The organism is Lujinxingia vulgaris (assembly GCF_007997005.1).
Classification (GTDB): Bacteria; Myxococcota_A; Bradymonadia; order Bradymonadales; family Bradymonadaceae; genus Lujinxingia.
In genome coordinates this window covers 1-55833 of record NZ_VOSL01000015.1, presented here as the reverse complement: position 1 = coordinate 55833, position 55833 = coordinate 1, and the positions used below count along the sequence as shown (strand labels likewise).

Below are 55833 nucleotides of genomic sequence, written 5' to 3'. Positions count from 1 at the left end.
TGCACTCCTTCGCCGAGGGCATCAGCGTCGGTGTCGCCTTTGGCGGCGGCCAGGCCTTCGGCCTCTTCATCGCTCTGGCCATCGCCGTCCACAACATCCCCGAGGGCCTGGCCATCGGCGTGGGCATGGTCCCCCGCGGCATGCCCTGGTGGAAGGCCTCCCTCTGGAGCATCTTCTCCAGCCTCCCCCAACCCCTGCTCGCCGTCCCCGCCTTTCTCTTCGTCGAGACCTTTCAACCCGCCCTCCCCGTGGGCCTTGGCGTCGCCGCCGGCGCCATGATCTGGATGGTCACCGCCGAGCTCATCCCCAACGCCCTCAAAGATGGCGAACGCATGTCCATCGCCGCCACCCTGACCGTCTCGGTGGCGGCGATGACGGCGTTTCAGGGGATTTTGGGTGGGGTGTGAACAGGATCGTGAGATATCTTGCCCCTCCGAACCCGACCGCATCCAGGGCGGCGATTGGCAAGGAGCCAGGAGGAGCGAGTAGCAGCGCTATTGCGACGCCGCCAGCGTCGTCCTGGGGCCGCTCAGCACCGCCGCCCACACGCCCGCTCCACCCCCAGCGCACAGGCCTGCTCAAAACTTTGCTGCGCCTCATTTACCGCGCCACGCCCGCAGAGGATAGTTTTTAGATTTGCGTGATTAAATCCCGACTCCGGCGCCAGCTCGATCGCGCGCATCGCAAAATGCTCCGCCTCCGCGTCACAGCGCTCCTCTCCAACCTAGTCTCCAACGCTAAACACTAATGGCCTATGTGGTCGGGCCCAAATTTGACCCTAAGAAATTTGAGCTCGCAGAGAAAATAGAAATCTTCATATGCTTGAAAAGCCAGTCAAACCCTTTAACATTAGCGTCTCATATCCCCCAACAACTCTCAAAAACAACCCAACGAAGCCTATGAGCACAAATTTCCCACACAACGACAACGACTTCCACGCCTTAATGCTAGAGGTTGATCGTGAGATCGCCAATGAAGGTTATTCAATTTCTCGCCGCCCATTGATAGCCCTCTCTAAAATCGCCAAACGCTTTCAAATCCCTTTGGAAATAACCCCAAAAAAATCTCCACAGCAAAACCCATCAATTTCTGACAAAGTCCTCACCTGGTACGATACACAATTTGGAAACCGACTAAAAATGAACATGTCGATTGGGAGAATGGTTTTCAGCATTCAAAACGATCTTTGGATTGCAAGATTTCCGACAATCTTCGGCTCAGCAGATATCCTCAACGAAGAATTTATGCGCAAATCATTCAAAGACCTCTCCGCAGAACGGTGGAAGACATTCACTAAAAATGACGTACATACAATAAGACAACTATATTCACTGGGATACAGCACGTTTTCACTACTAACACAACACATCAACCAACCCTTAATCAAATCAGCGCTCGTAGACTCAGAAGCTGCCGTTGAACAACTCGCATCTGACCGATATGACTACGGCTTGTCAAAGTGGTCTTCATTACAGTTTTCCGAAAAAATCATGAAGGCATCTATACTACACAATGGCGGGAAAATAAGACGAAGCCACGACCTTTCAAAACTAGCAAAAGACGCTAACAACGTCGGACTTCAAGGAAGCTGGGACGGCATAATTCATCACATTCAGTGCTCGCCAGGCATCCGTTACAACGACGAAACCTGTACTAAAGAAGAAGCTCTCATCGCACATCACAACAGTATTCACCTCGTAGCTCAACTCCATCAGTCCGGCGCAAAATTTAAACCAAATAGAACGACAATATAAAACCTCAAAGATTATATAAAACCGCCACCCTAAAAACATGCCACATCAACAATTAGCGCATCACTAACAACATATCCTAGCTAGAGCCCCCAAATGACCCAAACCCAACCCCTCTTCCTCTACCAACTCCCCCCCGCGCTCGGCCTCCCCTTCAGCGAGAGCCCTCCCTGCGCCAAGGTCGAGATCTACCTGCGCCTGACACACACTCCCTATGAGGCGCGCATCGGCGACACCCGCACTTCCCCCAACGCCATGGCGCCCTTTGTGCGCTGGCCCGACGGCCGCCTGCAGGCCGAGTCCTCGGAGATCATCGCGCACCTGGAAGCCAACTCCGGCCTGCTCAGCCCCACCCGCAGCCCGCTCGACCAGGACCTCGACCCCGAGCGCCTGAGCCGCGCCCGCGCGCTCGCTACGCTTATCGAAGAGGTCGCCTACGACGCCTGCCTCCACGACCGCTTCGTCTCCCCGGAGGGCTGGCGCCTCCAGCGCCCGATCACCCGCGAGCTCGTCGCCCACTTCATCCCTGCCCCCCTGGCCGCCCCCGCCGCCGAGGTTATCCGCCTCCAGCAAATCCGCCGCGCCGCCCGCGGCCCCATGCGCCACCCCTCGAGCGGCTACCGCCTGGCATGCGACGCCATCGACCAGGTCGAAGCCCTGCTCGGCAACGACGCCTACCTCACTGGCGAGCGCCCCTCCACCGCCGACTGCTCCATCTGGGCCCACCTCATCCACACCGCCGCCACCCCCAACGACTCCCCCACTCGTCGCACCCTGCGCCGCTCCCGGCCGCTCCTCGACTGGCTTCTACGCCTCGCCAGCGACGCCGGCTGGACCGTGGATCCGGGGATCTTAAATGGCGAGCGTTGAGTGTAGGGGCGGGGGTTCGCGATGTCGGGCGATGTGTGTGGGGCGTCGGGGTTTGCGTGTTGTGGTTAGGTGGTTGCGGGACGTAGGAGGTCCGCGAGGGTTGGGAGGTTTGTGGTTAGGTGGTTGCGGAACCCCGAGGTTCGCGGTGTGGATCGATTCGAGAGGGCGTTCGGGGTCCGCAGTCCGAGATCCAGCCCGAGATCGAGATCGAGATCGAGATCGAGATCGAGATCGAGATCCAGCCCGAGATCGAGATCGAGATCCAGCCCGAGATCGAGATCCAGATCGAGATCCAGCCCGAGATCGAGTTCGAGATCCAGCCCGAGATCGAGTTCGAGATCCAGCCCGAGATCGAGATCGAGATCGAGATCGAGATCAAGATCCAGCCCGAGATCGAGCCCCCACCAGCCCTCCCCACCCACACGCTTCACCCCACCCGAGCTCCGACAGCAGTCTCCACAGCACCACCAGCCCTCCCCACCCACACGCTTCACCCCACCCGAGCTCCGCTTGCCCTCCAACACCTCACCGCCCTCGCCACTCCCCCCTGTTCGACTCCCCCTCCTTCCAGGCGGCTCCCTGTTTTTTGGGGTGCCCATCACCCGAAATAGGTAGAGTCGGCCCGGCCCGCCCCGGTGTTCCACACCCCCTCCTTGCGGGCATCGCCCTGTTTCGGAGCCGGAATATGGCTCCGCGACACGAGGGCCTCCTGTTTGGGAGCCTGCTCCTCACCCGTTCGGGCTATCCAAGCGCCCGACGCCCGTCGCCCGCGCACAAAAAAAGCCCCCCGCATCTGGCGAGGGGCCTATCAATCGTGCAAGCGCTCATGCGTTTCGTCACTTACGCATGCACGCCCTTATGCCAGAACGGGCTCCGGCGAATCGCTCTCCTCCTCGACGACAGCCCCCTCACCAGCGCGCTCCTCACCCGTATCCGGATCGACGTCACCGACGGAGCGACGGCGGCGCTGCGCCTCGTACACCCGCGTCTGCTGCTCGCGAAGGGGCGCCAGAATGTACTCCCGCGCCTCGATCGCCTCGCCATCCTCCAGGTCTGGAAAGTCCGCCAGGATCATGATCAACACCATGCACGTGGCCTCATGAAGCTCCTCACGTTGCGCCTGGACCTGATCCCAGCTCATGACCTCGTGCTTCTCCCGGCGAAGCTCTGTACGGAAGTCCGCCACCCGCCGAACAAACGCCTCCACCTCCGTCTCCAGACCCAGCCGGCGCACGTCCTCGATAAGCTCTCCTTTAAGCTCGACGCCCATCGCCTCCATCACCCCGAGTTGATCCTCGTGGTTCAGGCGGATCACATCCACCACCCCCTGCCTGAAAATCTTCTGCTCGATCCGCGCCGCAGCCTCAGCCACCTCCACCTGCGCGCTCCGGGTGCGAATCCGCACAAAATCCCGCATATCCACGATCATCTGATCGAGCTCCCGATCGATCACCACCGCCTCACCACGCGCCTTCGAGACGCCTTCTTTGTGCTGGTTGTACGCCAGCTCCACGGCCAGCGCCCCGCGCCCCAGCTTGAGCGCGCGCTCGATCTGGGCCCCAAGCGCGTCCTTCTGCCCCTGGCTCAGGCCCTGGCAGCCCGCCACCCGCTCGGCCACCTGCTCCAGACCGAAGACATGGCGACCGGCACCCATCCGACGAAAACTCACATCACTCGACACGATTCCCTTCATCACAAACCTCGCTCTCAAAAGAGTTTGCGCCGCCCCGACTCCCCGGTCAGACCGAACCCCTCGGCCCCCGCAGAACGACCCACGAACTGCCATTCACCGCCGGCGCCCCTGCGCTCGACGGCAAACACCATCGCTGGCGAGATCCCCCTACGACATATCCGACGGATCTGCGTGTGTTGGTGAGGCTTGAGAGTAGAGTTGGCGTGTGGGAGCGGTCAAGTGGGGGGGCTGTGAGGCGCCGGGGTTTGCGGTGTCGGTCAGTACGTGCGCAAGGCCGGTGGTTCGCGTTTTGGGGTCAGGTGGTTGCGGGACCCGGGAGGTCCGCGGAGGTTGGGAGGTTTGTGGTCAGGTGGTTGTGGGGCGCCGGGGTTTTGCGATGTGGGTCGATTCGTGTGTGCCGAGCTCACTCATGACGACGCTGACTGCGTCGCTGCGTCCTCGCGGTGGCGCTGCCACAGCTTCGTCCTGGCTCCTTGTCAGCCCCGCCCTGAATGCGCTCGGGTCAGCGGGTTCGAGATCGAGATCCAGCCCGAGTTCGAGATCGAGATCGAGGACGAGGACCAGCACGAGGACGAGGACCAGTACGAGGACCAGCACGAGATCGAGATCCAGCCCGTGATCGCGGTCGAGCTCGAGTTCGAGAGCGTGACTAACCACAACACGCGCCCCACCAGCCGCCCACACGAGCACCTGAAACCCCCTGAAACCTCTCTCCCCCCGCGACATCCCCACTCCTTTACGCTATCCCTTCCCCATATCTGTTCTCTCTCCTCCCCCCTGTCAACGAGGCCCCCATGCTCTCCTCTCGCCACCTCCCCCTCACCGCCCTCGCCATCCTGCTCGCCATCCTCACCCCGGCCTGCTCCTCCGACGCCGATCCCACCTCCCCGGATGCGGACACCTCCCCCGACACCGACACCACACCCGACGCCGACACCGACACCACACCCGACGCCGACACCGACGCTACACCCGACACCAACCCCACACCCGACACCGACACCACACCCGACACCGACACCTGCACCCCGGACTGCTCCGGCCGCACCTGCGGGCTGGACCCGGTCTGCCAGACCTCCTGCGGAACCTGCTCCGGCGACGAGGTCTGCACCGAGCAGGGCCTGTGCGAAGCCCCCGAATCCACGGTGGTCTGGCGCGTGGACGATGAGGTCGTTTACACCTCCCATAGCGTGGAGGTGGGCCCGGGCGGCGGCGCCTACTCGGCGCAGCTCTACCTGCCGGATCAGGGGCGAAACGTGCAGATCAGCATCGCCTCGCCAGCCTCGCTGAGCTGCGCCGATGAGAACTGGAACAACGTGGGGCTGCTCTCGCTCTCCACCTTCGACAACGGCTGGAGCGGCCTGGACGCGCTGCCCGAAGCCTGGCGCGGGCTGAACTTCAACAACAGCCACTGCGTCAGCGAGCCCTTCAGCGGCGACGACCTCACCCGCTGGACGCTGGAGATCACCACCGCCGACGCCACTCGCCTTGCCGGCAGTTTTGCCATGACGGTCGAGGGCACCGGCCCCCGCCAGGGCTCCACGCTCACCATCGAGGGCAGCTTCGACGTCGAGCGCTGAACGACCCTCAACCCCGCAAACCCGCCACCGCCCACACGAATCGACCAACCCCGCAAACCCCGGCGCCCCACAACCACCCAACCACCCAATCACCCAACCTCAAAGCACACTCGCCACATCATCTCTCCCCAGAGTACGGAGCCCCCATGTCCGATCGCGCCGACGTCCCCCCCTCAGGTTGGAAAACTCAGGCTCAGCAGCTCGGACATGCCCTGCTGGCGTGCGCAGCTCTCCTGGCCTTTATCATCGTGACGTCACTCGCGGAGGAGGTGGATCCGTTGCTGATGGCGTTCATGCTCCTGACGGCGCTGCTCTTTCTCGTTCGCCGCGCCCGACGCCGTGACCCCGATGCCCGGCCCACCACCGCCTGGGGGCGCATGTTCGCCGAGTTGTTTCGGGTCTGGATGGCCAGCCATCTGGTGCTTGGGTCGATCGCCCTGGCCGCCGGCGGAGTGTGGATGCTCGCAAAAGAGTTTTTAGGGGGTTACTTCACGCCCAATCAGCTCCTGATGCTCGCCAGCCTGCCGGCAGCCTGGCTCTACGTCGTCAGTCTCTTCCTGGCCAACGCGAACACGATCCAGGGCGAACCCACCTCGATCGCAATCGCCATCAAGCGCACCTTTCCCCGGACTCTGCCGATGGTGCTTGCGGCGCTCCTGTTCTGCTTTGTGAGCTCCGGACTTGAGGTCGTGTTGCAGACAACCACGTCCTCGGCGGCGCTGATCTGGGAGGGACGCGCCGTCACGGCGCTCATCACCATCCTGCTCTTCCCCTTCGTGCCACTTATGCTCTTTGAGGGACGCTCCCTGCTCAGCGCACCGGTGACGGCACTGCGCATGACCCGGACACAGTGGGGCCGGCTTGTCTGGATCTACCTCATCATGCAACTCAGCGGGCTGCTCGCGATGCAGATCCAGATTGCGATCACCTACGGGTTGGCCGACCTCTCCAACCTCTTCGTGGAGGTGATCGCCAATGACGTCATCCACCGACTGGCCCAGGTGACTCTGACGGGCCCCATCTTGGGCGCGTACCTTCTGATGCTCTTCTACTCGACCCCTATGATGGTGATCGTGCCCCTGGCGGCCTACCGCTTCCTCGCCGGGGAGCGCACCGGCTCAAACTCGCCACCGGCTTGACATTCCCCCCGCTCGTGCGCCCCTCTGGGGCCCGCTCGCCAGGCCTGGCGCCCCCCCCTATTGAAAAATCCAAATCGTGCGCCGGGTCTCAGATGTGAATGTTGTGCTGGAGTAACGTAATGAGTCCCCGCTGGTTTTGTGTTGCAACGCTTCTCCTTCTCACCCTTCTCCCCGCCACCGGCAGCGCCTACACGCTGCTCGACGACGACCACCGAAAACTCAGCCTGGGCGGGCTCACCCGCGTGGGCTGGGTCTTTGAAGGCGGCAGCCACACGCCCAACCAGGAGGCGTTCATTCAGCTCGCGCGCCTCTCGGGCTCCATGCAGACCCAATGGGGTAAGGCGTACATCGGCGGTGAAGCGGCCTCGGGGAGTTTTGACCTTCTGGACGCCTTTGTAGAGGTCTACCCCACCGAGGGCCTCGTCCTGCGCGCGGGCATCTTTGTGCGCCCCACCCCGGCCGACGACATCATGCCCGCGCCGCGCATGCCCTTTGTGCGCCGCTCCATGCTGCGCACGTTTACTGACGTGCGCCTGCCCGGCGCCGAGGTGGTCGGCACGCTGCCGGTGGGCACAGCGGAGCTCGACTTAAGCCTGGGCTGGTTTATGCCCGACCCCACTGAACGCGCGCTCCTGCCCGGGGGCGACGGCAACTACCTGAGCGCCCGCGCGCTCCTGGGCTTTGAAAACGGCCTGGGCCTGCACCTAGCCTACTTTGGCCTGATGGGGGCCGACAACGCCCCGGTCCCCTCCCCCGACGACCCCACCGGCGAAACGCTCGTGCAGCCCGTGCCCGATCCCCACGTCGTCGATGTGGCCCTGATGTACTGGACCGACGCCTGGAACCTCCAGGCCGAGCTGATGCTCGCCCCCAACACGCAAGACGCCTCTGAGGAGCTGAACTGGGGCGCGTATGTGCATGGCCAGTACCGACTGCCCCTTATCAACACCCTGGAGATCGGCCCGGGCGCACGCTACGGCCTGCTCCACGATCGCGGCGTCTTGACGCAGCGGGTTACCCTGGGCGCGACCCTATTCATCGACGGCCACGCGCTCAAGTTCATGCCCAACTACGATCTGGCGATCCGCGAGGAGGGCGTCGATCATACCGGATGGCTGACGTTGCACGCGGGGTTTTAAAACAGCCAACGAACCGACGTGATGATTCTGACGATTCAAACCGCCAGCCCCACCAGGGGCTGGCGGTCTTTTTGCCGGGGCAGTAGCCACATCCATTCCCGTGTCCCCCCCTCATGATGAATCGCATCTCCTCCATCATCTGCCTCGCGATCAAGGCCCCCGCTCTAACCCCGGCAGATATAACGCCGTGAGGCCCTGCTGACGCCTCAAAATACAAAACCGAGAGTGAGCCGGGCGAGGCGCAGCAAAGCGCAGGCGATGCTTCAGCATCGTCGGGATTTACAACGCAGCTCAGGGGGCTCTCAATTCGGCAACTATGGCGTCAACGTGGGCTTAGGGCGTAGTGCGTATCTCGGCCGGGGCCTCCCCCCGCAACACGCTCACACGACGACGTCATCCCGTTTCACCCTGGCGCTCTCCGAGCCTGGCCTGGCGGATCGCCGGTTTGACATTCGATCTGGATTTTCTCTACGGTGCTCGTACTCCTACGGTCAGGGGGCATCCTTTTAAGAACGGGCGCTGCATGCGCGACGAGCAGTTTTTATATCATAAGGGAATTTATCGTTATGAATATCACCACACAACATCATGATACTTCACCTGCCCCCCGTACGCGCTACCAACGACTGATATACGCGTTGCTGATGGGGCTACTGCCCCTTGGCATCGCGGCATGCGGGGGAGACGACATTCCCCAGGATCGGGACACCGCTCCCCCCGAAGAAGATGCCACTGAAGCAGACGCCGGTGAAGAAGACGCCCCTGAGACCGGCGTGCTCTCGACCGGAGAGTTTGAACTTCCCGGCACCGTGACTCGCCTCGATGTGCGGGGACAGGGCGGTGAGCCCCAGGAGAGCTACGGCCTTGGCCACCCGATCGAGATGGAGGTCGATGTCGACCCGGCCCCTGGATGGGAAGAGAGGCTCGATGGATTCATCAACGTCCACGTCGGCCTGGTCGCGGAGATCGACTCCGAAGATCAGCGCGACGAGGCCGAGACCTGCTACCTGGGCGCGCTGCATCGCCCGGGTAAGGATCTGACCGTCTTGGAGGACGGAACCTACCGGTATACGCGCAAGTACTACATCCCCGACTCCTGTCTGGATGAGAACCAGGATCGCGGCACCTTCAACGTCTGGGTAGCGCTCAACCCGGCGCGCTTCTTGCCCGAGGAAGAGGGCCTCGTGGCGATCCCGCGGGAAAAGTACAACACTCAGTTTTTCAACCCTCTATTTGATGACACCACCGGCTTGAACCGAAACGTTGAATGTATCAACGCCAGCGGCGAAACCGGTTGCGTCCACAGTATTGTTCTCGAGCGCGCCCCGGGCGTGAACATTATTACAGCCGACACCGAGTTAAAATCTGACGTTTTCATCTTTGACCCCGTCGTCTGCGATATCCCCACCAGATACAGCGAACCGCAGGCGCAGGTACAGACCACGCTGGAGCTTGGCGCTCATAATGAAATTGTCGACACCTCCAGTCATGAGTTCGACATCTTTGAACACCTCAACATTGACCTGCCAACACTCTACTTTGACATCTGCCCTCAGGGCGATGATGGGGAGTGCAAAGAAGGCACCTCCTACATGCGCATGAAGGTCGGCTCGACCAATGAGTCTGGCGAGAATGTGCTGGTCAACGAGGTGCAGGTCAGCGACCTCCGCGCCGGCGTGCCGCATATTCAGAGCGCCAACCTCTACTTCGAGTTTGGCGGCGAGGCTTGCATGACGCTTGCCGGCTGGAATCAGGCCGGGGAGCCCGACTGGTCGGAGGAGCGCGATTTCTACCTGCGCGTCTGCAACGACACCGCCTTTGAAGAGAGCGCCCCCGGTGCAGATCCCGACGCCGACAATTGCGTGCTGCGCGAGCTGCGCATGGTCCACATCGACGATCTACCCGACGGGGGGGAGATCGCCTCGGAGCGCACCTTTACCGGGGGCTCAAGTTTTGAGCTGGGCAACAGCATCCTCGCCGCGAAGGCCGAATTCGGCTCCGAGAACCATCTCGATATGCAGGGGGCGAGCAGCGATGCGTACATGAACGCCCGGGTCGACGGGTGGGTCGGCTTCGATATCTTCGATGTGCGCGTGGCGACCCGCTCCTCGATCGAGGGCGGCGACTCCGGCGCGTCGGGACACCTCGATGTGCTGGGATTCCGTCAGTGGTCGGCCTCCGAGTCGGGAGAGAACGTCACCCTCAGCGACACCACCGAGTTCTCAGAGCGCCAGTGCTTCTCCTACTTCTATGGCATCGCCGGCGTGGGCCTGAACGCCTCATTATGCGGCGAGGGCTCGGTGGGACTTGAGGTGCAGGCGGCCAACTTTAGGCAAGAGGGCGCGGGCCCGGAGCCCTTTGACCTGACGAGCCGTCACGGCGGCGTCGACCAGGAGATTCGCCCCTACAGCGCATTTTCCATGATCGCCACAGCCTCGGTCGACATCGCGCTGGCCCGCGGTGGCATCGAAGGCACCGTCAACCTGGTCACCGCAGAGCTTCCCCTTGCATCGGCGCTGAACTGGGGCCTCGACGCCCCTCTGGTGATCACGACCTGGGATGTGACATCGGACCTTGTGCTGACCTTCTTCAGCGGTCATATCGACGTCTTTGTCGACCTGGCCCGGCCCGGCTGGTGTGGATGGTACCCCTGCCGCAAGTGGGCCAGCGTGGTCGATGAGCGCCTGGTCTCCTTTGCCGGCATCAGCTCGACCTACGCGCTGCTGGAGCAACGCGACACAAGCGGCGTCACCCTGCTCGACGAATAGAGCGCCTCCCCCCCGCCCGCAATCTCCTTGCGCGAGCAGGACACGCATGAATCTGAGTAAGCGCACGACACACGCGATCGTCGCGGCCACCGGCCTGGCGATCGCAGCAGGCGCTCTGGTCGTCGGGGGAGGCTGGAGCAGCGAGCCCGAACCTGTAGGCCCCCCAACGACGCGCACCACTGGGGAGCCGGGGCCGGGATGCGCCTTTTTAGCCTCCCGGCGGCATGTTTTCGCCTTTGAGCAATCCTCGCGGGCCCGGATCAATCCGATGGCGCTTCTGCCTGGCGACCATGCCGGCGCACAGGACGCCACGGAGCTGGTCACACGCGAGACCCGTGGCCGGTTCCTGTGGCGCGTGGTGAGCGAGGATGTGAGCGAGACGGTGAGCGTCGCCGCGATCTTTGAGTCCTTTCAGGCTGGCGAGGCGCAGGAGCTTCCGCCGGGTTTTGAGGCTTTGCGCCAGACGCCGGTGCTTATTGAGCTCAATGAACGCTGTCAGTTTCAGAGCATTGCCGCCCCCCCGGATGCCCCCGAGGATGTTCTCCGCCAGTGGCAGCTTGTGCTTTCGCTGGTTGAGTTCATCGCTCCGCCCGCCCCCGACAGCGCGTCCTGGACGGCCACCCAGCGCGATGGCGTGGGCAGCTACCTGGCCGCCTATCAATCCGAACAGAAGGGGAGCGCGGTACGGCGCGAGCGCAAGGCGTACCGCGACGTAACATCTCCCGACGACAGGGAGCTTTACGCGCGTGTGCTCGACTCCGAGAGTCGGGCGCGCTGGGCCGGGGCGTCCTCCTGGATTGCCTCCACCCAGGGCCGGGAGGAGCTGGAGGTCAGCACGAAAGAGGGGCGAACCTTTGCCCATGTGCAGACGACCTTTGAGCTTCGCGCCCGGCCCTCCTTGCCGGAGAGCCCCTTCTGGACCCGGCCTATTGCTAAGGAGCGCTACCGCGAGCAGCCCTTTGGCCAGAGCCTCTGGAGCCGGCGTCAGGACTACCGCGCGCAGGCGATGCCCGGCCTCTCCGATACCAGCACCGCCGAGGTGCTCAGGCTCTTTGAGGAGCGCCTCCAGGGCGCATCGCGCATCCGGGAGGGGCTCGACCTGATGATCGCCTACCTGCGGCTGAGCCCGGAGCATCCCTCCGAGGTCTTGGAAGCGTTGCGCTCGGGTTCGATCGATGCGTCCCATCGCGCCGTGCTCTTTCTGGCGCTACGCGAAGCCGGCGGCAAAGCCGCCCGCGATGTGCTGATCGAGGCGGCTTCGCACCCGGCGCTGCAACCCGCCGATCGCCTCCGCGCGCTCGCTGCACTCGGGAAGATCCCCGAGCCCGATGAGGGGGTGATCGAGGCCATCGAGCAGGTCTGGAAACGCGGCCGCGCCGATGATGTGGCGTCGCGCTCGGCGATGCTGGCCATGGGAGCCCTCTCGGGCCACGAGGCGCTCTCCGATGAGCTTCGGGGCCGCATTGACGCCACATTGCGCGCGAACCTCGATCCCGCCGCGACCCCGGTGCGGCGTCGTCTGGCGATGGAGGCCGTCGGAAATGCAGGCGCTGCCGGCGTGCAATTTACCCCCGAGGTCTCCGCCCTCCTCGACGATCGTGACCCCGGCCTGCGTGCCGCTGCCCATGAGACGCTGCGGCGACTTGAGGTCAGCGTGCCCCACGAGGACCTTCTCCAATCCCTTTCCCGGGAGGACCATCCCCGCGTCGAGGCCCAGATCCGCCGGCGCCTGCTCGACGATCAGACGCCCCCCTCCCCCGTGGCCATCGACCTGGCCAGTCGCATGTTGGCCACGCAGCCGTTGGCCGCCACGCGACGCACACTCATCGAGTATCTGGGGCGCCACGCCGGGAGCGACCCGCTGGCGCGCTACGCGTTGATCGAGCACTTCCCCCGGGAACCCTCCCGCGAGCTGGTGCTTCTGGTGGGCCAGTTTGTCGACGCCTCTGAGCTCTAAGCGCGTGCCTGAGTCCACAGTCTGAGGCGTTGAGGTGGCGGGTGATGCAGCTGCCTGGCGCCTTCCCCCCAACTGCCCCCACCGCTAGGATGTCGCCAGGCCCACATCGCTTCGCCCTCTCGCACGAACGCCAGGCGCACGAATGTCTCGATTTTACAGCCTAACCCAACGCGTCTTGCGTCGGGCCGTCCGATATTATTTCTCGGAGATTCAGGCCTCCGGTCAGGAGCTCATTCCGGCGAAAGGTCCGCTGATCTTTGCGGCCAACCACCCCAACTCCATCATGGACACGGTGCTGCTCGGCACGCAGACCCGCCGCCAGATCCGCTACATGGCGCGCAGCGGACTTTTTAAAAACCTGGCCGCCCGGGCGCTCTTTCATGAGTTCGGCGTCATCCCCATCTACCGCGCCGAAGACGGCCGGGGCACCGACCAGAACGAAGACAGCTTTGAGGAGGCCTACCGTGCGCTCGAAGAAGGCGGGTGCATCGGCATCTTCCCCGAGGGGCAAAACTCCCCGGAGCGCATGGTGCGCGACTTAAAGACGGGCACCGCGCGCATCGCCCTGGCCGCCGAGGCCCGCAACGACTTTGAGCTCGGCGCGCGCATTCAGCCGGTGGGGCTAAACTTTGAGGATCGCGACCGCTTCCTCTCCCGCGTCCTCATCCGCTTTGGCGAGCCCATCGAGGTGGCCGACTACGCCGAGCGCTACATCGAGGATCCCCGCGAGGCGGTGCGCGAGCTCACCGCCAGGCTGCAGGAAGAGATGCGCCGGCTCTCCACCCATATTCAAGACGAACGCAACCATGAGCTCGTCAGCGAGATCCGCGCGATCTACGGCGCGAAACTCAAGGCCCAGCTGCTCGCCCCCGACGCTCTGGCGCTGGATCTTTACGACCGCTCCGGCCGTCAGGAGCGTCTGGAGGCCTCCCCCGACCCGCGCAACACAAGCCTGCTCGAAGAACGCTTTGAGCAGGAGCAGCGCATCGCTGACGCCGTCGCCTTCTTTCAAAAACACGACCCGGCGGTGGTCGGCCGAGTGCGCATGGATGTGCGTCGCTACCGCGACCACTTAAGTCAGCTGCGCATCCGCGACGGTCTGCTCGACGAGCGCGCCGGCGAACGACGCCGCCACCGCGAGGCGCTCAAGCTCACCCTCTTCTTTGTCTCCCTGGGTCCGGTGGCGATCTACGGCCTGCTCAACAACATCGTCCCCGCGCTCCTCGTGCGTCTCTTCACACGTCGCGCGCCCGACGAGGCGATCGTGGCCATCTCCGCCTTCGTCTCCGGGCTTGTCGCCTTCCCCCTCTTCTACGGCCTGCAGGCCTGGGCGCTGGCCCGGTACGCGGAATTGCATCCGCTGCTCATCGCCTTTTATGTGCTTAGCCTCCCCACCGCGGGCATCTTCTTTCTGCGCTGGTGGCGCCAGATCCTCGTCTACCGCGACCGCATCATCTCCCGCACCTTCTTTCGGACCCGCAAGAACCTGCTCGCCGCAGTCGAGCGCGAGCGCCAGCGCCTCATCGCCGGCTTTGACGCCCTGCAGGCGCGCTACGTCGAGGACCTTCGCCGGGCCTCGGCCGAAGCGGGCCAGCCGGTCCCGCAGCTCGAAGAAAGCGCCACCTGACCCGCCCCGGACAACGACGAGCCTGCCTGCCCAAAACCCCTGAACAGGGCACCGCCTTTCCCCACCAGAGAACGCTATGCGACTGAACCTTCGAGACCTGATGCGCCGCGGCAGCGCGTACACCCAGAGCGTCCTCGACGCCCTTATAAGCGAGGTTGAAAACCTCCAGGCGCGCGTCAAGCAGGCCGAGCACCGGGAGCGAGATCTCACGGATCGCCTGCGCGCCGAGCGCCTCGAAAAGCGCGCCTTGCAGCACGAGCTTCGCCAGCAACACCATGAGAACGAGCGGCTGCGCAACGCCCTCGCGCAAGCGCAGCCCCACCGCGAGGCGGAGCCCTCCCCGACGCCCCCGGTCGACCACGAGCGCGCCGCCCTCGAGAAGCAAATCGGCCTCTTGCTCGCCGAGTCCAAAGCGCTCCAGGAGCGCGTGAGCGAAGCCTCCGAGCAGGCCTGTCAGGAGGAGCGCGTGCGCCTGCTCCGCGGCCTTGGCGAGCTGCTGGATTCGCTGGGACGGGCGATCCAGCACAGCGAGGGCCCCATGCGCGAGGGGCTCCTGGGGATGGAGGCGCAGTTTGTGCGCTTTCTGCGCGACGAGGGCGTCGAGCTCCTGGGCCGGGTCGGCGAACCCCTCGACCCCTGGCTGCACCAGGCGGTGGATGTGCGGGAGAGCGAGGAGGTCTCCCGCGGTCAGATCGTGGAGGTGCTCCGCCCGGGCTTTCGCCTCAACGACGGCACAGTGCTGCGCCACGCCGAGGTGGTGGTCGCGTCGTAATGCGCACGCCGCCCCGGGCTTTTTCCCCCGTGTTTAACTTCTCTCCCACAACGTCCGCACACCCAGACGACGAGGGAGACGATGACCAACTGGAAACAAAACGCGTTCAAACTGGGCACAGCCCTGGTGGCCGGCTCGGTGGCCTCGTTTGCCATGAACAAAGCGACGTGGTTGCTGGAATCCGCGCAACCCGGAGCGCCACGCGTAGGCGACGCCTTCCGCGACAAAAAGGATCCGCAACGCGCACTGATTGACCGCGCCAACAAACGCTTTGGGTGGAAGATGCGCCGCAAAGCACGCCGCCAGGCCGCGCGTCGTCTGCGCCTGGCGATAGGCGTCGGAAGCACCGTGGGCGGCATCCTGCTACGCCGCAAACTGGGCGCCACGACGAGCCCGCTGAAAGGTGCCGCCTTCGACACCGCCCTCTTCGTGCTGGTCAACGAGCTCATCAAACCCGGGCTGGGTGCGCATATCGACGTCCGAAAGATCCCCTGGCAGACCCACGCCGCCGCGCTCGGCGGCCGCGCCACCTACGGCGTGGTGAACGCCGGGGTACGCCAGGGGCTGAAGCGCGTGGCACCGCAAACACTGCAAACGCGCTGAGCAGAACACCTCTCAAGGCGCACCTAGTCGCCAGCGATCTGCTCCCCAGCGCGCTGATCGCCAGCGCGCCACGCCCCGGGGGCCCGCATCGCAAGCGCGTCAGCGAGCACCTCGTCGTGGACCGGCTGACACGCGTTGGCACGCGCCAGATCCTTACGCGCTGCAGCGCGCACCTGGCGCAACTTCTGCTCGCGTTGCGCCTCCGAGAGCTCCCGCAACGTGTACACGGTCGTGCTGCGGACTGGACCAAACCCCACGTAGCGAAGCGTCCCCTGAATCAAGCTGGCATGCACCGACCGGCGATGGGCCAGCGTGTACCACCACCCCGGCGCGTCCATCGTCGTCACGATCCTCGCCCCGCGCCCTGCCAGAAGCCCGGTGGGCAACGCCTTGCCTTCGTGGCGATACCCGACGCCGGGCAACAGCACCCGATCGATAAATCCCTTGAGCAACGCCGGCGGCCCCGCCCACCAGGTAGGAAAAACCATCGTCACCCACCTCGATCGCACGATGGCCTCCATCGCCTCATGCAGATCCGCCTCCCAGGGTTGGGGGACGCCGAGGCCATCGCGCAGCACGGGGTCAAAAGAGAGTTCGCTCAAACGAAGCACGCCGACCGGAGCACCACCGCGGCGGATCTCATCGGCGTAAGCCTCGGCCAGCGCATGGCCAAAGCGCTCCGGGGAAGGGTCAGGGTGGGCATCGAGAACGAGTATGTCACGCATGGTTACGCTCCTTGTAAGCACAGGTCATGCACCTCATTATGCCCATGCGTTCACACATGAGAACCACAGCTTTTCGATAACGCCGATGCATAAATGCATACCCTGATTCCGCCCCACGGTGCGAAAGCGCCGCGTGGCCATATGAACGTCGCACGTGACGTGGGCCAACCCCACGACGGGCGACGTACCAGAGGCGCGTTCGACGCGCAGGGAGCCTGAGATGTTGGACTGGGAGAGCGTGCGCTACTTTCTGGCGGCCTACGAGACGAAGAGCTTCACCCGAGCCGCACGTCTTCTTTCGGTCGAACAATCGACGGTCAGCCGTCGCATCGCCGAGATGGAGCGGGTCCTCGACGTGGTCCTCTTCGAGCGAACCTCGCAGGGGCTTGTCCCCACCGAAGCCGCCGCGCGCATCTCCGGTGACGCTGAAGAGATGGCCCGACGCTCCCGACGCATTCAGGATCAGGCTCTCGATCTCGGCGCCCGGGTCGGAGGACCGGTTCGCATCGCCACCACCGAAGCCCTGGCCGTCTTTGTGCTCTCGCGCATCCTCCCCGCGCTTGCGGAACGCCACCCTCACCTGCGCTTTGACGTGGTGACCGGATACCGCTCGGTCGATCTGATGCGCCGCGAGGCGGATCTCGCGCTGCGCTTTGAGCGACCGCAGCGCGGCGAATACGCGGTGCAACGCGTCGCCAGCCTTCCTACGGCGGTGCTGGGGCTGGAGCGCTGGCGCCACGTCCCCCCCGACACCCTCCCCTGGGTCGGGGTCAGCATGCCCGGGTTTTCCCCACCGGAAGAAGCGTGGCGAACAACCCATGTTGGCACCGATGCGCGCTGGACGACCAGCAGCTACCTGATGCAGGCCGAGCTGGTCCGTCAGGGCCAGGGCGTCGCGCTGATGATCCGGGCCATGAGCACGATCTACCCCGAGCTCGTGCCCCTGGAGCTTAACCTGCCGGAGGGGCCGATCATCGACCTCTACCTGGTGGCGCCCCTCAGCATTCGCAACCTGCCCCGAATCGACGCGGTCTGGAGCGCCGTCGCGGACGTCGAGATAACAGATCCCCCCTGAACAGGGCCGTCGCGCGGCCCCCCGTCAGCAAACACAAAAAGGCCCGGCACTCTCATACGTGCCGGGCCTTTTTCGATGGAGGCGGCGGGAATCGAACCCGCGTCCGCGAACCCTTGAATGTACGCTTCTACGTGTGTAGTCCGCGATTAACTTTTAACCTCTCCGAGCACTGTCCACGGACAGGCCATGCTCTTTGAGGACCCTTCGGAATGTCGTGAGGCGTCGAAGGATGAAGCCCGACTCACCAAGCCTGCTGTATGTCGTTAAGCAAAGCCCACAGGCAAAGCTCTGATTAACGGGCTCCGGTTAAGGAGCATCTGTCGCGAAAAGCTGCTTACGCGGCCATCGCGAACTGCGCGTCATCGTTGGCAGTTATAACGTTCTCAGCAGTTCATAACGGAGTTACTGAGACCTCCGACACGCCACGCACTTCGCCGTATCCACGTCGAAGCCAGTGCGCCCCCGTACAAGGGGTGTTGCAAACCTGCGAGATGACCCGCGCGTCAGCCTCAACACGCGTCGCAGGGCGTTACTACGCTGTGAGCAGAAGTTGACGCTGTTGGATGCGAGATTGAGAGTGACGTCGGCAAGGCGCAAAACGCAGGCGATGCTTTAGCATCGTCGAGGCTTTGCAACGTAGCCCACGGTGCTCTCAATGCAGCAGACACAGCGGCAACGATAGCTCACGGCGTACTACTACTACAAGAATGTACACCGTTGTCAACGAAGCAAGCTTATCTGCGGTAGTTTCTGGCGTGGCTGCGCGCGATCTCCCGCGCCGCGTCGCGCTTGCGCAGATCTTCGCGCTTATCAAAGAGCTTCTTACCCCGGCAGACCCCGATCTTGCACTTGACCGTACTGCCTTTGAAATAGAGCGCCAGCGGGATCAGCGTAAACCCGGCGATATTCGCCTTATTGGAGAGCTTGCGCAGCTCACGCTTGTGCAGCAAGAGCTTGCGCACCCGTTCGGGCTCATGGTTGGTATGGGTGGCGTTCTCGTAGGGGCTGATATGCGCGTTGACCAGATAGAGCTCGCCGTTATCAAATCGCGCGTAGGCGTCGGTCAGGTTGACCTTCCCCTGGCGCAGGCTCTTGACCTCCGAGCCCAGCAGCACCATGCCGGCCTCAAGCTCATCGTCGACAAAGTAGTCGTGATACGCTTTGCGGTTTCGGGTGATGTTTTTGATGGCGTCGCTCATAGTCTTCCTGCCCCTCTTCAGAGGAGATGCGCGTCACTGCGCCAAACCAAAAATCCATTCGACTCGCTGTGTCGTACCGGTCTCAACGCCGCCTCCGGCCCGACTATTCCCCACAGCCCCCTACATCACCCCGCCCCAAAACGACGCGAGGCGCGCAGGACCTGTTCGCCTGCCGCCTCGCATCCAACGCACCGGTGGCGCCGGGCCACACCTGGCCCGACTCGGAGCGCTCAGCGCTTGAGGTTATGGGCAAGCTTCTTGAGCCCGTCCTCAAAGATCACCTCGACCTTGGTCGGGGTGAGCAGCTGCACGACAAACCCCACCCCGAAGCGCGGGTGGTCGATCACGTCGTTCTCGGTCAGCTCGGCGCTGATATCGAAGGGGCGCGCATCGGCCACGCCGAACTTATCGGAGAGCTTCTTGAAGGCGCGCGCCTGCCCCTCCGGATCGCTGAGCTCAGCGTCGCTGATGATGCCCTCGATTACCGAGGCGGCCTTCTTGCGCTGCGCCGCGTTGAGGCGCTTGGGGTTGGCCTTGACCACATCGGCGTAGTTGGCGTCCACCAGGTCATTGTCGCTGCTCGACGACGACTTGGAGGGCACGAAGTCCTCTTCTTCTTCATCGGCGTCGAAGTCGTCATCAAGCTCGATGTCTTCTTCGATCTCCGGATCGAAGCCGTCATCAAAATCCAACGACTCTTCAACTTCTTCTTCGCTCTCGTGGCTCATCGCAGTCTCTCCGCGTCCTTGAGGGTGAAATGGTGGGGCGGTAGCGCGCCTGATATGGACTAGCCCGCCTCTGCAAGTCAAGGAAAAAGGCCCGCCCTCGACGCCCGCAACTCAGCGGGGGCATCAGGGGGCAGCTTCACCCGCATCCTCAGCCGGCGAAGCGACGGGATCGGCCGGCACCTCGGTGGTCGGCTCACCATGCTCCCGTCGCTGCGCTTCGGCATACTCAAACGCCATCTCCATCAAGCTCTCCAGGGTAAAGGCCGCCACCATATCGTAGCGCCCCACCCGAAACTGCTCCTGCTCAACCTCGCCAGGGGGCACGTTCATCGCGCCGATGTCGACCGTCTCCGCGTCGAGCCCGCCGATAGAGACCGCCAGCTGCGCCAGGGTCGGGATCAGGGTCTGGCGTGCCATCGCCCGGGCCTGAATCTTCGACTCTTCGCTCGACGGGCTCAGGCGCCGATCCACCGGTTGCTCAATGGCCAGCAAGATCCGCTCATTCTCTGCATCGTACGCCCCGCTCTCCTCGAGCTCCGGCTGAATCTCCTCCGCAAAGCGAGCCCGCGCCTCTTCAAAAAACGCCTCTCGCCGCAGCCTGCGCGCCTGGTCGAGGTACTCCTGACGCGTATCGGGAAAGGTGCGCAGCCCCTGGATCTTTTCCAGCTCCCGGGCCGCAGAAATTTTATCGCCCTGGTCGATAAAGTGGTCGGCCCGCTCCCGGTAAAACGCCCGCAGCATCTCGTTGACGCTCGTATCACGGCTCTTCGAGGAGAGCGCCTTGAGCGCCACCTCCTCAAAGACCTCCGGGTGGCTCTCCCGATCGATGTCGCTGGCCCAGGCCCGATAGAGCTTGTTGTACTGATCGGCCATCAGCCGGCGCACCCCTCGCTCGGCGGTGCTCAGCCCCTCCTCACGGTCAAAGCCGCGGGCCTGCCACAGCGCGTTGAGTTCGGCCTCGGCGCGTGCATAATCCCCACGCATGATCTCCACGTCGACCATCAACCGGCGCGCCTCAAAGAGGTTGGGCTCGGCGGCCAATGCCGCCTCCAGATGCTGCTCGGCAAGCTCCGCGTCCCGGGAGGCCAGCGCCCGCTGGCCCTCGATCAGGTGGTCGCGGGGCTCTTCTTTGCAGCCGGCCCCGAGCCCGATCATCATCAGGCCCACCGCCACTCTCTGACGCCAGCGTCCAGCTCCCATGGAGACTCCAGGTCACGCGTTTGAAGGGATGTATCTCGCCACACTCCACCGCGTCTCGCGTCTCACTCTGAGCGCGTGTCACTCCGAGGCCGGCAGCGGGCACTTCGCGCCCGCTTATAGACCCGCCCGCAAGTCGGGGCAAGTTTTGCCCGGCCAGGCTCGCGGATTGACACACCCCCGGTCGGTGTCTAGGTTGGCCGCCGACCTGACATCGGCCCGATGATGCCCGCCGGCGCGACTTCCCGCGCGACCGGCAACGAGAGCACCCGGGCCGCACATGCTTCCTCCATCGAACGGCCCTTTGCGGCGCGTGCGCCCTTCTCTTTTGTGCGGAGGCCTGCGACGGCGCGCCCCGGCCACCGCTTTTATCCGCCTTAAAAACGGCTCCCGATACGAGGACACACCCATGGCTATGTTTGACGTTGTCGCGAAAGGCTTTCGCGACGTCCGTATGCGCTTTGAAGGCAAGCGCGAGCTCACCGAAGAGAACATCGACGAGGCGCTCAAAGACATCCGCCGCTCCATGCTGGAGGCCGATGTTAACTTCCGCATCGCCAAAGACTTCATCGGCCGCGTCAAAGAAAAGGCGCTCGGCGAGGTCGTGAAAGTTAAGGCGAAGGGCAGCCAGGGCAAGATGGAGGTCTCCCCCGGCGACCACTTCGTCAAGATCTGCCACGACGAGCTCGAAGCGTTGATGGGGCCGGTCGACAGCTCCATCGTCTTTGCCAACCCGCGCGTCGGACCGACCAAGATCATGATGGTCGGCCTGCAGGGCTCCGGTAAGACCACGACCACCGGCAAGCTCGCCAAACTCCTGATGGACCAGCACGGCAAAAAGCCCCTCCTGGTCGGCGCCGACGTCTACCGTCCGGCGGCCATCGAGCAGCTGCGCGTGCTCGGTCAACAACTCGGCGTGCCGGTGCACGCCGTCGAGGGTGGTGACCCCGTCCAGGTGTGTAATGACGCGGTGGCCATGGCCAAAGACCAGGGTCGCGACGTGATCCTCTTCGACACCGCCGGACGCCTGGCCGTCGACGACGTGCTCATGAACGAGCTCGAGCAGATCGTCTCCACGACCACACCCGAGAACATCTTCCTGGTCGCCGACGCCATGATCGGCCAGGACGCGGTCAACACCGCCAAAGAGTTCAACAGCCGCCTGGAGATCGACGGCTTCATCATGACCAAGCTCGATGGCGACGCCCGCGGTGGCGCGGCGCTCTCCATCAAAGAGGTCACTGGCAAGCCGATTAAGTTCATCGGTGTGGGCGAGAAACTCGACGATCTGGAGGAGTTCCGCCCCGAAGGCCTGGCCAACCGCATCCTGGGGTTTGGCGATGTGATGGGCCTGATGAACAAGTTCGAGCGCTCGCTCAGCGAAGAAGACGCCCAGCGCGCCGAGAAGGATGCCATGCGCATGCTCTCTGGCGAGTTCGACTTCAACGACTTCTACAACCAGCTTGAGCAGATCTCGAAGTTGGGCTCGATGAACGAGCTCATGGAGATGATGCCCTTCTTCGGTGGCGGCATGCCTGCTGACGCCAACATCGACGACAGCGAGCTCACCAAGATCCGCGCCATCATCCAGTCGATGACCACCCGCGAGAAGAAAGACCCCGACGTTCTGACCCGCCAGCCCGGCCGCGTACGCCGCATCGCCAAAGGCTCCGGTAGCGACAAAGAGAAGGTCGAGCAGGTCATCCAGCAGTTCAACATGATGCGCGGCATGATGCAGCAGTTCAACTCGATGGGCGGCGGCGGTCTCCTGGGCAAGATCCCGGGGCTCAAGCAGCTCAACCAGCTCCGCGGCATGAAAGACATGGACATGAGCTCGATCCTCGGCGACCTGATGGGCGGCGCCGGCGGTGGCGGTGGCCCGGGCGGCGGCTTAAGCGGCCTGCCCGGCTTCGATGGTCCCAACCTCCCCCCGGGCTACTCGCCCCCCGGAGGCCGCCTGCTCGGCAGCAGCAAGGGCACCAAGAGCAAGTCGCTCTCGGCCAACAAACGCAAGCGTAAGCGCCGCACCGTCAAGCAAGCTCGCAAGAAGAACAAGAAGTAAGCCGCCCCCCTTTAAGGGGGCAGAGAGTACCTTTTGACCGCAACCTCGCGCATCTGCGCGCACCATCCTTCGGCACCGGCCATCGCACGCTGCACGGCCTGTGGCGCCGAAATCTGCGGGGGCTGCCACGGCACCGACCTTCGGGGCTTTGCCGTGTGCCGCCCCTGCCGCCAGGAGCGCATGCCTGCGCTCCCGGAGTGGGAAGCCGGCGAGCGACGCTTTACCCCCTCGGGCTTTGTGCTCACGGCCGTGCAGGCCATGACCTCCCCCCGGACCTTCTTCCCGGCGCTCATCGCCAACCCGCGCTGGGCCCCGGCGGCGGGCTTCGGGATGATCGCCGTCATGATCGGCACGCTCGCCCAGACCCTCTGGCGCAAAGCCTTCTCCCCGCACTACCCGGAGATGGTCGAGCTCTACGCCACCGAGCTCGACCTGGCCCCTCGTCTCGCCGAGTGGGCGATGTACGCCTCCCTCCCGATGGGGGCGCTCACCCTCTACATGCTGCACACGGCGATGCTCTACCTCACGCTGCGCATCTTCGGCGTGGAGCAGGCCCGCTGGGGGCTGGTCGCAAAGCTCACCGGCTACGCCATGGCCACCTACCTGCTCTTGCTCATCCCCCCGCTGGGTACCTTTGAGCTCGGACATTTTCTGATGGTCGTCTGGCTCTTCAACCTGGAGGTCACCGCCGCGCGCATGATCTTCGGCATGGGCTTCTGGCGCTCCATGCTGGCGGTGCTCGTGCCCTTTATGCTGCTGCTCTCGATGACCGGCGGAGGCTGATCGCAACACAGCCTCATGCGCCACCTCCGAGATCTTCATGGACGTCCAATGAAAAACGCCGGCCCCGCAAAGGGCCGGCGTTTTTCATTGCACAGCGGATTCATCTTCGGGCAGATCGCGCGACCTCAATGCTGAGGTCGCGTGACCTTATTTAAAAGCCCACGCCTTCGGAACACGTGCAGATGGGATCCCAGCCGCTCACGAAGCTCTGGAACTCGGTGCTCTGATTTGCCCCGGCCCCGGAGTGCTCCCCGGTACCGCTGGGGCAGACGCACACATCGCGCTCCATGCACGCCGCGCCGGAGTTGGATCCGCTGAGCGAAAGACTGGCGAACTCCGGCTTGCTCCAGCTCGCCGAGAGGTTATCGATCTGACCATCACAGTCGTTATCCAGACCATCGCACAGCTCGGGCATCGGCTGATAAATCGGCTCACAGCTGGGAACATCATCATTGCAAACCGTCACGCCGATCTTGCAGCGGTTACGCTCGCCGTCGATCGTGTTAGGTCCTTCGGTGAAGGGGAACTCATTGTCGACGTGGCAAGACTCACCTTCGGGGAACCCGAAGCAAGGCACCGGGCAGTTGTCGGCGGCGTAGGGCTGACACACGTCGTAGCCTTCGTCGCAGATCCAGGTTCCCAGCGGACACACACCGAAGGGCGCGTTCGGCACCTCGCACTCCTGCCCCTGCGGCTGCTGGCAGTCGCAGGCCAGCTGCGTCTCCACGCTATCGACCTGCCCCGGGGTACGTACCTGATCGCAGTAGTTCTGGGTGAGGGTGACCTGCTCCCGGTTGTCAGAGGCAAAGAACCACCCCTGACCGCCGTTGGCGTCCATATGCGGAATGTTGAGTTGACCGCTGGCCGTGTTCATCCGCACCCGCACCGCCGCCGGATTCTCCGGCGCGGAGTTGCTGCTAAACTGCGAGAAGTCGATCGGGAAGGTGCACGCGATCTCCGAGGCAATGCTCAGAAGGGCGTTGCGGAACTCGGTCTGATTATTGGCCTGATAGGAACCGTAGCAGCTGTTCTTTCCAACACCGGGACTCACACAGGGATCGGTGCCAATTCCATTGGAGCACGACGCGTTTGCAGAGGATCCGCAACACCCCTTGCCAGCTGCCGCCGCAAGTTTGTTGTTGAAGGCGGTATCGGTTCCACCACCGAGACCAACGACAAACATCGACTTGCCTTCATTGCGGAGTTGACAAGCACGACTAAGAGCGGCCGACGTGCTATTCGGAGCCCCGTCGGTGATCAAGACACCGGCTGCCGGGAAGCCAGTTTGATTCAATGACCAGCTGTTGCGCAGGGCGTTGATTGCCTGATCGGTGGGAGTACCTCCTCCCGGCCCGGTATTGTTCATCGCCCCGACGATTTGATTCCGTCGGTTTTCGCCCACATTGTACGCAATGTAAGTGTTAGGATAGAAACCGATGCCAAACATCACCTCGTCCGGCTCGGTCCAGGACGTCATCGAATCGAGAACCTGAGTAATTGCAGATTTCGCGACGTTCCAGAGAGAAGGCGTACAATACGGCCCCCAGTGTCCGTAATACCAGCAGTACGTCGCGCCCGTCGTACCCATCGAGCCCGACCTGTCGAGCATAAAGAGCGCTCCGGGACGCGTGACCTCAACCTCGGTTACCTGCGTTGGGCTGCAGGAGTCATCAAAGTTCCACGCAAAGGCTGCAGGCGCGAACGCGGTCACAGAAAGTACTGCCGTGAAAGCGCAGGCTGTGAGCATCGTGTTGTGTACGCACTCGAGTATCGATTTCATCATATGCTCCTGATCGCGACGCGCAGTCGGTCGGCAGAAAATCAAAGGTCGCTCGCAGCTTCAATGTCGATGCTGATCTCGGGGCCCGAAGGCAGATCCGTCTCCGCATCAATGATGACAAAATAGGTGCCCGTCTCGGTCGCCTCATATTCCAGAACCGACCCAGGTGTCGTGCTCTCCAGGCACTCCGCGCTCTCCGAGCAGCTCTGTAATATGGAGACGCGGTAGTAACGAATGGGGTCGTTGATCGTAACGACGATCGTCTCGCCAGCGGCCACGTCATCGACCTGGAAGACAAGCTCACGGCCTTCCGAAGGCGTATCCCAGATGCAGCCGGGAGCTCCCTGATTGTCAAAGGTGTTGGACAGCGTCTCGCTGCGGGCTTCCACACTCACACTGCCCTCGACGACAATCGGATTCTGGCAGGAGTCGCCCAGGCAGGAATCACTCTCGCAGCCGGCCGGGCAATCCAGTGTCACCCGGGTCGGCGTCTGCGCCGAGGCTAACCCCGTGGTGCACGCTTCGATCTCGGAGGTGTTTACACAGGTGCGCTCGCCAACCGGGGTACAGGCCACAAGAGGTTCAAAGACGATATCGGCGTTAAGGTCGGAAGCCAGCCGCTCAAACGCCAGATAGAATTGCGCCCCGGCCACCACATTGAGTGACGATACATCGCTGAAGCAGAAGGCTCCCGACGTTGAGCAGGGCGTGGCAGAAAGCGTCACCGCCGAACCAGGCGCATCCACAGTGAGTACGCCATCTTCGGGCAGCTCAAAGGCCACCACCACATGCTCAGCACCGAACGCGCCATCGCACACGCCCGCTCCAACGACCGCCGGATGCGTCGCGGCGATTTCAACGGGGTTTGAGCCGTTCTCCAACACACCGAGATCGATCGTCGCTTCCTCGCATGCGGTGGGAGGTTCTTCAACATCCGGCTCGTCAGCATCCGCATCGGTGGCGTCCGGCTCGTCAACATCTGCGTCGGCTGCATCCGTCTCATCGGCGTCCGCGTCAGCTGCGTCTCGCTCTTCGGCATCGGCATCAGGCGTCGACGCATCCTCATCGGAATCGCCAGCATCGCCCTCAACATCGCCCGGGTCCGCGGCGTCGGCATCCGGCTGGCCGCTGTCCAGATCGCCGCTGTCGGCGTCGGAGCCGGCATCATCCACGACATCGATGGGACGATCGGGGCCGTCGGGCTCTGAGGAGCAGGCCACGCTGAGCGCAAGCGCCGCGAGGATGGCCAGCGTGCGCTTGAGGGTCACGGTTGTGGTGCGGGTGGTTCGTATCACTGCCCCACCTCACTGATGTCGATCGCCACGCTATAGTCGCCCTGACGCGGGGTGAGGCTGTCGACGATGGCGAAGTAATCGCCGTCGGCGGGAACGGTGAACTCAAGCGTCTCCGCCGTGTCGGTGGCGGCCACACAGGTGGGCGTCGATTCGCAGGCGCTCATGATACCGATGACCGCCGGCGCCTCATCGGCCGAGGCGTCGATCGTGACCACCTGGCCGGCGCTCAATCCGGGGAGCGCGAAGAGCAGCTCCTGGCCCGAGGTGATCGGGCCGGTCGTTCCGGTCGACGAACAGCTCGGCGAGTCTTCCAGGTTGATCTCACCCGTGAACGCCAGAAACTCGCCGGTGAAGGTCGCCGAGGCGGTGACTTCCAGCGCGTTGTCGCAGGTATCACCCAGGCAGCTTCCGTCGTCACAGCCGGTACCACAGGCAAAGGATCGCTCTTCTTCGCCATTAAAGCAAAGCACCCGGTCGTCGCCGTCGCAGCTGTAAGCCCCCGGCGAGTCACAGATAAGCTCCTCGGTGGTCAACTCCAGGGTGAAGTCGCCGACGCTGAAGTCGCGGCGCGCCTCTACGATCAGGTAGTACTCGGTGCCGGGGTAGGCGAAGAAGGTGCGGGTGTTGACGCCTTCGTTGCACCAGCCCTCCGCCTCGGCGTCGGAGCAGGCGTCCTCGCGAAGTTCCATCACAAGGCCGGTGCCCGAGCCGCTGAGGTTCGCGATGACACGCACAGGCTCGTCGACCTCGAAGGCGTACACGGCCTCAGGGCTGGTGTCGTGATCGGGAAGAGAGCAGCGGGTCTTCAAGGTGTTGGGCTGGCCGTCGGGGTTGGCGCTGAACTCAGCCGTCGCGCCGATCTCCAGGCTCCCCACATCAAAGGGCGCCGCGCAGCTGAAGCCTTCCTCTGGCTCCGGCTCGCACTCGCCCTCCACGCAGATCTCACCGGCCTCACACGAGACGCCTTCGCAGAGTTCGTCGTTGGGATCATCACCGTCGGTATCGCCCGCATCGCCCGCATCTTCGGCGTCAGGGGGATCGCCACCGTCGGCATCGGGACCGGCGTCCGCGTCAGGTCCAACGTCCTCGCGATCAATTGTTTTCGGCGGCTCATCATCGCCGCAGGCCGCCAGCGGAAGCGCCAGCGCCAGTGAGGCGGTCAACATCCATCGATAAGAAAACGCGAGTCGCGCCATGATCATCACCCTGGTATCGGTCAGCCCTTGAGCACATCGGGCCTAAGTCTTAAGGCGGTCAGGTTGTCGCTGAAGTAGCGTGCGAGCAGTATGCCACAAAATGTTGCGAAGATCCTCATCTGCTCGCAACTATTTTAAAGACAAAGAGCGCGCGTTGCCAGCACGAGCCTGTAAATAGAGGCGGCGCAGGCCTCCTCCCAACATTCGATTTGACACCCTGTGGGGCCGGCGCTATATCAAGCCCCCTTTCAGGAGCCCCGCCAACGCGGCGCTCCCTACCGTCGCGCCCGGCGCGATCCCGTTGCGTTACCGAATTTCCGTCGTTTTTTCGTAAAACGAGAAGAGATAAACAGGCTCCTGGCATCACGCCGGACAAGTGGATGGAAGCGAGATGAAAACCTTCAGCGCCAAAGAATCGGAAGTTAACCGTCAGTGGTTTGTCGTCGACCTGGAAGGGGAGACGGTGGGTCGGGCGGCGGCCAAGATCGCCACGATCTTGCGCGGCAAGCACAAGCCCACCTACACCCCGCATGTCGATTGCGGTGATTTCGTGATCTGCGTCAACGCCGACAAGATCGCCTTCACCGGTAAGAAGCTCACCGACAAGGTCTACAACCGTCACTCGGGTTACCCGGGCGGTCTTAAGTCGATCACCGCCGGCGAGCTTCTGGACAAGAAGCCGCAAAACGTCATCACCTACGCGGTCCAGGGCATGCTGCCCAAGACGAAGCTTGGCCGCGAGATGATCAAGAAGTTGAAAGTCTACGCCGGCGCCGAGCACCCGCATCAAGCTCAGCAGCCCCAGGCGCTCGAACTTTAATTGTAAAGTGAGCGTCCCGGATGTGGACGCATAAAAGAGAGAGAATCTCATGGCACAAGCGGAACAGTATCACGCGATCGGTCGTCGCAAAAAAGCCAGCGCACGCGTCTTTTTGCGCCCCGGCGCCGGTAAAGTCACGGTCAACGGTCAGGACGCCGACGAGTACTTTGCTCGCGACACCCTGATGATGGTCCTTCGTCAGCCCCTGGAACTCACCGAGACCCTGGGCAAGTTTGACCTCTTCTGCACCGTCCAGGGCGGCGGCAAGAGCGGTCAGGCCGAAGCGATCAAGCTCGGCGTCGCCCGCGCCCTGCTGCTGGTCGACGGCGGCATGCGCGAGCCCCTCAAGCGCGGTGGCTTCCTCACCCGCGACGCCCGCGTCAAAGAGCGTAAGAAGTATGGTCAGAAGGGCGCCCGCGCGCGCTTCCAGTTCTCCAAGCGTTAAGATTCGAGAACTTCAGCCAGCTTCAACCAGCAAGCCCGCCAGAGATGGCGGGCTTGTTGCGTTTTACAAAAGCGTCGTCCTTCTTCATGCGTCGCAGAGCGCGTGCCGGAGCCCGGCCTTCACTACGTTGCCTTCCTTTATCCCAACAAAAACCCCCAACGCCCGGCGGGCGTTGGGGGTCTAAAGACGTGCGATGCGGCTTGGCGCGATCTTCGCCTCTCAGCCGCCCTGCTCTTCTGCGGCGTTTTCGACATCTTCGACCTGATGAAGTCCGCGCTGCTCGAGCAACTTCCTGGCCTGAGCGGCGCGCGGGTGCTGCGGGTGAACCTCAATAAGATCGGTCCAGGCGGTGAGCGCGCGGCCCGGCTCATCGAGCTGAAGGTAGGCTTTGCCCAGCAAAAAGAGCGCCTCCGGATCGAGCCCCAGCCCGGCGAAGTTACGCAAGAGGTGGGTCAGCCGCTGCGCGGCAGCACGGGGGTTTTCGCGCTCCAGGTAATACGTCGCCACGTAGAACTCGTGATCGGCCAACCGGCGCTGAGCCTCGCGCATCAGCCTTCGGGCCTCGGCGGCGTATTCAGAGTTTTCGTAGCGCTGCAAAAAGATGCGCATCTCGCGCACCGCGTCGCGCGTCGAGCTTAAGTCGCGCTCGTAAGCCGGGGGAAGCACAAAGAAGTCCGAAGGCATCTGCTCATAAAAGGAGAGCGCGATACGCCAGTGGGCATACTCCACCTTTTCATGGCGGGGATAGAGCTGAATGAAGGCCCGGTACTGCTCGACCGCCGAGGCGTTCTGGTCCTGCTCAAAATACGCGTCGGCGATGCGAAGATGCGCCAGCGCCGCCCAGCGGCTGTAAGGAAACTGGTTGCGCACGGTATTATAAAGGCGCATCGCTTCGAGGTAGTCGCGGCGCTCAAAGCGCTGCTCCCCGGCCTGAAAGTAGGCCTCGGCCTGGTCGCTATACGAGAGGTCCTGCTGCTCAGGCGCGCTCGCGCAACCGACGGGAGCCGTGGCGAGCAATCCCAACGCCAGGAGGCGAGCGATCAGGGACGGTCGAGACAAGATGCGGCGCAACATGGGGGGTGCTCCAATCATGTTTGGTGATCCTACGACGCCCGGGCCGCACCACTGCCGCACCAGGTCGTCGGCGGACCATAGCGGCTTGCCCACCGATCGTAAACTCAAGCGCACCGGGCGTGAACCCTTTGATCTTCTGGCCTGCGATCTGCATATATGGCACACACGTGCGGCGCACCGGCGCACCATGCCAGAGACTTTACCCATCGCCGGTGCAACTCTACTCCATCTGTTCCCCGGCAGGATACGTATGAAGGTGCTGCTCAAACTTTTTCTGACAGGCATCGTGCTCATCTCGGGGGGATGCAGCGACTTTGTCGAAAACCTCTGCCGCTACGACGCCGACTGCCAGTCGACGCAGTACTGCATCGATCTTCAATGCGTGGACGCCTGCACCGATGACGACGCATGCGCCGAGGGCCGCCGCTGCCTGAGCTACCAGCGCAGCGGTGAGGTTGAACCCGTCGACGCCTGCCTCATCGATGATCGGGTGCCCTCCGACGTGCAGTGCTCCAGCGATGAACAATGCCGCGAGGAGCTCAACAGCACACAGGTTTTCTGCGGACTCGACGGGCGCTGCGCCTACCGCGTCGACGACAGCGATGCAGGCGTCAGCGAAGACACCTCCATCGGTGAGGACGCCTCTATCACGGAAGACGCGAGCCACGACCCCGACCTTTCGATCGCCCTGCTCATTGAGCAGAGCGCAGCGGCGTCCGAACCAGGCGACGACGCGGGCACGGGCGACGACGCGGGCTTTGATACCGGCGGCGAAGATACGGGCCTGGACCCGGTCGCCCCCGACGTTGCGCCGGTCCGCATCGGCGCGGTGATCGCGCGCAGCCCCTCGGGCAGCGCCGAGGCCTACGGGCGCATTGTACGCGTGGACACCCCGCAGGACTCCCAGGCCGAGCCCTACCTCCAGCCGGCCCCGGTGGCGCTGGACGAGAGCGAGATGTGCATCAAGGAGGCCGCTCAGGCGCGCTACAGCTCGCTGGGCGGCCCGGGCGGCTGGATGCTGGTGGAGTTTGTCGACGGCTACGGCGATCGCATCTCGCCGCGCGCCGATTGGAGCGTGGAGATCTTTGCCGAGAGCCCGATCTGCCCGCTGGGCCATGAGCTAGAGCAGCCCTCGGATCTTCCGGCCGGTGCCTACCGCGCCACCCTCTGCTCGGGCGAGCCCGGGCGGCTCGACATCGATCGCGATTGCGGCGCGCCGGCGGTTGAGGCGCAACAGGGCTTCACTGAATTTGTGGTGACTCTGTGAGTCTCATCGTATATAACGCGCACCGTTAGCAGCAGCGACGGAGCCAGGTGGCGGGTAGGTTGAAGCGAAGCCGCTTGCGCCAGGCAGCTCGCGCATGTGTCTTTTTTGAAGTGCTGGTGTGAATTGGCAAGAAGGTTGCAAGACATCTTGGCGTGAGACCATCGGGTCTCTCGGAGAAGAGGTCTTCGACTCAAACCCCATGAAAAGGAAGTGATTATGGACATCAAGCGTAATGTAGCGGGATTGTTTTTTGTGGCGGTCGGCGGCCTGGGTCTGCTGGCGGCATGTGGTGAGATCGACTCGGAAGAGTCTTGCACCTTCGACGACGATTGCACCGGCGGTCAGGTCTGCGATTTGACGGTTTGCGTCGACACCTGCGAAACCAACGAAGACTGCTCCGGCACCGACGAGTGCGTCGCTCGCCCCGGTGGCGCCGAAGGCATGGTCTGCCGCGCGGCTGAAGAGCCCGGTGATGACTGCCGCGACGCCGACTTCGCTGGCTGCGCCGACGATCTGATCTGTGATGAGTTCACCGGTGACTGCGTGGAGCCCGGCCAGGAGACCCCCGAGTACTACACCGTGCGCATCAACGATGTGACCGACGTGGAAGCCCCGGACCGCTGCGACGACACCACCTATGGCTACGGCACCGCCGGCGCCAAGGTCATGTACGTGCAGCTTCAGGACTCCACCGGCGCCGTGATCGCCTACGGTACCGCCGTGGGTGATGACATCGCCGCAGGCTCCGACTTCATCAACACCTTCGACGTCATCGACGGCGCTGCTCCCAACCTGGTGGACCAGTGCCCGGCCGATGAGGCGTTTGTGCGTGGCGATAATGGCAACGACATCACCACCAACTTCACCGACCAGACCGTGGTGGCCCTGGGTTGCGGCGGCTCGCTCTACGTGCAGTTCGAAGACGAGAACGGCGACCTGATCCTCCTCGACGAGAGCCACACCATCACCGTCGGTGAGTTCGGTCCGGCCTGCAATGACACCGCGCAGACCGAAGCGGACTACTACGACGTCTACATCTGCACCGACGCTGGCAGCAACGTCTCCACCCCGGACAACTGCGATGAAGTTCCGCTCAACGCCGAAGCGATGACCGGCGTGCTGGGCACCGACGTCGTGCTTCCGGAAGTGGCCGAGTAAATCGCATCGTTTTGATGTGACGCCTCGACGCGTGAGGTAAGAGGACGGGCCGCCATCGACGACGATGGCGGCCCGTTTTTTATGTGGAGCCTGTGCGATGAAACGACCTCTCATCACTCGCCATCATGCGATGGCTGCTGTGGCCGCCCTGACGCTGCTTCTCATCGCGGGATGTGGTCCCGAGGACGAAGAGACGCCCCTGTGCCGCAGCGACTACGAATGCGAGGCGGGGAATGTGTGTGAGCCTTCGGGCTGCCAGCGGGCGTGCGCGGACAACTCGGATTGCCGGGTGGGACAGCGCTGCGCCCTGCGCCGGGTGGAGGAGGGGCTGGTCTGCACGCGAGTTGGCGCAGGAGGGTGAGCGGAGGCGTCTCGCCCTCCCCTGGATGTTTGCGCCGGGAACATCGTGACGCGGCGCGCGCTAGTCCTCGCTGGACGCGCCGCCGAAGAGCGCTTTGAGACGCAGCGACGCGGACTCCCCGCTGGCGGAGAGGGCTTCGGAGAGGTCTCTGAGGCTTGCGCGCAGCGCGCCCGGGGCGGGCCAGCCGGAGCGCCGGCGGCCGAGGAGGTTGTCGGCGTAGAGCCTGGCGCAGAGCTGGCGGCGCACCTTGCCCGAGGCGGTCTTGGGCACCGAGCGCGGCGGCAGATGCATCAGCCGCACCGGGTGCACATCGAGGTGGGCGGCGAGCAGCGCGTTGATGCGATGGTCGAGCTCTTCGGCGTCGGCGCCGGTCTGAACCTCAAAGGCCACCACCACGCGGTCTTCTTCGCCGTGGTCCGGCGCAGCGAAGATCGCCGTGCTGCCAGAGCGCACTCCATCGACCGAGTCGACAAAGAGCTCGACCTCTTCGGGGAAGATCAGGCGTTCACCCTGCGCCGCTTCAATGCAGTCGGAGCGGCGACTCACAAAGAAGAGATCCCCATCGGCCAGATAACCCAGATCACCTGTGAGCAACCAGCCCTCATGATGGCGTGTGGGTTGAACTTCGGAGGCGTCGCGTTGGGTCGCCTCCACGTAGCCCGCCATCACCGTGGGTCCCTTGATGGCGACCTCGCCAAGGCATCGCTCGGGGAGCTCGTTGCCCTGCGTATCGATCACGCAGAGCTCCACCGGATCGAGGGGGCGACCGACCGAGACGACGTGCATCCGCTCGTAAGGTGAGGGCGCGCCGGCCTCGGGCAGAGGCTCAGCGCGACGCTCCCACTCCAGAGTGCGACGGTTGATGCCGTCGATGCGCGGGGCCTGCCCGGCCGGGTGAAACGCGATCCCCAGCGTGGCCTCACTCATGCCGTAGACGGGCATCTGCGCCCAGTTCTGCAGGCCAAACGCCTTAAAACGCTCACGGAAGCGGTGCATATGCTGGGCTCGCACCGGCTCGGAGCCGTTCATCGCGATGCGCCAGGTGGAGAGGTCCAGCCCCTCCAGCGCCGAGCTCTGGCAACGGCGCACGCAGTAGTTGTAGGCGAAGTTCGGCGCCAGGCTCAGCGTGGCGCGATGATCATGGATGGCCCAGAACCAGTCCTCGGGCTGGTCCAGAAAACGCTCCGGGGGCATCAGCACCAGGCGAATATCCCAGTGCATCGCAAAGAACACCGCGCCCACAAGACCCATGATGTTGTCGAGCGGAAGCCAGGAGACCTGCACATCCTTCGACGACGCCTCAATGCGCCGGCCGATGGCCTCCAGCGAGGTGCGCAGGCCGGCGTGGGTGAGCATCACCCCGCGGGGCGCACCGGTGGTGCCGGAGGTGGACTGGATGTAGGCCACCTCATCGGGATCGGGCTGGTAGGCCTCAAAGTCCACGTGGGCGGGCTGGCCGGCGAGCAGGCGTTGAGGGTCGAGCACGTGCTCCAGCGGGTGCGGGGGCCAGACGCCGGGCCACCCGGACTCGGCGCGCACGCCGAGGTCAGCGCAGAGCAGCACGCGCGCATCATAACGACGCGCGATTCGCCGCCAGCGCATCAGGTTGGTGAGCCCCTTGAAGGCGTCGATCTCGCGCGGCCAGGGAAGCGGCACGGGCACCGCGCCGAGCGCGCAGACGCCAAAAAAGCTCATCAACGCATCAAAACAGGTGGGCTGCGCCACCAGCACGCGCTCTGTCGGGGCGACGCCCCGCTCTTTGAGGGCGTGGGCCACGCGGCGCGCGCCGGCCAGAAGTTGGGAGTAGGTCCGAAACTCCTGGGCGCCGCGCTCATCGCGCATGTAGATGCCGCGGGCTGGCGAGCGCTGTGCGCGGGTCTCCAGCAGACCGAAGAGCGAGGGCCAGGCGCGGGTGCGCGCCTGCGCATCATCATAAAAGTCGTGGGCCATAGCGCGGCTCATCATCCAGGTCAAAAGTCGCCGGGCCTGACCGGCCCATCCCCCACGTTTTAGCGCGAAGGCCCCGACGCTGTCGACGCCGGCGCGGGTTGTTGGAAGAAAACGCCTCGGCGCGTATGTTTGCGGTGGTAGGGGAAGCCCGCCCTGGCGGGTCAGGTTAGCTGCGCGCTCCTCCAGGTGCGAACACACCACCGGAGGGCGCCCAACATGTCGCGAGGATCATGATGTCAGCCATCTTATATTTTTTCGTAAGTTTCATCGTGCAGGCCGTCGCGCTCAAAGCGGCGCTCTCGATGGTGGGCCACGGCAACACCTCCAACGCGCTCTCCAAGGCGATCGGCATCTCGCTCTTTTTGAACGTGCTGCTCTTCTTTGTGGGGCTTGTGCCGATTCTGGGCTGGGTGCTCAAACCCCTCATCTGGCTTCTGGTGGTGATGAGTGCCTACAACACGAGCTTTTTCAAGAGTATGGGCGTGGGCGTGGTGCAGGTCTTCTTGCAGTGGGGCATCGCGCTGGTGCTCTCCTGGATCGGGTTTAACATGGCCTTTGCCGGTGTCTGATCGGGCCTCACCGTCCTGATCGCGTGATGTAAAAAAAAGCCGCCGCTCCTCAGGGGAGCGGCGGCTTTTTTTGAGCGTTGCGAGAACTTGAGACGGCTCAGCCTTCGATCTTCTCGCGGGCCATGATCAGCTCATGGATGAACTCGGCGAGCTGGCGACCGATGTAGGCCATGGCGCTGATCTCCTGGCCGGCAAAGGAGCTGGCCCCCTTCTTGTTGATCACCTCGATGGCGCCGTAGACCCGGCCCTCAAACTGAATCGGGGAGCAGGCCAGGCTGGTGGTCTCGTAGCCCAGCGACTCGGAGATCTTTTTGTAGAAGCGCGGGTCTTGATGCACGTCGCTGATCGCCAGGCTGACGCCCTCGCGGGCGCAGAACCCGACGATGCCCTGGCCCATCGGCACGCGGAAGCTCATGATCTCGTCGGCCTTCGGACCTCGGGCCGCGGCGAAGTAGAGCTCGCGACCGTTGACGTCGGCAAAGAGGATGGAGCCGCTCTCGGCGTTGAGCTTCTCCATGACCATGTCCATCACGAAGTTGACGACGTCTTCAAGCGCCATGTTGTTCTCATGGATGGCCTGGATCTCCAGAAACACATCCTCGATGAGGTTGGCGGCGACCTTCTCGTCGGTGCGGCCGATGGTCACCGCGCGGCTCTCGTCGGTCTTGTTGCGCGATTCGCTGATGACCCGGGGCTTCTCCTCGACGTCTTCGCGTTGAAGCGACTCAAAGGTTGAGGAGCTGATGCGCATCTTGCCGTCGTCCGACTGCCACTGCTCCGGTTCGGGCTCGGGTTCCGGCTCGACTTTGGGCTCGACTTTGGGCTCGGGCTTCGGCTCGACTTCGGGCTCAGGCTCCGGTTTGACCTCGACTTTGGGCTCAGGCTCCGGTTTGACCTCGACTTTGGGTTCGGGCTCAGGCTGAGGTTCCGCTTCGGGCTCGGGTTCCGGCTCGGGGCGCGCCAGGGGCTCCATCTTGACGGTGGCCGCCTGGGGAGGCTCGGGCTCGGCGTCGGCCTGAGCCTCGACCTCGCGGATGATGAAGACCCTCTGACTGGTGGCGTCGGTGACGTGAATGGAGTTGTCGCTCTTGATATCGCACATCACGTTGCGAACCATGCCTTCGCCGAGGCGCTCCAGGCCGGTCTTGAGGGCCTGCGTCCAGTTGCTGGCCTCGACCTGAATGGTCACATCGAAGCCATCTTCTTCGGCCGCCGGAATGAACACCTCGTATTGCATCAACGCCTCCTCAAAGGGAAAAGCAAAAGCTCAGATCGTAGAATCGCTTAGAAGTTGTCTCAGGCGGGCTGACGCACGCCGCAGGCGCCATCGCGGCAGCCCCCGTGGGAGTCGCAGTCCTCGGGTTCAAAGCCGTCGACGAAATAGCCCAGCTCCACCAGGTCCGCGGCCTCCACCCAGCGCAGTGTCTGCGGGGCGCCGGAGGTGAGGTTGCAGGAGCAGTGCATGCAGACCTCGACGAGCTCATCGCCCTCCAGGTCGCGTGCAGCCAGCACGGCGCGCTGGCATTGGGGACAGTGACCGACGCGAAAGCCGGGGATCTCGGCGGCGGGTTCCAGAAGTTGTGCGCTCATGAGCAGCTCACGTGTGCGAAGCCATGTGCGGATCGCGCCGCTGCGCGTGGGCGCGCCGGAGCGATCCTGCGAGGCTGCTAACATAGCGCTGCGGAGCGCCGGCGAGCAAGGCGCAATCGGGGGGTAGGCCCGTGGCCAGGGGTGCTCCGGGCGGGCCTATGGCGGGGTGAGACTCAGGGGAGGTCCGGGGGGCCACCGGGCGTCGGCTGACCGCGGCGCGCGGCGCTGGCGAGTCGGTCGACGAGGTCGACGATGATATCGGTGAGCTCCGAGAGCACGTGGGGGTCTGTGCTCATGGCGTCGAGCAGCGCCTCCCGTGCGCCGGGCATCGTCGGTGCGTTCGGGGCGCTGAGCCTGCGATCGATGATGATCTCCAGGCTCTGCCGGGGGAGGTCGGCGGCGCGGGAGGGATCGTGCATGGCAGCGGCGACCAGCGTTGCGAGCGAGGCGGTGGCCGGGTGAGAGGCGATCGGCGCGGGGCCCGGGGCGATATCACCGGCTGACGCCACCCGGGAGGGCTCCGCACCGCTCGGCGGAGCCGCCCCGGCGATCGCCGTGGTGATGCGCTCATGAAGCGAGGCCTCGAATTCATCGAAGGCGCCCGGCTCGGGGGTGGGGGGCAGGTTTGAGATGTTCATACACATCACTCCGGGAGCCCGTGCGCGGCGGCGTGCAGGCGAGGACGACGAAGACGTTTAAGCGCATCATGAGGCCGGTCGGGCCTGGCGGCGCTGCGAAGGTCGGGAGTCACCGGGCGCGCTCCGAAATTGAGTCCGCGGCGCGCACCCGTGTCCCGGTCTCAGGCGATGGGCTGAGGCTCATCGTCGAGGTTGACTTCAAGGGGTTTCGGCAGCTCTTCGGGGGGGATCTGCGACCAGGTCTCTCGGAGCGCGAGCGCGAGCTCGGCGTGGGGGCTCTTCTCCAGGGCCTCCGGGTCGATCTCATCGAGCACACGCCAGGCGCGGCGGTGACGTCCTGCCAGGAAGCAGGCCTCCGCCATGTAGATGCTCGCCAGGATGTCACCGCGATGGGTGCGCTGGACCTGCTGCAGGGTGCGAATGGCCCGGGGAAGTTGGCCGCTGGCGATGAGGATCCCACCTTTTAAGGTGAGCGGCAGCGGGTGATCCGGCAGCAGCACAGCAGCGCGCTCGCAGGCCTCCAGGGCCTCGGCGCAGTGGCCGTAGGTGATGAGCAGGTAGGCGCGCTGCAGCTCCTGGTGGGCCCGGTGGCGGGCATCTTCCGGCGTGGCGATCTCGGGCGGGTAAGTCGAGGGCATGGCAGCTCCGTGGGAGGTCAGGCGTGCATGTTATTGATGGCGGCTTTGGCGGTGTCGTGGCGAACTTTCATCAGGTTGGAGAGGGTGGAGAAGCGGCGGTTGTCGGCCTGCATCTCGGTCTGAAGTTGAAGGTACTGCAGGTTGAAGACCTGGCTCTGCTTCTGCATATCGAACATGCGATCGAGCTGATCGCCCTGCCCTCCGGGGGTCAGGCCGCCGGGGGAGGTGGCTTTGAGCTCGCGCAGGCCGTTGGCGGCCATGCTCACGAGCTGGCCGCCGGGAAAGACCGGGGCGACGGCGGCGACCCCGGCCAGCGCGCCGTCGGCCACTTTGGAGAGCACCTGTCGAAAGCGCCCACCGTTGGGGTTAGCCGTCTGAGCGAGGTCTTGTGAGATGGGCGGGCTCTGGGGGGAACCGATCCCGTTGATGCCGGACATAGAAGCCTCCTTTGTCGATGCGTGAGCGAGTCACGCGTGACCGAATTGCGCGTGGCGAGCGATGCGCCCTGATCCTGTTATCGAAGGTTCTGCGCCGATCTTGCGCGATGACCCCAACTTTTTTTCCAGAGCGAGCGATGGTGCCCGAGCTACCTTGTGGTGATTCGCCGCCGCGGCCTATAATCGGCGGGCAGCGCGGGCTCGCCAGAGCGGGCCGAAATGCTGCCGGCGATCGCCCTGTTCTGCTGACGCGAGAAGATCTCAGAGGCTGCAATGACCCAGAACCGCCTGAAAATTAAAGCGCACTCCCTGGACCTGGAGCTCACCGGGGAGGCTGCCTACGTGGAAGACGCCTACCAGGCGATCCGCTCGGTGGTGCTGCAGCGCTTCTCCCAGACGCTGGAGTCCGACGAGGCCAGCCCCTCTTCGAAGAAGCGCAGCACCACCCAGCCCCTCTACCGCGCCGACGGGGTCAAAGAACGCATCGCGCCGTCTCGGGAGATGGCCGAGAATCACCTTCATCTGGTGGTGTGCAGCGAGCTCTACCACAAGGTCTCGGTGCTGGCGCGACCGGACCTGGCGAAGACGATCTTCGGCAAGGTGATCAGCGCCGAGCGCATCGACCACGTCTACATCGACGAGGACGATCTGCAGCTGCTGGAGCGCCATTTTGACGTCGGCAAGACCTTATGGCGTGAGCTCACCGCCAGCGGACGGGCGGTGGTGCATGGCGAGGGCTCATGAGCCAGGTTGAGATCATCGTGGGGTGCGGCTGGAAGGAGGATGTGCGCTACTTGAGCGCGCTCGATCCTCTTCGGCCGGCCGAGAGCGCGATGAGCCTGCTGGAGATCCGCGACATCATCGACATTGTCGTCGACGGCACCAACCTGACCGCCTCAATCCCTGAAGAGGCGATCTTCGGGGTGGTCGGTGGGCTGCTGGAGGGGCTTGTGGCGCTCTCCCAGGGCACGCGCACCAAGGTGATTTTGGAGTTTCCGCACGAGCCCTGGGAGCTTGTGCTGGTGGCCCGCGATCGTCACCTCTTTGTAAGCGCTTACAGCGTGGGGCGAGAGAAGCAGGTGGTCGCCCGCGATCTCTCGATTGACGCGGCGGCCTTTGTGGGCGCGCTGACCGAGGCGGCCGAGGAACTTCTGCGGGAGCTTTTTGGCATCTCCGAGCGCTTCTCCTCGGAGCGCTACGTGCGCCAACTCAGCCAGTGGTTGGGGGTGCTCAAGCGAGGGCGCCAGCTCAGCTACGGGGCGGCGGTGCCCATTGAGCGCGAACCGCTAGCCGATCGCGCCTCGGCGACCTCCTCGACCGAGGGGCTGACGCTGGGCTACGAGCTGGTCGGCGACGATGCCGGGCTGCGGGGCTACCACGGGGAGCAGGTCTTTGATCTTCACGCGCTGCTCTTCGCGGGCACGCTACGTGCGGAGCTCGGTGATGCGGCGGTGGTGCTCGCGCCGCGCTACCCCTTTCTGGCGATGGGGAGCCTTCTGGAGCGCGCCCGGCAGCTGTTGAGCCACCTGGAGGCGCGCAGTGAGGGGTCTCTGGAGCTGATCGAGCCGCTGCCTCACCTCGACTTCAAGGTCCGCGACGACGGCGCCCGCTGGGAGGTGGAGATCGCCGGGGAGCGCTGGTCGGTGAGCCCGACGGAGTGCCTGGATCGGATACTCAGCCTCGCCGAACTTTTCGTGCAGGATCTGCTGGAGCTCAACCCTCGCCTGGAGCTCAACCAGCGCTTTGTGGATCTGGACGACGAGGTGCAAAACCTCCGGCACTGGCATCGCGATCTCTGTGGCAACGACGTCTACCACGACGCCCCGGAGGCGTACCTTCGAGCCCAGGGGCATATGCAGCCGGAAGATCCCCCGGCTGTCCCGACGCCGGACTTTGCCTGGCCGCTGCGTGAGGTGCATACGCTCTTTCCCAGGGCGCGCTGGGAGTATCGGCGCGCGGGCATGGATCTGAGCACGGCGCGGCTGGTGGGAAGCGGGTTGCTGGTCTCAACGCCGATCAGCACAGTGATGCTCGATGCTCGCAGCGGCCAGGAGCGCTGGGTCTGGGGTGAGGCGCGCTCGCCGGTTGAGGCGCGCTGGCGAGCGCGGGCGGCCGGCCCCTGGGTGGTGGTGGCCGAGGGTCAGGGGCGAGTGCGCTGGCTCGATGCAGCGAGCGGAGCGCCGACCGGGAGCGTGGCGCTGGGCACCGGCTTTGGGGCGATCCATGAGGTGGCCTACTACCCGGCGGAGCGACTTCTGGTGGTAGCCAGCGACCAGGGAAAGATGGCCTGCGTCGACCTGGACAGGCAGGTGGTGCGCTGGCGTTTTGCGGTGGGCCCGGCGCGTTTTAGCGCGCTGATCTTTGATGGGCCGCTGATCTGCGCGCGCACCACCGAGGGGCAGCTGATCGCGCTGAGCCCAAGCCAGGGTCAGGTGCTCTGGCGGGTGCGTATCGGCGGGCACTCCGAGAACGGGGTGATGGTTCATCAGGGACGCTATTATGCGGTGACCCACGACACCCACCATCGCGGCTCGACGGTGCACGCCTGCTACCCCTTTACCGGGCGCTCGGTCTGGCAGGTGCGCCTGGCGGGGTGGGTCTGCGGAGCGCCGAGCTTCATCGACCAGTGGATGGTCGTGCCGGTGGAGCGTCACGGGCAGGTCTCGCTCTGCGGCATCGCCCTGGAGGCGGTGCAGCCGCAGGTCAGCTGGCGCATCGACCTTCTCAGCGCGGGGCTCTACGAACCGACGCCGGCGCTCGCTGTCGAACTGGAGGGGCAGTGGCACGGGATCGTGCGCACCGATCGCGGGGAGACGACCTGCTTCCGCGTAGCCGGTGGGGAGGTGCGCTGGCAGGCGATGCCCGCGCGCGAGAAGTTGTTGCTCTACGGCAACCTCGAGCTCTTCACGATTGGCGAGGCGCTGATCAGCGTGGGTGAAGACGTCATGGTGCGCGATCTGCGCAGCGGCCGACGCCTACACACCTTTGAGGCGATGGAGAGCCCGGAGCAGGCCCTGCTCTGCGCGCCCTTTCAACTCATCCTTGGCGAGCAAGCCACCGAGCATGGTGAAGAGGACGTGCTGGCCGCCTGGAGCGTGGACCACTTTATGGCCGTGCTCGAGGGCGGCGGGGGCTGATCGCCTCCGAGCGCCTCACCCGGTGCGATTGATTTAGATCCCGAAGAAGAGGCGCTTGGCGAAGTCGCTGGAGAGCTCCGACTCGAAGATCTTTCGGGCGGCTTCGCGGATGTCGTACTCCACGCGGTGGAAGGTGAAGGTGCGCGCTTCGGTATCGTAGACGCCGTAGCAGGCGCGGTTGTCGTTATCGCGGGGCTGCCCCACGCTGCCGACGGTGACGATGTACTTGCGGCCTTCTTCAAAGGTGATCGTGGGACCGAAGACCTCGACCGCGCCGTCTTCCGGGTGCAGGCTAAACGACTTGGTCAGGTGCGAGTGACCGATGAAGGTGATCTCGTTGAGCTCGTCCCAGTGTTCAATGAGCTGGTTGGCCTGCTGCAGGTTGAAGACGTATTCGAAGTCTTCTTTGTTGATGGGCGAGCCGTGGCAGAAGCAGAGGTTATCCCAATCTTCGCGGTAGGGGAGCGTGCGCAGCCACTCGTGGTGTGTCTCTTCGAGCTTGTTGGCGTGCCAGTCCAACGCGTTGCGCGCAGCGTCATAGTAGTAGGCGTAGTTCATGCGCCCACAGACCGCCGCGTCGTGGTTGCCCAGTATGGTGACCTCGGCCAGCTCGCGCACGACCTCACAGCAGGCGTTGGGCTCGGCGCCGTAGCCGACGACGTCGCCCAGACAGACGTACGTATCGATGGGCGGCTCGTGGGCCTTGTAGGCCTCCACGACCGGGTTGAGGGCGTCGATGTTGGCGTGGACGTCGCTGAAGATTCCGATGAGCATGCGTGGACCGCGTCTGGCTGATGATTAAGCGGGGCGCCGGTGTGGGGGGCGCAGAGGTCCCCCCACTATGGAGCCGGGGCGCCGGGAAGTAAACGAAGGAGTGACCGGGGGTTAACCGGCCAGCTGGCGCGCGCGTTTGGCGGCGCGGCGCAGATGTTTGCTGCGGTCGCTGGAGAGGGCATCGAGCGTGCCGGGGCGAGCCGCGTCGAGATGAGCGAGCGCGAGCGCGAGGTGCTCATCTTCCGGACTGGACTTAATCGCCCGAGAGAGCGGGTCAACCAGGGCGTCACCAAAACCGGCCAGGGCGCTGGCGAGCTCGGCCGGGTTGCCACGCTGATGTTCATCGCCCAGCGCTTTAAGGAGCGCGTCGACGGCGTCGGTGTGCTCCCCTTTCACCAGCGTGCGCGCGATGATCAGCGTCGCAGCCGCGCCGGCGGTGGGCAAGAGGTTGGAGAGGTGCGCGGTGAGACGTTCGGCGCGCGCCTCCAGAAAGCGCGCCAGCGCGTCGCGCTCGGCGCTGCTCATCTTCTCGCTCTCTTCGAGCACATCGCTTAAGGCGTCGGGGGAGAAGCGCTCCACAAGCACCTGCGCGACCTCCAGGCGTCCGGCCGGATCGCTCAGGCGCGACTGAAGATCGCTGCGTTTGGCCTTCTCCATCGCCGGTAGATCTTCGATCAGCGCGGTGTCGACCAGGAAGTAGGTGGTGCCGCTGGCCGAGACGGTGTGCTCGATGATCAGCTCGTCGAGATCGACTTCGGACTCTTCGACGATCTCCAGAACCTCGTCATCATCGAGGTCGATGGCCTCGGCCTCCACGCTGTCGTCTTCGGCGTCGAGCATCTCCTCGTAGTCCTGCGCGCGCTTAAGGCTGAGCTCGGCCAGCTCCAGCACGTCGGGCTCCGGGGTCACACCGTGGCTCTGGGCGAGTTGAATGAGGGCGTCCCAGTTCTCCCACTGCTGGATGGGGTCAAGGTCGTTGGGCCGCACGCCGACGCAGAGTTCGGCGAAGCTCGCCAGCAGGCGCTGGGTCAGGCTGATGCGGTCGGTGATGATGGACTCATCGATGGCCACCTGCTGGAGCTCATCGCCCAGCGCGATGCCCCAGTTAAGGGCCTGACGCGCGACGCGTTTCTGGATCTCGCGGAAGTGCGAGAGGGGGAAGGCGCGGTTGCCAACGAGGTAGGCGACCTGCTCGGAGCGCGACCAGTAGCCGACCACACCCGCAGCGAGCATCGCTTCGGAGGCGCTGTCGATGCGCGAGAAACGACCGTCGACAAAGGGGTGGCGCATCTGCCCGACAAGCTCGACCTCACCCAGCGCGATGGCCGCGCGGGCCTCGGAGTCGTCGCCGTTGAAGGCCTCGCGCCAGGCGCGGGCCCGCTCCCGAGCCCAGGCGATGTTCGCGGCGATGGGCGCCCCGCCCTCCCAGGAGATCGCGGGGCTGCCAGCCTCACCGTACACCACCAGGCTGACGTGCTGATCGCGCGCCAGGGTATCGAGGATGGCACGTTCGTGCTCCTCGACATCGGCCAGCGGCGCGCTGACCGCGTCCAGAAGATCGCCGGAGGCGTCGAAGGCCGCCAGCGTCAGCGCCATCACCGGCACGCCATCAACATCATGAAGTTGAAAGAAGAAGCGAACATCGGGGGCGTCGTCAAAGGTGGCGACGCGCTCATCGCTGAGCGAATAGCCCACCTGCACCAGATCGGAGGTCTCGCGCACGAAGACGAGCTCACCGCCGGCCGCCGCGTCGAAGTCTTCGGGACGCTCGGCGGGCGTGGCGCGCACGAGCTGGTGACGTGCGGGCTCGGGGCGACGGGCGCGCTCGGAGCCTGTGTCGCGCAGCCCACTTGCCCCGGGGGGCGTGGGCGCGGTGGAGGGGTTCATCACCTCGATAAACTGATCGTCGGTCACGACCTGGGTGGCCTCTTCGGCGTTGGAGGCCTGGGCGCCCTGCTCCAGGCGCAGCCGCTCCTGCTCCAGGTTGAGCTCCTGGACCTGCAGGGCGCGGCGGGCCTCTTCGAGCATGGCGCGCTCTTCTTCCAGGCGCGTGCGCTCCTCTTCCAGACGCGCGCGGGTCTCCTGGACGCGCTCGCTGTCGCGCTCGACGCGGGAGGCGACCTCGTTGAGCTGCTCGCGGTCACGGGCGATCGCTTCCTGCTCTTCTTCAAAGCCGCTCTTCGAGCTCTCCAGCTCGCGCTGCGCCCGCTCAAGCTCGGCGCGGGCCTCATCGAGGCTCTCGCGCTGGCCCGCGAGCTCAGACTTAAGCGCCTCGAGCTCCGCCTTGAGGGCTACTTCGGCTTCGGAGGGGCCGGCTTCGGGGATCGCGGTGATCACCGTGGCCTCACCCACCTCCGAGCTGTCTTGAGGCGTCGGCGCTTGCGCCTGACCGGCCTCGGCGGCGCGGTCAGCGGCCTCTTCCAACGCGATGAGACGCGCCGGCTCAAAGATCGTGTGGAAGTTGCGCACGTAGTTCGGCAGCACCTCGCGCTCGCGCGCAAGCTCTTCGAGCAGCGCGCTCCGCCGCTTGAACTCTTCGTGGCGAAGCGTTTCGGGGATCACCAGCACAAAGAGGCGACGCTTCTCGTCGTGGTAGATCACCGAGATCGCCAGATCGTAGATGCGCCCGTCATCAAAGGGGCACTCCACCACGTTGAGTGTCCCGTCGATCAGGCGCTGACGAAGCTCCGGGTGCGTCTGGGTGTTGATCCCGGTATACACGCTGGCCGGAAAGACCGGCCCGGCGGCGCTGCTGATAAGTACCGAGGTCTGCGCTGTGCGTCCCAGGTGACCTTGATAAGGTGCCTGAGCGCCGTCTTGATGTTCCATGGACGTGCCTCGCCAGAGTGCGTCAAACGCGTAAAAAGAAAGAGGTTCGTGACCGGTCGTGCTGCATACCACGGGATTTTGGCGACCTTCAAGCCTTGAGATCGTCGCCGGCCGGTCGCAACTTTTTCTCAAGCTCCGAGATGTTGGATCGATCTTTGCTCTATATCGAGGGCAACGGCGCGACGATGCGTCACCTGCCCCGACGAGACACCATGCGTTCCTCACTTTCCCATAGACTTCTTCGACTCGCCCTGGCGAGCGTTGCGGCCCTGATGTTGTGGTCTGGCGCGGCGATGGGGCAAGATCTTCCCGAGGCGCAGCAGGGCTGGGAGCGCACCCGAAGCTCGGTGGAAGAGGCCCGTCAGAGATTGGAGCGTGCGCTCGGCGAGTATCAGAAATCTGTAGAGCGCCTCGAAAAGTTGAAAGCCGAGGAGGCGCGGGGTCGGGCCAGCCGGCGACAACTCGAAGACGCGCTGCGCCGCAGCCACGCGCTCGTCGAGGGGGTGCGGGAGCGCCAGATCACACTTTTGACCCGCCAGGCTGAGTTGGAGCGCGCCAGGGAGCAGCTTCTCAACGCCCTCTCAGCGCGCCGCGTCGAGCTGGAGCAAAGCGTCGCCCGCAGCTCCGGTGCCGAGCAGCTCGCGCTGATCGAGGAGCTCAACGCGCTCAGCCGCTTGCAGTCGCAGATGCGCGAGACAGCCCCCGGTGTGGACCCCGAGCGCGTAGAGCAGGTGCTCGCCGATGCCCGGCTAGTCGAGGGGGGGCACCCCCGTGATCTGCTCGCGGTCGCCGACGAGCTCGAAGACACCGAGGCTCAGCTCCGCGAGCGCCTGACCACCGTGGAGGCCCGGCTCAGCGAGCTGGAGCGCTCGCGCGATCTGATGCGCCGCGCGCGCGACTTCTCCACGCGGGAGCGCTTCTTCGAAGAGAACGACCGCGCTCGCGCCATCGCTCGTCAGGAGCGCAGCGTCGCCGGCGACGAGCCCGCCCGCGGCGACCAGGGCGACGTGCCCGTCACCGAGGACGCCTCCGATCCGGAGTCGCAGCCCGGCGCCCCCTCCGAAGACTTTGAGGGCGCCGAGGGCGACCCCAACATGGGAGGTGACTTCGACTCCCCGGACCCCGACCCCACCCCGGAGCCCTCGCCCGGCAACGGCTTTGAGCCCACCACCGAGCGCGTGCTCATCGAGAGCCTCGTCGACCCGGAGCAGATCGACCAGGGCGCTCCCGCCCTGAGTGAAGGGCAAACCGAGCGCAGCGTGCGCGCGCTGCGCCGGGAGCGTGAGCGCCTGGAGACCCAGGTTGAAGAGCTACGTGAGCGCGCGCGCCAACTTCGCGAAGAGGCCGAAGACGCCTGGCGTTGAGGCCCCCCGATCGGGCCTGCCATTCTCGGTTGCCTGCACCCCGGGGGGCACTTATATTGCGCCCCGTCTGCGTTATCTCTGAAAACCGACCAATGGAGCGCTGAGCCATGGCTGATAAGAACACCCCGCGCGAAGAAGAAGAAAAGTACATCCAGCAACAGGAACGCGAGAAGCTGGCGCGTCTTCGCCGCGAGAAGCAACTCGAGGCCATTCGCCAGCAGGAGCGCGAAGCGATCGCCGCCTCGCTTAACACCCGCGAAGACGTGGCCGCCGAGGCCATGGAGCTGGGGTTTGACGCGGAAACCGCTCGCGTGCTGCCGCTGGTTCCCCTGATTCAGATGGCCTGGGCCGACGGCAGCATCTCTACCGCCGAGGGCGATAAAGTTCAGGAGCTGGCCCGTCGCTTCGGCATCGCCGAGGGAAGCGCCGCCAGTAACTTTTTGCTGATGCTCCTCGAAGAGCAGCCCACCGATCTCTTCTTCAGCCGCGCGAACACCGTCATCGCGCACCTGATCGACGAAGATCCCGATGGCGAGATGGGCCAGAACGTCATGGACTGGAGCAAGGCAGTGGCCGCCGCCTCCGGCGGCTTCTTCGGGTTGACCAACCCCATCAATAAAGAAGAGAGCGCCTTGCTCGACGACTTCGCGCGACTCTTCGGCGTGAAGAGCTAAGCACGCCGAAGACGCCTGCGGCGTCCCTAAAGTATCGAGAAGCGCCGGTCTTCCCTGCGAGGACCGGCGCTTTCTTGTCTGCGGACCGAGGTTAAAAACGCCCGACGACGCTCAACGCGAGCTGATCGTTGGCCGACCACACCCCGCCGAGACTCAGCGTCTCGGCCGGATCGGGTCCGGCAAAGAGGTTGGCGCTCAGCCGGGCGCGCGCCGCGCCGATGATGGGACGCTCCAGGGCGATCTGCGCGATCACATCGCCCGGGGCCAGCGAGGCCATCGCCCCGCCCTGCACATCGATCTTCCAGAGACCGGTCCCCCAGTTCAGCGCACCGGCCACCCCGTAGTAGCCCCCCTCAAAGAGCAGCAGGCGCGCGTCGGTGCTGCCGCCCTCCCCGGCCTCATGAAAGAGGCGCTGCACTGCGCTGTCACCCGCAAAAGGGTGCAGCCAGAAGCCCTCGAGCGTCAGCGCCAGCGCGCGCTCATCGCTCAACAAACGCTCATACGAGAGCCCCAGCGCCGCAAAGACGCTGGCGCGGGTCACCGGCTCAAAGTCGGTGGTGTAAAAGATGCGCCCGGGCGAAAAGGCCACATCGGCGCGCACCCCGATCGGGCCGATGTAGCGCGCCGCGTCGGCCACCAGAGTCAGACGGCGCTGGAACTCCGCGCTCAACAGGGTCTCCCCGGCTTCCGCTTTGGCCGAGATCCTCTGGGAGATGGCGACCGTCTCCGGGTTTCGGGCCGTAAAACCAATGAAGTCGAAGTCGGCAAAGAACTGCCCGTCTTCGGCGATGATGCGAAGCAGCTCACGAACATCGTCATCGAGGATGATCTTCGGGGTGCGGTCCCAGCCGTAAAAAGCCCCCAGCCCCAGGTCGGTGTTGGCCAGCGTGGTCGTCGCCCGCAGCCCCGCGCTCATGTTGGCGGGGGTGGCCATCGGGCGGCGAGTGGCCTGCAGCAAAGGCTGCGCCTGAGGCCAGACCGAGGGATCGAGAAGATCCTGCGCGAGCAGCACAAAGGGCAGCTGCTCGGCGATAAAGGGGTTCTGCCGGCTGGCCAGCGCGGTGTCCTGCCCGAAGAGCGCGACCTCGTTGGCCTTGAAAAAAGGCACCACGAGCGCGTTCAAAGTCCATGATTCAAACGCGTAGGATGCCTCGGCTGTGAGCTGAGGGAGCGTCGCACCAAAGGCCCCGGCGCTGCCCGGTGCGCGCAGATCGGTGGGGTTGATCACGTCGCCGGGGCGCGTGATGTCGGTGCTTCCCCAGGGAGTACGCAGGTTTCCGAAGGCCAAACGCCAGCGATCTTTGCGCCAGAGGATGTAGGCCTCATCGAGCGCGACTTCATCGTAGGCGCGCCAGGGGCCGCCGGAGGGGCGCGCGGCGCGGTGTGAGGCGCGCGCGCCGATCACCGCACGCAGGTTAGCCGACGCATCGTGCGTGATCGTCAGGCCGAGTTCGGTGGAGGTCTCTAAAAGATCTTCGCCGGGCGCGTCGCTGGCCAGGTCAATGAAGAGGCCAGTGCCAGCGATGAGGGTCAACTCGGTGTTTTGAAATGCAGAGTTGGCGCTTGAACTCAGGGGCTCTCGGAGCGCCGGCGCTCCGCCTGTCTCATCCTCAAATCCCTGGTTCTCGGGATCAAAAAGTACCTCTCCTCCCCCGGAGCTTTGCTCGGATGCCTCGTCGTGTGCGTCGCCCCCGGGAGGGCGGGTCTCATCCTCAAAGGCCGGGTTCTCCGGGTCGTAGAGGATTTCCTGGGCCGCCGCGCTCGAGATACCCCCCAGCGCGAGCGCCCCGCCAAGCGCGATCCCCACCCACCACCGGCGTACCTCCGGGCATCTCACCGACCCAGGTCCTCACGGCTGAAGACCGACTCGGGGAGCTCCACGTTCGGGTCGAGTGCGTTGATGACGATCGTCGTATAGCCCCCCTGTTCCGAGCGCAGCGTCATCTGCTCGATGTAGCTTCGTCCACCCTCGGTCGTGTTGAGCTTTTCGCTAAAGAGCGTCTTCTCCAACTCGCCGTCTTTGCCAAAGAAGCGGGTGCGCATGGGAATCTGATCCTCTTTGCGCAGGTAGGTGACCACACGGCTGTAGTCGCTGGCCGCGGCGTCGGTGGGGCGAGCCTCCACGACGTACACAGGAGTCTGACCGATGGTCTCGTCGGGGAGGCGGCGGTAGGTCGCCTCGCGAAGATCGCGGCTCTCCAGATCGGCAAAGGTGAAGTGCGTGCCAAGAAACGCGCCCCGCTTCTGTCGCCCCTCCACCCGGCGGGTCACATTGAAGGCGGGCACGTACATCCAGACGTCATCCTGACCTTCGGCCTGCTCGATGAAGAGGAAGGACTGACCGCGGACCTCCGGCGGATCGGTAAGCTCCACCCGGGTCGCGCCCCGATCATCGGCGCGGCGAGAGCGAACATCGAGGCGGCGCTCCCGCCGCTCCCCGGCACGGTCGTAGACGATCAGCGTGATCTGCGCGCGGCCGGAATCAAACCCCAGCGCGTTGCGCTCAATCGCCTGGTCAATCAGCTCCTGCGCACTCGGCTCGCCGCCTTCCTGCGCGGAGGCGGTGAGGGCCAGGCTCATAACAAGAAGCGCTGCGCTAAGCGCGAAGAGGTGTCGGATCGGTGCTAAGCCAGCCATCATCACTCCCAGATAAGTTCGCTCACGGCCTGGACGAACATCGCCCTCTAGCCGGCGGGTTTGGTGCCCTCTTCGACGTCGTCATCCTGATAGGCGTTCAAAAACTCCTGCTCCAGGGCGTCTTGAAGTTCGTGACGCTCCAGCTTCTCGGCAAGCTCTTCGGGGCTTAAGTCGACGAGCTGCTCCAGGATATGCAGGCGGTTGGAGAGGCTGTCGATATGGTCGAGAAGATCGCGCACGATGCGCTGGATCGGGTCGGGGAGACGATCGTGATCGAGGTCCGGCGGCCCCACGCTCTTGCGCTCCTCACGTGAGACCACACGCCCCGGGATGCCCACCACCGTGGCGCAGGCCTCCACATCTTTGACCACCACCGAACCGCTGCCAACGCGCGCACCGTCGCCGATGGTCACCGCCCCCAGGATGCAGGCGTTGGAGCCAATCGTCACCCCTTTGCCGATGGTGGGGTGGCGTTTGGTGCGCTTAAGGCTCGTGCCGCCGAGCACCACGCCTTTGTAGATCAGGCAATCGTCGCCCACCACCGAGGTCTCCCCGATCACCACGCCCATGCCGTGATCGATAAAGACCCGGCGGCCGATGACCGCCCCGGGGTGAATCTCCACCCCGGTGAGATGACGGCTGTAGTGGCTGAGGATACGCGCGCCCAGGTGGTGGCCGCGCCCCCAGAGGCGATGGGAGAGGCGGTGCATCCAGAGCGCGTGCAGGCCCGGGTAGGTGGTGACCACCTCGGCCAGCGTGCGCGCGGCCGGATCGCCGCGACGCACCGCCTGGATATCTTCGATGGCGTCTTTAAAAAATCCCAGCACGCCTCGGCGCTCGTTGCCCGGGGGGCTGGCGCTGAGCCGGGGATGAGGGCGTTTCAACTTCATGATGGTGTCCTGCCGGCGGTTGAGCCACGGGGGCGACCGGCGTCAAAGCTCACGGAAAAGAGGCGTGGAGAGGTAGCGCTCGCCAGTGTCGCAGAGCATCGTCACGATGCGCTTACCCGCAAACTCCGGGCGGCGCCCCACACGGATCGCCGCAGCCACGTTGGCCCCGGCGCTGATGCCCACCAGAAGACCCTCCTCACAGGCCAGGCGCCGCGCCATCTCGAAGGCCTCGTCATCCTCGACGGTGAGGACCTCGTCGATGAGCGCCTCCTCGTAGATGTCGGGCACAAAGCCCGCGCCGATGCCCTGCACTTTATGCGGCCCGGCCACCCCGCCGGAGAGCACCGGGCTTCCGGCAGGCTCCACGGCGATGGCTTTAAAGTGAGGATTTTTCTGCTTCAGTGTGCGCGTGACCCCGGTGATGGTACCCCCGGTGCCCACGCCGGTGACGATGGCGTCGATGCGCCCCTCGCAGTCGGCCCAGATCTCGTCGGCGGTGGTCTCGGCGTGAATCTGCGGGTTGGCAGAGTTCTGAAACTGCTGAAGCATGATCGCCCCCGGGGTCGACTCGACCATCTGTCGGGCCTCCTCGACTGCCCCCTGCATCCCCAGCGAGCCGGGGGTGAGCACAAGCTCGGCCCCCAGCGCCTTGAGCAGCGTGCGCCGCTCCAGGCTCATGGTGTCGGGCATCGTCAGCACGAGCTTGTAGCCCTTTGAGGCGCACACAAAGGCAAGCGCGATTCCGGTGTTGCCGCTGGTCGGCTCCACAATGAGACCGCCCGGCTTGAGCGCCCCGCGCGCCTCGGCGTCGGCGACCATCGCCGCGCCGATGCGATCTTTGACGCTGCCCAGCGGATTAAAAAACTCCGCCTTACCCACGATCTCCGCCGGGCAGTCGCCGACAACTTTATTCAGCCGAATCAGCGGGGTTTTCCCCACCAGATCGACGATGCTCTCGTAAATCGTCATAACGTGTTCGCGCGCCGATCAGCGCGCCTCCTCGATGGCAGGGGTTGTGGCGTAGCCGGGAAGACAGCTCAAGATCTCCAGGGCCGCCTCATAGCGACCGAAGGGGGGCATGATATAAGCACCGGCCACCCGGGAGCCTACCGCCTCCAGCGTCTCCTGGGCGATGCGCACGCCTTCGGCGCGCGCGGCCTGCCCGGTGCCGGCAGCGCGCATGCGCTCGCGCACCTCCAGCGGCACGGCCATCCCCGGCACCTCGTTGTGCAGAAACTCCGCGTTGCGCGCGCTGGCCAGGGGAAGGAGCCCCACCAGCACCGGAAGATCCAGGTACTCAATGTCGGCCAGGAAACGATCGAGCACCGCCGGATCGTAGACCGGCTGGGTCATCACAAAACGGGCCCCTGCGCTCTTCTTGAGCTCCAGGCGGCGCAGCTCCCGCTCGTAATCGGCGGCGGCCGGCTCGGCCCCACACGCGCAATAGAACGCGGTGGCATCACCCACGGGCTTGCCCGCCGGATCGACGCCGCGGTTGAAGTTATCGATCATGCGCAGGATGCCCACGCTATCCAGGTCGAAGACCGCTGTGGCGTGCGGATAGTCGCCCACCTTGGGAGGATCTCCGGTGATCACCACAAGGTTGCGCAGATCGAGGGCCTCAAAGCCCAGCACATCCGACTGCAACCCGAGCAGGTTTCGATCGCGGCCGCAGAGGTGCAAAATCACCTCGATATCGAGCGACTCCTGCAACATCCGCCCCAGCGCCCAGTTGGCCATACGCACCGAGGCGCGCGGGCCATCGGCGATGTTGATGACATCGACGCCCCCCTCAATGAGCATGCGCGCGGCCTCAATGGCGCGATCGGCGCGCAGCCCCGAGGGCGGGTTCACCTCCACGCTCACCACGAAGTTCTCGCGGCTCACAGGCTCACCGGCCGCCCGGGAGCGATGCGCCGCCTCGATCTTCTCGGCCAGCCGGGTGGGCGCCTTCTGACTCTTCGCAAGCTCCGGCTCGACCTCCTCACGGGGCAAACGCGCGGCGCTGACCTCCACGCTGGCGCGCCCCCCGCCGAGCATGCGCGCGGCCGCTGAGACCTGACGAATATGCTCCGGGCCGGTCCCGCAACATCCCCCCACCAGGCGCACCCCGGCCTTAAAAAAGCGCCGCGCGTACACGCCAAAATATTCGGGCGTCGCCATATAAACGAGGCGCTCATCGACCTTGCGCGGATACCCGGCGTTGGGCTGGGCGCTCACCGGAAGCCCGCAGCTGAGCATGTCCACGACCACGTCGTAGAGCACGTGCGGGCCCTCCATGCAGTTCGCGCCCACCACGTCGGCCCCCCAGTCGGCCAGCAGCATCGCCACCCGCTCAGGGTCGGCCCCGTCGCCGGTGCGACGCTCCCCGTCAAAGCTCATCTGGGCGATCACCGGCAGATCGCAGACCTCGCGCGCCGCCTCCAGGGCCATGCGCACCTCGGCCAGCTGGCGAAAGGTCTCGAGCACGATCACATCGACCCCGCCCTCGGCCAGCGCCGTGATCTGCTCGCGAAACGCCTGGCGCATCTCCTCGAGCTCCTGCTCAGTGAGCATCGTCGGGGTGCGGCCGGTCGGCCCCACCGACCCGGCCACCAGGGCCAGATCGCCGGCGACCTCCCGGGCGATGCGCGCCCCGGCGCTCGCGATCTCGGCCGCACGCTCCTCCAACCCGTGGCGTCTGAGCTTGATGCGGTTCGACGAGAAGGTGTTTGTCGTGATCACCTCAGCGCCCGCGCTCAAATACTCGGCGTGCACCGCAGCCACCAGGTCCGGCCGTGAGAGGTTCGCGTCATCAAAGGACTTATTGATGTAGATGCCGCGTTCGTAGAGTTGCGTACCGATCGCGCCGTCAAAGACCACGGGACCGGCAGCGAGCGCCTTTAAAAAGGGTGATTGCATCTGGATTTGACTCACATCACTGGCTTACGTTACGGACTGCGCGATCTGCGCCCGGCACTATAGTCGAGAAGCGCCCCGGGCTCCATGCCCCCAACCTCCCCTCCCTGCCCCAGACCTAAGTTATGATCGTCGAGCTGGTTAAAGAGTTTCGTTTTGAGGCCGCCCACCGCCTCCCCAACGTGCCCGAAGGGCATAAGTGCCAGCGTCTGCATGGCCACTCCTACCGCGTCACGGTCACGGTGCGCGGGGAGGTCGACCCACAGATGGGCTGGCTTCTGGACTATGGGGATATTAAAGCGGCCGTAAAGCCGCTGATCGTCGAGCAGCTCGATCACTACTACCTCAACGAGATCGAGGGCCTCGAAAACCCCACCTCCGAGGTGCTCGCCGGCTGGATGTGGGAGCGCATCAAGCCTGTGCTGCCGCAGCTGCACAGCCTGCAGATCCACGAGACCTGCGAGTCGAGCTGCATCTACCGCGGCGAGTAAGGGGACCCGGGACCTCGGGGACGCTCGGCAAACACCTGCTCATCATGGGCCGGGTTTGCCAGCTCCCAGCTCCAGGTGTCGGGATCAACCTGCGCAGGCCCCTCCAGCCGCAGCGAGCCGTCTTCGCCAAGATCCCGTAAATCCAGGCGCAGCGCCGGTTTCTCGGACTCATCGCTGAGCTGATGGGCGATGCCGTGCACGATCTCCTCGCGCCGCGCCCCCATGATCAGCGCGATGGCCAGGCCCAGAGAGCCGGTGCCCATCGTCAGCAGAAACGCCAGCTCATAGGAAAACCCGGGGGCGAAGATCACCGCCAGCACACACGCCACGGTCAGCGCGGCCAGCCCCGCTGCACCCAGCAGACGGCTCTGCACCCCGCGTGTGGCCAGGCGCGGGTCGATGGGCGCAGGCTCGTAGACCTGGCTTGCCGGAAAGTCACGCCGATGCAAACGACGACGCTTGCGACGTGCGGTCACCGTGTCGCGTCGATCCCTCCAGCGTCCTTGTTTTCTGCGTGCCATCTCCAACCGCGCTGCAAGCTCGAAGAACGAGACCTCCTGAATTGAAGCCGCCGTCGCCATCGCCGCATTCCCCCCGCCTGCGCGCTCAAAGCCCGGTGGCCCTGCGCTCGCGATCCTATCAAACATCGGCCCAAGACGCATGATCCCCATCTCCCCGGCCCCCGCAGCCCGGACACCTCTGATAGTAAGCACCTGAAATCATTTACGAATCACGCAACCCCGGGAATAATTATGCTCTGAGCGGATAATTTTTGCAGAAACCCGTTGACACCCCGGGGGGGCAGCTGTAGATATAGCTTCCGTTTCGGGGGAAACCCCAAAAACGGAACAGCCGGAGACACCAAGCTCCGGTGGTGGTTTGACTCTCAACCACGGTTGATTGTTGAACATGTTGGGCCGTTAGCTCAGTTGGTAGAGCAGCAGACTTTTAATCTGCGGGTCGGTGGTTCGAGCCCACCACGGCTCACGTCCCCTTCGTCTAGAGGCCTAGGACACCGGCCTTTCACGCCGGCGACACGGGTTCGAATCCCGTAGGGGACGCTCGGTCACACCGCTTCATCGTGACCACGTAGTAGCACATAGCAGGATCGTCAGCCCTTTAAGGGCTGATTGTCCCCTTCGTCTAGAGGCCTAGGACACCGGCCTTTCACGCCGGCGACACGGGTTCGAATCCCGTAGGGGACGCTCAAGAAACCGACTCATGCACATGAGTCGGTTTTTTTGTTTCTTGCC

At 64.5% G+C, this 55833-nt stretch carries 51 protein-coding genes, 3 tRNA genes, 1 other RNA gene and 1 pseudogene (1 of these 56 only partly in view); 28 read left to right on the top strand and 28 right to left on the bottom strand.

What is annotated here, in order from left to right:
- Positions 1-407, top strand: partial view of a ZIP family metal transporter gene (locus FRC96_RS03655; protein WP_146972796.1) — the 3' portion only. The gene continues 331 nt to the left of window position 1, outside the view; 407 of the gene's 738 nt are visible here — the last part of the coding sequence; the start codon falls outside the window, past its left edge; the stop codon is at positions 405-407.
- Positions 408-529: 122 nt separating this feature from the next.
- Here the strand turns inward: FRC96_RS03655 and FRC96_RS21755 are convergent, their stop codons facing one another.
- Positions 530-682: a hypothetical protein gene (locus tag FRC96_RS21755; RefSeq protein ID WP_230469838.1), complete on the bottom strand. Its 153-nt coding sequence runs from the start codon at positions 680-682 to the stop codon at positions 530-532.
- Positions 683-899: 217 nt separating this feature from the next.
- On the opposite strand from FRC96_RS21755, the gene FRC96_RS03650 reads away from it, so the two are divergent.
- A complete protein-coding gene (locus FRC96_RS03650) occupies positions 900-1754 on the top strand; it encodes a HEPN domain-containing protein (protein ID WP_230469837.1) in 855 nt (284 codons plus the stop codon).
- A 93-nt stretch (positions 1755-1847) separates the two neighbouring features.
- On the top strand, positions 1848-2621 hold the full coding sequence (locus tag FRC96_RS03645; protein WP_146972792.1) for a glutathione S-transferase family protein: 774 nt from the start codon (positions 1848-1850) through the stop codon (positions 2619-2621).
- Positions 2622-2686: 65 nt separating this feature from the next.
- On the opposite strand, the gene FRC96_RS21750 is transcribed toward FRC96_RS03645, so the two are convergent.
- The 3 genes from FRC96_RS21750 to FRC96_RS21745 form a co-directional block, all read right to left on the bottom strand.
- Positions 2687-3052 (bottom strand): hypothetical protein, encoded by a 366-nt coding sequence (locus FRC96_RS21750; protein WP_230469836.1) that lies wholly within the window; start codon positions 3050-3052, stop codon positions 2687-2689.
- Between the two features lie 425 nt (positions 3053-3477).
- Positions 3478-4314 (bottom strand): hypothetical protein, encoded by an 837-nt coding sequence (locus tag FRC96_RS03635; RefSeq protein WP_146972790.1) that lies wholly within the window; start codon positions 4312-4314, stop codon positions 3478-3480.
- 345 nt (positions 4315-4659) lie between these two features.
- On the bottom strand, positions 4660-5040 hold the full coding sequence (locus tag FRC96_RS21745) for a hypothetical protein (RefSeq protein WP_230469835.1): 381 nt from the start codon (positions 5038-5040) through the stop codon (positions 4660-4662).
- 68 nt (positions 5041-5108) lie between these two features.
- On the opposite strand from FRC96_RS21745, the gene FRC96_RS21740 reads away from it, so the two are divergent.
- The 8 genes from FRC96_RS21740 (at position 5109) to FRC96_RS03590 (ending at position 15899) form a co-directional block, all read left to right on the top strand.
- Positions 5109-5894, top strand: a complete 786-nt coding sequence (locus FRC96_RS21740) for a hypothetical protein (protein ID WP_230469834.1) — start codon at positions 5109-5111, stop codon at positions 5892-5894.
- Positions 5895-6040: 146 nt separating this feature from the next.
- Positions 6041-7033 (top strand): hypothetical protein, encoded by a 993-nt coding sequence (locus tag FRC96_RS03620; protein ID WP_146972788.1) that lies wholly within the window; start codon positions 6041-6043, stop codon positions 7031-7033.
- 119 nt (positions 7034-7152) lie between these two features.
- Complete coding sequence (locus FRC96_RS03615; protein ID WP_146972785.1) at positions 7153-8172, top strand: hypothetical protein; 1020 nt, start codon at positions 7153-7155, stop codon at positions 8170-8172.
- A gap of 644 nt (positions 8173-8816) precedes the next feature.
- A complete protein-coding gene (locus tag FRC96_RS03610; protein ID WP_230469833.1) occupies positions 8817-10940 on the top strand; it encodes a hypothetical protein in 2124 nt (707 codons plus the stop codon).
- A 46-nt stretch (positions 10941-10986) separates the two neighbouring features.
- Positions 10987-12897, top strand: a complete 1911-nt coding sequence (locus FRC96_RS03605; protein WP_146972781.1) for a hypothetical protein — start codon at positions 10987-10989, stop codon at positions 12895-12897.
- 142 nt (positions 12898-13039) lie between these two features.
- Entirely contained in the window at positions 13040-14524 is a 1485-nt protein-coding gene (locus FRC96_RS03600; RefSeq protein WP_146972778.1) for a lysophospholipid acyltransferase family protein, read from the top strand.
- A 76-nt stretch (positions 14525-14600) separates the two neighbouring features.
- On the top strand, positions 14601-15296 hold the full coding sequence (grpE, locus tag FRC96_RS03595) for a nucleotide exchange factor GrpE (RefSeq protein WP_146972775.1): 696 nt from the start codon (positions 14601-14603) through the stop codon (positions 15294-15296).
- An 81-nt stretch (positions 15297-15377) separates the two neighbouring features.
- Positions 15378-15899: a hypothetical protein gene (locus FRC96_RS03590; protein WP_146972773.1), complete on the top strand. Its 522-nt coding sequence runs from the start codon at positions 15378-15380 to the stop codon at positions 15897-15899.
- A gap of 23 nt (positions 15900-15922) precedes the next feature.
- Here the strand turns inward: FRC96_RS03590 and FRC96_RS03585 are convergent, their stop codons facing one another.
- On the bottom strand, positions 15923-16624 hold the full coding sequence (locus FRC96_RS03585; protein WP_146972770.1) for an NAD(P)H-dependent oxidoreductase: 702 nt from the start codon (positions 16622-16624) through the stop codon (positions 15923-15925).
- A gap of 220 nt (positions 16625-16844) precedes the next feature.
- On the opposite strand from FRC96_RS03585, the gene FRC96_RS03580 reads away from it, so the two are divergent.
- Positions 16845-17699 carry a LysR family transcriptional regulator gene (locus tag FRC96_RS03580; protein ID WP_146972767.1) on the top strand — a complete coding sequence of 285 codons (855 nt, stop codon included), beginning with the start codon at positions 16845-16847 and terminating at the stop codon, positions 17697-17699.
- Between the two features lie 73 nt (positions 17700-17772).
- On the opposite strand, the gene ssrA is transcribed toward FRC96_RS03580, so the two are convergent.
- The 4 genes from ssrA to FRC96_RS03560 all read right to left on the bottom strand — a co-directional run bounded on the left by ssrA (position 17773) and on the right by FRC96_RS03560 (position 20826).
- Positions 17773-18163, bottom strand: a transfer-messenger RNA (tmRNA) gene (gene ssrA, locus FRC96_RS03575).
- Positions 18164-18433: 270 nt separating this feature from the next.
- On the bottom strand, positions 18434-18898 hold the full coding sequence (smpB, locus tag FRC96_RS03570; RefSeq protein ID WP_146972764.1) for an SsrA-binding protein SmpB: 465 nt from the start codon (positions 18896-18898) through the stop codon (positions 18434-18436).
- Positions 18899-19128: 230 nt separating this feature from the next.
- Positions 19129-19626 (bottom strand): hypothetical protein, encoded by a 498-nt coding sequence (locus tag FRC96_RS03565; RefSeq protein WP_146972762.1) that lies wholly within the window; start codon positions 19624-19626, stop codon positions 19129-19131.
- Between the two features lie 123 nt (positions 19627-19749).
- Positions 19750-20826 (bottom strand): tetratricopeptide repeat protein, encoded by a 1077-nt coding sequence (locus FRC96_RS03560; RefSeq protein ID WP_146972759.1) that lies wholly within the window; start codon positions 20824-20826, stop codon positions 19750-19752.
- Positions 20827-21238: 412 nt separating this feature from the next.
- Between FRC96_RS03560 and ffh the strand changes: the two genes are divergently transcribed.
- Both ffh and FRC96_RS03550 read left to right on the top strand, forming a co-directional pair.
- Positions 21239-22885 (top strand): signal recognition particle protein, encoded by a 1647-nt coding sequence (gene ffh / locus FRC96_RS03555; RefSeq protein WP_146972822.1) that lies wholly within the window; start codon positions 21239-21241, stop codon positions 22883-22885.
- Between the two features lie 33 nt (positions 22886-22918).
- Positions 22919-23668 (top strand): B-box zinc finger protein, encoded by a 750-nt coding sequence (locus FRC96_RS03550; protein ID WP_146972756.1) that lies wholly within the window; start codon positions 22919-22921, stop codon positions 23666-23668.
- A gap of 151 nt (positions 23669-23819) precedes the next feature.
- Here the strand turns inward: FRC96_RS03550 and FRC96_RS21735 are convergent, their stop codons facing one another.
- The 4 genes and pseudogenes from FRC96_RS21735 to FRC96_RS03535 form a co-directional block, all read right to left on the bottom strand.
- Positions 23820-24719 carry a putative metal-binding motif-containing protein gene (locus FRC96_RS21735; protein WP_230469831.1) on the bottom strand — a complete coding sequence of 300 codons (900 nt, stop codon included), beginning with the start codon at positions 24717-24719 and terminating at the stop codon, positions 23820-23822.
- Between the two features lie 75 nt (positions 24720-24794).
- Positions 24795-25277, bottom strand: a pseudogene (locus tag FRC96_RS22795) (vWA domain-containing protein); the annotation flags it as partial.
- 212 nt (positions 25278-25489) lie between these two features.
- Positions 25490-26743, bottom strand: a complete 1254-nt coding sequence (locus FRC96_RS03540; RefSeq protein ID WP_146972751.1) for a hypothetical protein — start codon at positions 26741-26743, stop codon at positions 25490-25492.
- Positions 26740-27939 carry a hypothetical protein gene (locus FRC96_RS03535; protein WP_146972748.1) on the bottom strand — a complete coding sequence of 400 codons (1200 nt, stop codon included), beginning with the start codon at positions 27937-27939 and terminating at the stop codon, positions 26740-26742. The genes FRC96_RS03540 and FRC96_RS03535 overlap by 4 nt, the downstream gene beginning before the upstream one ends.
- Before the next feature lie 391 nt (positions 27940-28330).
- On the opposite strand from FRC96_RS03535, the gene rplM reads away from it, so the two are divergent.
- Positions 28331-28759 carry a 50S ribosomal protein L13 gene (rplM, locus tag FRC96_RS03530; protein ID WP_146972745.1) on the top strand — a complete coding sequence of 143 codons (429 nt, stop codon included), beginning with the start codon at positions 28331-28333 and terminating at the stop codon, positions 28757-28759.
- A gap of 49 nt (positions 28760-28808) precedes the next feature.
- Positions 28809-29204, top strand: coding sequence for a 30S ribosomal protein S9 (rpsI, locus tag FRC96_RS03525; protein ID WP_146972743.1), 396 nt, complete (start codon positions 28809-28811; stop codon positions 29202-29204).
- A 219-nt stretch (positions 29205-29423) separates the two neighbouring features.
- Here rpsI and FRC96_RS03520 read toward each other — a convergent pair whose 3' ends face one another.
- Positions 29424-30278, bottom strand: coding sequence for an outer membrane protein assembly factor BamD (locus tag FRC96_RS03520; protein ID WP_230469830.1), 855 nt, complete (start codon positions 30276-30278; stop codon positions 29424-29426).
- A 250-nt stretch (positions 30279-30528) separates the two neighbouring features.
- On the opposite strand from FRC96_RS03520, the gene FRC96_RS03515 reads away from it, so the two are divergent.
- The 3 genes from FRC96_RS03515 to FRC96_RS03505 all read left to right on the top strand — a co-directional run bounded on the left by FRC96_RS03515 (position 30529) and on the right by FRC96_RS03505 (position 33064).
- Positions 30529-31545: a hypothetical protein gene (locus FRC96_RS03515; RefSeq protein ID WP_146972739.1), complete on the top strand. Its 1017-nt coding sequence runs from the start codon at positions 30529-30531 to the stop codon at positions 31543-31545.
- Positions 31546-31761: 216 nt separating this feature from the next.
- Positions 31762-32703, top strand: coding sequence for a hypothetical protein (locus FRC96_RS03510; RefSeq protein ID WP_146972737.1), 942 nt, complete (start codon positions 31762-31764; stop codon positions 32701-32703).
- A gap of 97 nt (positions 32704-32800) precedes the next feature.
- A complete protein-coding gene (locus FRC96_RS03505) occupies positions 32801-33064 on the top strand; it encodes a hypothetical protein (RefSeq protein WP_146972735.1) in 264 nt (87 codons plus the stop codon).
- Between the two features lie 60 nt (positions 33065-33124).
- On the opposite strand, the gene FRC96_RS03500 is transcribed toward FRC96_RS03505, so the two are convergent.
- On the bottom strand, positions 33125-35014 hold the full coding sequence (locus FRC96_RS03500) for an AMP-binding protein (RefSeq protein WP_230469829.1): 1890 nt from the start codon (positions 35012-35014) through the stop codon (positions 33125-33127).
- A 233-nt stretch (positions 35015-35247) separates the two neighbouring features.
- Between FRC96_RS03500 and FRC96_RS03495 the strand changes: the two genes are divergently transcribed.
- Positions 35248-35583: a hypothetical protein gene (locus tag FRC96_RS03495; RefSeq protein WP_146972731.1), complete on the top strand. Its 336-nt coding sequence runs from the start codon at positions 35248-35250 to the stop codon at positions 35581-35583.
- A 97-nt stretch (positions 35584-35680) separates the two neighbouring features.
- Here FRC96_RS03495 and FRC96_RS03490 read toward each other — a convergent pair whose 3' ends face one another.
- The 5 genes from FRC96_RS03490 to FRC96_RS03470 form a co-directional block, all read right to left on the bottom strand.
- Positions 35681-36820 carry a GAF domain-containing protein gene (locus FRC96_RS03490; protein ID WP_146972729.1) on the bottom strand — a complete coding sequence of 380 codons (1140 nt, stop codon included), beginning with the start codon at positions 36818-36820 and terminating at the stop codon, positions 35681-35683.
- Positions 36821-36879: 59 nt separating this feature from the next.
- Entirely contained in the window at positions 36880-37173 is a 294-nt protein-coding gene (locus tag FRC96_RS03485; protein ID WP_146972724.1) for a hypothetical protein, read from the bottom strand.
- Between the two features lie 173 nt (positions 37174-37346).
- The gene (locus FRC96_RS03480) at positions 37347-37811 is read right to left on the bottom strand and encodes a hypothetical protein (protein WP_146972722.1); all 465 of its coding nucleotides are present in this window, start codon (positions 37809-37811) and stop codon (positions 37347-37349) included.
- 161 nt (positions 37812-37972) lie between these two features.
- Complete coding sequence (locus tag FRC96_RS03475) at positions 37973-38449, bottom strand: tetratricopeptide repeat protein (RefSeq protein WP_146972720.1); 477 nt, start codon at positions 38447-38449, stop codon at positions 37973-37975.
- Positions 38450-38466: 17 nt separating this feature from the next.
- Positions 38467-38886: a hypothetical protein gene (locus FRC96_RS03470; RefSeq protein ID WP_146972719.1), complete on the bottom strand. Its 420-nt coding sequence runs from the start codon at positions 38884-38886 to the stop codon at positions 38467-38469.
- A gap of 273 nt (positions 38887-39159) precedes the next feature.
- Here FRC96_RS03470 and FRC96_RS03465 point away from each other — a divergent pair, with 273 nt between their 5' ends.
- Both FRC96_RS03465 and FRC96_RS03460 read left to right on the top strand, forming a co-directional pair.
- The gene (locus FRC96_RS03465; protein WP_146972717.1) at positions 39160-39630 is read left to right on the top strand and encodes a hypothetical protein; all 471 of its coding nucleotides are present in this window, start codon (positions 39160-39162) and stop codon (positions 39628-39630) included.
- A complete protein-coding gene (locus FRC96_RS03460; RefSeq protein ID WP_146972715.1) occupies positions 39627-42023 on the top strand; it encodes a PQQ-binding-like beta-propeller repeat protein in 2397 nt (798 codons plus the stop codon). Before FRC96_RS03465 ends, FRC96_RS03460 begins: the two co-directional genes overlap by 4 nt.
- Positions 42024-42056: 33 nt before the next feature.
- Here FRC96_RS03460 and FRC96_RS03455 read toward each other — a convergent pair whose 3' ends face one another.
- Both FRC96_RS03455 and FRC96_RS03450 read right to left on the bottom strand, forming a co-directional pair.
- Positions 42057-42797: a metallophosphoesterase family protein gene (locus tag FRC96_RS03455; protein WP_146972714.1), complete on the bottom strand. Its 741-nt coding sequence runs from the start codon at positions 42795-42797 to the stop codon at positions 42057-42059.
- A gap of 111 nt (positions 42798-42908) precedes the next feature.
- Complete coding sequence (locus tag FRC96_RS03450) at positions 42909-45626, bottom strand: CpXC domain-containing protein (protein ID WP_146972712.1); 2718 nt, start codon at positions 45624-45626, stop codon at positions 42909-42911.
- A 212-nt stretch (positions 45627-45838) separates the two neighbouring features.
- Here FRC96_RS03450 and FRC96_RS03445 point away from each other — a divergent pair, with 212 nt between their 5' ends.
- Positions 45839-46990 (top strand): hypothetical protein, encoded by a 1152-nt coding sequence (locus FRC96_RS03445; protein WP_146972710.1) that lies wholly within the window; start codon positions 45839-45841, stop codon positions 46988-46990.
- Positions 46991-47097: 107 nt separating this feature from the next.
- Entirely contained in the window at positions 47098-47664 is a 567-nt protein-coding gene (locus tag FRC96_RS03440; RefSeq protein WP_146972709.1) for a hypothetical protein, read from the top strand.
- A 91-nt stretch (positions 47665-47755) separates the two neighbouring features.
- Here FRC96_RS03440 and FRC96_RS03435 read toward each other — a convergent pair whose 3' ends face one another.
- Genes FRC96_RS03435 through FRC96_RS03415 form a run of 5 tightly spaced genes read right to left on the bottom strand, consistent with a single transcriptional unit; the run spans position 47756 to position 54092 of the window.
- Positions 47756-49501 carry a hypothetical protein gene (locus tag FRC96_RS03435; protein ID WP_146972707.1) on the bottom strand — a complete coding sequence of 582 codons (1746 nt, stop codon included), beginning with the start codon at positions 49499-49501 and terminating at the stop codon, positions 47756-47758.
- Positions 49498-50301 (bottom strand): outer membrane lipoprotein-sorting protein, encoded by an 804-nt coding sequence (locus FRC96_RS03430; protein ID WP_230469828.1) that lies wholly within the window; start codon positions 50299-50301, stop codon positions 49498-49500. The genes FRC96_RS03435 and FRC96_RS03430 overlap by 4 nt, the downstream gene beginning before the upstream one ends.
- A gap of 47 nt (positions 50302-50348) precedes the next feature.
- On the bottom strand, positions 50349-51191 hold the full coding sequence (gene cysE, locus FRC96_RS03425; RefSeq protein WP_146972704.1) for a serine O-acetyltransferase: 843 nt from the start codon (positions 51189-51191) through the stop codon (positions 50349-50351).
- 42 nt (positions 51192-51233) lie between these two features.
- Entirely contained in the window at positions 51234-52160 is a 927-nt protein-coding gene (gene cysK / locus FRC96_RS03420; protein ID WP_146972703.1) for a cysteine synthase A, read from the bottom strand.
- 18 nt (positions 52161-52178) lie between these two features.
- Positions 52179-54092, bottom strand: a complete 1914-nt coding sequence (locus tag FRC96_RS03415) for a bifunctional homocysteine S-methyltransferase/methylenetetrahydrofolate reductase (RefSeq protein ID WP_230469827.1) — start codon at positions 54090-54092, stop codon at positions 52179-52181.
- A gap of 122 nt (positions 54093-54214) precedes the next feature.
- Between FRC96_RS03415 and queD the strand changes: the two genes are divergently transcribed.
- A complete protein-coding gene (queD, locus tag FRC96_RS03410) occupies positions 54215-54580 on the top strand; it encodes a 6-carboxytetrahydropterin synthase QueD (RefSeq protein ID WP_146972699.1) in 366 nt (121 codons plus the stop codon).
- Here queD and FRC96_RS03405 read toward each other — a convergent pair.
- Positions 54565-55056 (bottom strand): hypothetical protein, encoded by a 492-nt coding sequence (locus FRC96_RS03405; protein WP_146972698.1) that lies wholly within the window; start codon positions 55054-55056, stop codon positions 54565-54567. The genes queD and FRC96_RS03405 overlap by 16 nt on opposite strands.
- A 438-nt stretch (positions 55057-55494) precedes the next feature.
- On the opposite strand from FRC96_RS03405, the gene FRC96_RS03400 reads away from it, so the two are divergent.
- From FRC96_RS03400 to FRC96_RS03390, 3 genes are all read left to right on the top strand, one after another.
- Positions 55495-55567 (top strand) — tRNA-Lys (locus FRC96_RS03400).
- 1 nt (position 55568) lies between these two features.
- Positions 55569-55641, top strand: a tRNA-Glu gene (locus tag FRC96_RS03395).
- Between the two features lie 71 nt (positions 55642-55712).
- Positions 55713-55785 (top strand) — tRNA-Glu (locus FRC96_RS03390).
- The last annotated feature ends 48 nt before the right edge of the window (positions 55786-55833 follow it).

What these genes read in the sequence shown, in the direction of transcription:
- FRC96_RS03565 (WP_146972762.1), bottom strand. Translation starts at nt 19,626, where the DNA reads ATGAGCCACGAGAGCGAAGAAGAAGTTGAAGAGTCGTTGGATTTTGAT.
- FRC96_RS03650 (WP_230469837.1), top strand. Translation starts at nt 900, where the DNA reads ATGAGCACAAATTTCCCACACAACGACAACGACTTCCACGCCTTAATG.
- FRC96_RS03480 (WP_146972722.1), bottom strand. Translation starts at nt 37,811, where the DNA reads ATGAACATCTCAAACCTGCCCCCCACCCCCGAGCCGGGCGCCTTCGAT.
- FRC96_RS03445 (WP_146972710.1), top strand. Translation starts at nt 45,839, where the DNA reads ATGCGTTCCTCACTTTCCCATAGACTTCTTCGACTCGCCCTGGCGAGC.
- FRC96_RS03560 (WP_146972759.1), bottom strand. Translation starts at nt 20,826, where the DNA reads ATGGGAGCTGGACGCTGGCGTCAGAGAGTGGCGGTGGGCCTGATGATG.
- FRC96_RS03500 (WP_230469829.1), bottom strand. Translation starts at nt 35,014, where the DNA reads ATGGCCCACGACTTTTATGATGATGCGCAGGCGCGCACCCGCGCCTGG.
- FRC96_RS03635 (WP_146972790.1), bottom strand. Translation starts at nt 4,314, where the DNA reads ATGAAGGGAATCGTGTCGAGTGATGTGAGTTTTCGTCGGATGGGTGCC.
- ffh (WP_146972822.1), top strand. Translation starts at nt 21,239, where the DNA reads ATGTTTGACGTTGTCGCGAAAGGCTTTCGCGACGTCCGTATGCGCTTT.
- FRC96_RS03490 (WP_146972729.1), bottom strand. Translation starts at nt 36,820, where the DNA reads ATGCAATACGAGGTGTTCATTCCGGCGGCCGAAGAAGATGGCTTCGAT.
- FRC96_RS03505 (WP_146972735.1), top strand. Translation starts at nt 32,801, where the DNA reads ATGAAACGACCTCTCATCACTCGCCATCATGCGATGGCTGCTGTGGCC.
- FRC96_RS03460 (WP_146972715.1), top strand. Translation starts at nt 39,627, where the DNA reads ATGAGCCAGGTTGAGATCATCGTGGGGTGCGGCTGGAAGGAGGATGTG.
- FRC96_RS03495 (WP_146972731.1), top strand. Translation starts at nt 35,248, where the DNA reads ATGTCAGCCATCTTATATTTTTTCGTAAGTTTCATCGTGCAGGCCGTC.
- cysE (WP_146972704.1), bottom strand. Translation starts at nt 51,191, where the DNA reads ATGAAGTTGAAACGCCCTCATCCCCGGCTCAGCGCCAGCCCCCCGGGC.
- FRC96_RS03580 (WP_146972767.1), top strand. Translation starts at nt 16,845, where the DNA reads ATGTTGGACTGGGAGAGCGTGCGCTACTTTCTGGCGGCCTACGAGACG.
- FRC96_RS03610 (WP_230469833.1), top strand. Translation starts at nt 8,817, where the DNA reads ATGGGGCTACTGCCCCTTGGCATCGCGGCATGCGGGGGAGACGACATT.
- FRC96_RS03440 (WP_146972709.1), top strand. Translation starts at nt 47,098, where the DNA reads ATGGCTGATAAGAACACCCCGCGCGAAGAAGAAGAAAAGTACATCCAG.
- FRC96_RS03465 (WP_146972717.1), top strand. Translation starts at nt 39,160, where the DNA reads ATGACCCAGAACCGCCTGAAAATTAAAGCGCACTCCCTGGACCTGGAG.
- FRC96_RS03645 (WP_146972792.1), top strand. Translation starts at nt 1,848, where the DNA reads ATGACCCAAACCCAACCCCTCTTCCTCTACCAACTCCCCCCCGCGCTC.
- FRC96_RS03455 (WP_146972714.1), bottom strand. Translation starts at nt 42,797, where the DNA reads ATGCTCATCGGAATCTTCAGCGACGTCCACGCCAACATCGACGCCCTC.
- FRC96_RS03475 (WP_146972720.1), bottom strand. Translation starts at nt 38,449, where the DNA reads ATGCCCTCGACTTACCCGCCCGAGATCGCCACGCCGGAAGATGCCCGC.
- FRC96_RS03510 (WP_146972737.1), top strand. Translation starts at nt 31,762, where the DNA reads ATGGACATCAAGCGTAATGTAGCGGGATTGTTTTTTGTGGCGGTCGGC.
- FRC96_RS03430 (WP_230469828.1), bottom strand. Translation starts at nt 50,301, where the DNA reads ATGGCTGGCTTAGCACCGATCCGACACCTCTTCGCGCTTAGCGCAGCG.
- FRC96_RS03535 (WP_146972748.1), bottom strand. Translation starts at nt 27,939, where the DNA reads ATGGCGCGACTCGCGTTTTCTTATCGATGGATGTTGACCGCCTCACTG.
- FRC96_RS21745 (WP_230469835.1), bottom strand. Translation starts at nt 5,040, where the DNA reads ATGTCGCGGGGGGAGAGAGGTTTCAGGGGGTTTCAGGTGCTCGTGTGG.
- FRC96_RS03520 (WP_230469830.1), bottom strand. Translation starts at nt 30,278, where the DNA reads ATGTTGCGCCGCATCTTGTCTCGACCGTCCCTGATCGCTCGCCTCCTG.
- FRC96_RS03515 (WP_146972739.1), top strand. Translation starts at nt 30,529, where the DNA reads ATGAAGGTGCTGCTCAAACTTTTTCTGACAGGCATCGTGCTCATCTCG.
- FRC96_RS21740 (WP_230469834.1), top strand. Translation starts at nt 5,109, where the DNA reads ATGCTCTCCTCTCGCCACCTCCCCCTCACCGCCCTCGCCATCCTGCTC.
- FRC96_RS03485 (WP_146972724.1), bottom strand. Translation starts at nt 37,173, where the DNA reads ATGAGCGCACAACTTCTGGAACCCGCCGCCGAGATCCCCGGCTTTCGC.
- FRC96_RS03615 (WP_146972785.1), top strand. Translation starts at nt 7,153, where the DNA reads ATGAGTCCCCGCTGGTTTTGTGTTGCAACGCTTCTCCTTCTCACCCTT.
- rpsI (WP_146972743.1), top strand. Translation starts at nt 28,809, where the DNA reads ATGGCACAAGCGGAACAGTATCACGCGATCGGTCGTCGCAAAAAAGCC.
- cysK (WP_146972703.1), bottom strand. Translation starts at nt 52,160, where the DNA reads ATGACGATTTACGAGAGCATCGTCGATCTGGTGGGGAAAACCCCGCTG.
- smpB (WP_146972764.1), bottom strand. Translation starts at nt 18,898, where the DNA reads ATGAGCGACGCCATCAAAAACATCACCCGAAACCGCAAAGCGTATCAC.
- FRC96_RS03590 (WP_146972773.1), top strand. Translation starts at nt 15,378, where the DNA reads ATGACCAACTGGAAACAAAACGCGTTCAAACTGGGCACAGCCCTGGTG.
- grpE (WP_146972775.1), top strand. Translation starts at nt 14,601, where the DNA reads ATGCGACTGAACCTTCGAGACCTGATGCGCCGCGGCAGCGCGTACACC.
- rplM (WP_146972745.1), top strand. Translation starts at nt 28,331, where the DNA reads ATGAAAACCTTCAGCGCCAAAGAATCGGAAGTTAACCGTCAGTGGTTT.
- FRC96_RS03415 (WP_230469827.1), bottom strand. Translation starts at nt 54,092, where the DNA reads ATGCAATCACCCTTTTTAAAGGCGCTCGCTGCCGGTCCCGTGGTCTTT.
- FRC96_RS03470 (WP_146972719.1), bottom strand. Translation starts at nt 38,886, where the DNA reads ATGTCCGGCATCAACGGGATCGGTTCCCCCCAGAGCCCGCCCATCTCA.
- FRC96_RS03605 (WP_146972781.1), top strand. Translation starts at nt 10,987, where the DNA reads ATGAATCTGAGTAAGCGCACGACACACGCGATCGTCGCGGCCACCGGC.
- FRC96_RS03620 (WP_146972788.1), top strand. Translation starts at nt 6,041, where the DNA reads ATGTCCGATCGCGCCGACGTCCCCCCCTCAGGTTGGAAAACTCAGGCT.
- FRC96_RS21755 (WP_230469838.1), bottom strand. Translation starts at nt 682, where the DNA reads ATGCGCGCGATCGAGCTGGCGCCGGAGTCGGGATTTAATCACGCAAAT.
- FRC96_RS03600 (WP_146972778.1), top strand. Translation starts at nt 13,040, where the DNA reads ATGTCTCGATTTTACAGCCTAACCCAACGCGTCTTGCGTCGGGCCGTC.
- queD (WP_146972699.1), top strand. Translation starts at nt 54,215, where the DNA reads ATGATCGTCGAGCTGGTTAAAGAGTTTCGTTTTGAGGCCGCCCACCGC.
- FRC96_RS03450 (WP_146972712.1), bottom strand. Translation starts at nt 45,626, where the DNA reads ATGGAACATCAAGACGGCGCTCAGGCACCTTATCAAGGTCACCTGGGA.
- FRC96_RS03585 (WP_146972770.1), bottom strand. Translation starts at nt 16,624, where the DNA reads ATGCGTGACATACTCGTTCTCGATGCCCACCCTGACCCTTCCCCGGAG.